General features: G+C 64.7%; 51 protein-coding genes and 3 tRNA genes (2 of these 54 only partly in view). 44 read left to right on the top strand and 10 right to left on the bottom strand.

What is annotated here, in order from left to right:
• Positions 1-153, bottom strand: the beginning of a protein-coding gene (locus ACQR1X_RS18030; protein ID WP_434899305.1) for a multicopper oxidase domain-containing protein. 1158 nt of this gene lie to the left of the window's left edge; only the first 153 of its 1311 coding nucleotides appear in the window; its start codon is at positions 151-153; its stop codon lies beyond the left edge, outside the window.
• A gap of 174 nt (positions 154-327) precedes the next feature.
• Here ACQR1X_RS18030 and ACQR1X_RS18025 point away from each other — a divergent pair.
• The 6 genes from ACQR1X_RS18025 (at position 328) to ACQR1X_RS18000 (ending at position 7599) form a co-directional block, all read left to right on the top strand.
• Positions 328-412 (top strand) — tRNA-Leu (locus tag ACQR1X_RS18025).
• 172 nt (positions 413-584) lie between these two features.
• Positions 585-1943 carry a trigger factor gene (tig, locus tag ACQR1X_RS18020; RefSeq protein WP_315799688.1) on the top strand — a complete coding sequence of 453 codons (1359 nt, stop codon included), beginning with the start codon at positions 585-587 and terminating at the stop codon, positions 1941-1943.
• A gap of 297 nt (positions 1944-2240) precedes the next feature.
• Entirely contained in the window at positions 2241-2873 is a 633-nt protein-coding gene (locus tag ACQR1X_RS18015; protein ID WP_172109612.1) for an ATP-dependent Clp protease proteolytic subunit, read from the top strand.
• 442 nt (positions 2874-3315) lie between these two features.
• Positions 3316-4590, top strand: a complete 1275-nt coding sequence (clpX, locus tag ACQR1X_RS18010) for an ATP-dependent Clp protease ATP-binding subunit ClpX (RefSeq protein ID WP_012044595.1) — start codon at positions 3316-3318, stop codon at positions 4588-4590.
• 327 nt (positions 4591-4917) lie between these two features.
• Positions 4918-7341, top strand: a complete 2424-nt coding sequence (gene lon, locus ACQR1X_RS18005; protein WP_434899304.1) for an endopeptidase La — start codon at positions 4918-4920, stop codon at positions 7339-7341.
• Between the two features lie 181 nt (positions 7342-7522).
• A tRNA-Val gene (locus tag ACQR1X_RS18000) sits at positions 7523-7599 on the top strand.
• Between the two features lie 37 nt (positions 7600-7636).
• Here ACQR1X_RS18000 and ACQR1X_RS17995 read toward each other — a convergent pair.
• Entirely contained in the window at positions 7637-7846 is a 210-nt protein-coding gene (locus ACQR1X_RS17995; protein ID WP_316217851.1) for a hypothetical protein, read from the bottom strand.
• Between the two features lie 212 nt (positions 7847-8058).
• Here ACQR1X_RS17995 and ACQR1X_RS17990 point away from each other — a divergent pair, with 212 nt between their 5' ends.
• Positions 8059-8544 carry a Crp/Fnr family transcriptional regulator gene (locus ACQR1X_RS17990; protein ID WP_316181443.1) on the top strand — a complete coding sequence of 162 codons (486 nt, stop codon included), beginning with the start codon at positions 8059-8061 and terminating at the stop codon, positions 8542-8544.
• On the opposite strand, the gene ACQR1X_RS17985 is transcribed toward ACQR1X_RS17990, so the two are convergent.
• Positions 8483-9310 (bottom strand): metallophosphoesterase family protein, encoded by an 828-nt coding sequence (locus tag ACQR1X_RS17985; protein WP_434896215.1) that lies wholly within the window; start codon positions 9308-9310, stop codon positions 8483-8485. The genes ACQR1X_RS17990 and ACQR1X_RS17985 overlap by 62 nt on opposite strands.
• Positions 9311-9533: 223 nt before the next feature.
• Here ACQR1X_RS17985 and ACQR1X_RS17980 point away from each other — a divergent pair, with 223 nt between their 5' ends.
• Complete coding sequence (locus tag ACQR1X_RS17980) at positions 9534-10391, top strand: class I SAM-dependent methyltransferase (RefSeq protein WP_434882660.1); 858 nt, start codon at positions 9534-9536, stop codon at positions 10389-10391.
• Between the two features lie 18 nt (positions 10392-10409).
• On the opposite strand, the gene pepT is transcribed toward ACQR1X_RS17980, so the two are convergent.
• Entirely contained in the window at positions 10410-11666 is a 1257-nt protein-coding gene (gene pepT / locus ACQR1X_RS17975) for a peptidase T (RefSeq protein ID WP_434896214.1), read from the bottom strand.
• Positions 11667-12343: 677 nt separating this feature from the next.
• On the opposite strand from pepT, the gene ACQR1X_RS17970 reads away from it, so the two are divergent.
• A tRNA-Asp gene (locus tag ACQR1X_RS17970) sits at positions 12344-12420 on the top strand.
• Positions 12421-12612: 192 nt separating this feature from the next.
• Here ACQR1X_RS17970 and ACQR1X_RS17965 read toward each other — a convergent pair.
• Positions 12613-12810 (bottom strand): hypothetical protein, encoded by a 198-nt coding sequence (locus tag ACQR1X_RS17965; protein WP_434884807.1) that lies wholly within the window; start codon positions 12808-12810, stop codon positions 12613-12615.
• A gap of 589 nt (positions 12811-13399) precedes the next feature.
• Here ACQR1X_RS17965 and ACQR1X_RS17960 point away from each other — a divergent pair.
• The 21 genes from ACQR1X_RS17960 to mtnK all read left to right on the top strand — a co-directional run bounded on the left by ACQR1X_RS17960 (position 13400) and on the right by mtnK (position 33872).
• Positions 13400-13765 (top strand): NADH-quinone oxidoreductase subunit A, encoded by a 366-nt coding sequence (locus tag ACQR1X_RS17960; RefSeq protein WP_008964559.1) that lies wholly within the window; start codon positions 13400-13402, stop codon positions 13763-13765.
• Positions 13762-14346: a NuoB/complex I 20 kDa subunit family protein gene (locus ACQR1X_RS17955; RefSeq protein ID WP_173424458.1), complete on the top strand. Its 585-nt coding sequence runs from the start codon at positions 13762-13764 to the stop codon at positions 14344-14346. The genes ACQR1X_RS17960 and ACQR1X_RS17955 overlap by 4 nt, the downstream gene beginning before the upstream one ends.
• A gap of 12 nt (positions 14347-14358) precedes the next feature.
• On the top strand, positions 14359-14964 hold the full coding sequence (locus ACQR1X_RS17950; RefSeq protein ID WP_434899303.1) for an NADH-quinone oxidoreductase subunit C: 606 nt from the start codon (positions 14359-14361) through the stop codon (positions 14962-14964).
• A gap of 14 nt (positions 14965-14978) precedes the next feature.
• Positions 14979-16175 carry an NADH-quinone oxidoreductase subunit D gene (locus ACQR1X_RS17945; protein WP_434899302.1) on the top strand — a complete coding sequence of 399 codons (1197 nt, stop codon included), beginning with the start codon at positions 14979-14981 and terminating at the stop codon, positions 16173-16175.
• Positions 16175-17134 (top strand): FkbM family methyltransferase, encoded by a 960-nt coding sequence (locus ACQR1X_RS17940; protein WP_434899301.1) that lies wholly within the window; start codon positions 16175-16177, stop codon positions 17132-17134. Before ACQR1X_RS17945 ends, ACQR1X_RS17940 begins: the two co-directional genes overlap by 1 nt.
• A gap of 14 nt (positions 17135-17148) precedes the next feature.
• Positions 17149-17760, top strand: coding sequence for an NADH-quinone oxidoreductase subunit NuoE (gene nuoE / locus ACQR1X_RS17935; RefSeq protein ID WP_434899300.1), 612 nt, complete (start codon positions 17149-17151; stop codon positions 17758-17760).
• On the top strand, positions 17757-17972 hold the full coding sequence (locus ACQR1X_RS17930) for a hypothetical protein (protein WP_434899299.1): 216 nt from the start codon (positions 17757-17759) through the stop codon (positions 17970-17972). The genes nuoE and ACQR1X_RS17930 overlap by 4 nt, the downstream gene beginning before the upstream one ends.
• A 22-nt stretch (positions 17973-17994) precedes the next feature.
• Positions 17995-19320, top strand: coding sequence for an NADH-quinone oxidoreductase subunit NuoF (nuoF, locus tag ACQR1X_RS17925; protein ID WP_315711552.1), 1326 nt, complete (start codon positions 17995-17997; stop codon positions 19318-19320).
• Positions 19321-19419: 99 nt separating this feature from the next.
• Positions 19420-21489 (top strand): NADH-quinone oxidoreductase subunit NuoG, encoded by a 2070-nt coding sequence (nuoG, locus tag ACQR1X_RS17920; RefSeq protein ID WP_434899298.1) that lies wholly within the window; start codon positions 19420-19422, stop codon positions 21487-21489.
• Positions 21490-21499: 10 nt separating this feature from the next.
• On the top strand, positions 21500-22570 hold the full coding sequence (nuoH, locus tag ACQR1X_RS17915) for an NADH-quinone oxidoreductase subunit NuoH (protein ID WP_434899297.1): 1071 nt from the start codon (positions 21500-21502) through the stop codon (positions 22568-22570).
• Positions 22571-22577: 7 nt separating this feature from the next.
• On the top strand, positions 22578-23066 hold the full coding sequence (nuoI, locus tag ACQR1X_RS17910; RefSeq protein ID WP_006611003.1) for an NADH-quinone oxidoreductase subunit NuoI: 489 nt from the start codon (positions 22578-22580) through the stop codon (positions 23064-23066).
• A 143-nt stretch (positions 23067-23209) separates the two neighbouring features.
• Entirely contained in the window at positions 23210-23848 is a 639-nt protein-coding gene (locus ACQR1X_RS17905; protein WP_015666525.1) for an NADH-quinone oxidoreductase subunit J, read from the top strand.
• Positions 23845-24153 (top strand): NADH-quinone oxidoreductase subunit NuoK, encoded by a 309-nt coding sequence (gene nuoK / locus ACQR1X_RS17900; protein WP_315711558.1) that lies wholly within the window; start codon positions 23845-23847, stop codon positions 24151-24153. The genes ACQR1X_RS17905 and nuoK overlap by 4 nt, the downstream gene beginning before the upstream one ends.
• A gap of 65 nt (positions 24154-24218) precedes the next feature.
• Positions 24219-26291 (top strand): NADH-quinone oxidoreductase subunit L, encoded by a 2073-nt coding sequence (gene nuoL / locus ACQR1X_RS17895; protein ID WP_434899296.1) that lies wholly within the window; start codon positions 24219-24221, stop codon positions 26289-26291.
• Positions 26288-27796 (top strand): NADH-quinone oxidoreductase subunit M, encoded by a 1509-nt coding sequence (locus tag ACQR1X_RS17890; RefSeq protein WP_434899295.1) that lies wholly within the window; start codon positions 26288-26290, stop codon positions 27794-27796. The genes nuoL and ACQR1X_RS17890 overlap by 4 nt, the downstream gene beginning before the upstream one ends.
• Before the next feature lie 28 nt (positions 27797-27824).
• Positions 27825-29252, top strand: a complete 1428-nt coding sequence (gene nuoN / locus ACQR1X_RS17885) for an NADH-quinone oxidoreductase subunit NuoN (RefSeq protein WP_316237401.1) — start codon at positions 27825-27827, stop codon at positions 29250-29252.
• Positions 29253-30056 (top strand): biotin--[acetyl-CoA-carboxylase] ligase, encoded by an 804-nt coding sequence (locus ACQR1X_RS17880; RefSeq protein ID WP_315799704.1) that lies wholly within the window; start codon positions 29253-29255, stop codon positions 30054-30056.
• Positions 30057-31727, top strand: coding sequence for a ribonuclease J (locus ACQR1X_RS17875; protein WP_434899294.1), 1671 nt, complete (start codon positions 30057-30059; stop codon positions 31725-31727).
• A 46-nt stretch (positions 31728-31773) separates the two neighbouring features.
• The gene (gene mce / locus ACQR1X_RS17870; RefSeq protein ID WP_434893427.1) at positions 31774-32178 is read left to right on the top strand and encodes a methylmalonyl-CoA epimerase; all 405 of its coding nucleotides are present in this window, start codon (positions 31774-31776) and stop codon (positions 32176-32178) included.
• Positions 32179-32193: 15 nt separating this feature from the next.
• The gene (locus tag ACQR1X_RS17865) at positions 32194-32469 is read left to right on the top strand and encodes a DUF1467 family protein (protein ID WP_315799707.1); all 276 of its coding nucleotides are present in this window, start codon (positions 32194-32196) and stop codon (positions 32467-32469) included.
• 101 nt (positions 32470-32570) lie between these two features.
• Positions 32571-33872, top strand: coding sequence for an S-methyl-5-thioribose kinase (gene mtnK, locus ACQR1X_RS17860; RefSeq protein ID WP_434840129.1), 1302 nt, complete (start codon positions 32571-32573; stop codon positions 33870-33872).
• A 285-nt stretch (positions 33873-34157) separates the two neighbouring features.
• Here the strand turns inward: mtnK and ACQR1X_RS17855 are convergent, their stop codons facing one another.
• From ACQR1X_RS17855 to ACQR1X_RS17845, 3 genes are read right to left on the bottom strand one after another with little or no spacing between them, the layout of a single operon-like run.
• Positions 34158-35195 carry an ABC transporter permease gene (locus ACQR1X_RS17855; protein WP_315799708.1) on the bottom strand — a complete coding sequence of 346 codons (1038 nt, stop codon included), beginning with the start codon at positions 35193-35195 and terminating at the stop codon, positions 34158-34160.
• A gap of 10 nt (positions 35196-35205) precedes the next feature.
• Positions 35206-36711 carry a sugar ABC transporter ATP-binding protein gene (locus tag ACQR1X_RS17850; RefSeq protein ID WP_315799709.1) on the bottom strand — a complete coding sequence of 502 codons (1506 nt, stop codon included), beginning with the start codon at positions 36709-36711 and terminating at the stop codon, positions 35206-35208.
• 10 nt (positions 36712-36721) lie between these two features.
• A complete protein-coding gene (locus ACQR1X_RS17845; RefSeq protein ID WP_434899293.1) occupies positions 36722-37750 on the bottom strand; it encodes a sugar ABC transporter substrate-binding protein in 1029 nt (342 codons plus the stop codon).
• A 197-nt stretch (positions 37751-37947) separates the two neighbouring features.
• On the opposite strand from ACQR1X_RS17845, the gene ACQR1X_RS17840 reads away from it, so the two are divergent.
• The 10 genes from ACQR1X_RS17840 (at position 37948) to ACQR1X_RS17795 (ending at position 48698) form a co-directional block, all read left to right on the top strand.
• Positions 37948-38793 (top strand): metallophosphoesterase family protein, encoded by an 846-nt coding sequence (locus ACQR1X_RS17840; RefSeq protein WP_434874412.1) that lies wholly within the window; start codon positions 37948-37950, stop codon positions 38791-38793.
• Positions 38794-39323: 530 nt separating this feature from the next.
• Positions 39324-39689, top strand: a complete 366-nt coding sequence (locus ACQR1X_RS17835) for a DUF2946 family protein (RefSeq protein ID WP_315799712.1) — start codon at positions 39324-39326, stop codon at positions 39687-39689.
• A 137-nt stretch (positions 39690-39826) separates the two neighbouring features.
• A complete protein-coding gene (locus ACQR1X_RS17830; RefSeq protein ID WP_434846898.1) occupies positions 39827-40345 on the top strand; it encodes a copper chaperone PCu(A)C in 519 nt (172 codons plus the stop codon).
• A gap of 39 nt (positions 40346-40384) precedes the next feature.
• Positions 40385-40852 carry a DUF2946 family protein gene (locus ACQR1X_RS17825; protein ID WP_316217863.1) on the top strand — a complete coding sequence of 156 codons (468 nt, stop codon included), beginning with the start codon at positions 40385-40387 and terminating at the stop codon, positions 40850-40852.
• A 93-nt stretch (positions 40853-40945) separates the two neighbouring features.
• Complete coding sequence (locus ACQR1X_RS17820) at positions 40946-43339, top strand: TonB-dependent receptor domain-containing protein (RefSeq protein WP_434899292.1); 2394 nt, start codon at positions 40946-40948, stop codon at positions 43337-43339.
• Between the two features lie 8 nt (positions 43340-43347).
• Positions 43348-44574 (top strand): sialidase family protein, encoded by a 1227-nt coding sequence (locus ACQR1X_RS17815; RefSeq protein WP_434899291.1) that lies wholly within the window; start codon positions 43348-43350, stop codon positions 44572-44574.
• The gene (locus tag ACQR1X_RS17810) at positions 44571-45068 is read left to right on the top strand and encodes a TlpA family protein disulfide reductase (RefSeq protein ID WP_315799717.1); all 498 of its coding nucleotides are present in this window, start codon (positions 44571-44573) and stop codon (positions 45066-45068) included. The genes ACQR1X_RS17815 and ACQR1X_RS17810 overlap by 4 nt, the downstream gene beginning before the upstream one ends.
• Positions 45069-45276: 208 nt before the next feature.
• A complete protein-coding gene (gene proS / locus ACQR1X_RS17805; protein ID WP_316181326.1) occupies positions 45277-46611 on the top strand; it encodes a proline--tRNA ligase in 1335 nt (444 codons plus the stop codon).
• Between the two features lie 94 nt (positions 46612-46705).
• Complete coding sequence (locus ACQR1X_RS17800) at positions 46706-47989, top strand: lipoprotein-releasing ABC transporter permease subunit (protein ID WP_316181325.1); 1284 nt, start codon at positions 46706-46708, stop codon at positions 47987-47989.
• A gap of 7 nt (positions 47990-47996) precedes the next feature.
• Entirely contained in the window at positions 47997-48698 is a 702-nt protein-coding gene (locus tag ACQR1X_RS17795) for an ABC transporter ATP-binding protein (RefSeq protein ID WP_316181324.1), read from the top strand.
• Positions 48699-48710: 12 nt separating this feature from the next.
• Here the strand turns inward: ACQR1X_RS17795 and ACQR1X_RS17790 are convergent, their stop codons facing one another.
• The gene (locus ACQR1X_RS17790; RefSeq protein WP_434874408.1) at positions 48711-49790 is read right to left on the bottom strand and encodes an alcohol dehydrogenase catalytic domain-containing protein; all 1080 of its coding nucleotides are present in this window, start codon (positions 49788-49790) and stop codon (positions 48711-48713) included.
• A 138-nt stretch (positions 49791-49928) separates the two neighbouring features.
• On the opposite strand from ACQR1X_RS17790, the gene ACQR1X_RS17785 reads away from it, so the two are divergent.
• Together ACQR1X_RS17785 and ACQR1X_RS17780 are read left to right on the top strand one after the other, a co-directional pair.
• Entirely contained in the window at positions 49929-50699 is a 771-nt protein-coding gene (locus tag ACQR1X_RS17785; protein ID WP_434848753.1) for a helix-turn-helix transcriptional regulator, read from the top strand.
• A 448-nt stretch (positions 50700-51147) separates the two neighbouring features.
• Positions 51148-51921 carry an outer membrane protein gene (locus ACQR1X_RS17780; RefSeq protein WP_315799722.1) on the top strand — a complete coding sequence of 258 codons (774 nt, stop codon included), beginning with the start codon at positions 51148-51150 and terminating at the stop codon, positions 51919-51921.
• Between the two features lie 105 nt (positions 51922-52026).
• Here the strand turns inward: ACQR1X_RS17780 and ACQR1X_RS17775 are convergent, their stop codons facing one another.
• Entirely contained in the window at positions 52027-52362 is a 336-nt protein-coding gene (locus ACQR1X_RS17775) for a DUF3551 domain-containing protein (RefSeq protein ID WP_434874407.1), read from the bottom strand.
• A gap of 265 nt (positions 52363-52627) precedes the next feature.
• Here ACQR1X_RS17775 and ACQR1X_RS17770 point away from each other — a divergent pair, with 265 nt between their 5' ends.
• Both ACQR1X_RS17770 and dnaE read left to right on the top strand, forming a co-directional pair.
• Entirely contained in the window at positions 52628-53341 is a 714-nt protein-coding gene (locus ACQR1X_RS17770; protein ID WP_315711588.1) for an outer membrane protein, read from the top strand.
• A 461-nt stretch (positions 53342-53802) separates the two neighbouring features.
• Positions 53803-56852, top strand: the 5' portion of a protein-coding gene (dnaE, locus tag ACQR1X_RS17765) for a DNA polymerase III subunit alpha (RefSeq protein WP_434899290.1). Its footprint extends 478 nt past the window's final position; the window shows 3050 of its 3528 coding nt (coding positions 1-3050); the start codon lies at positions 53803-53805; the stop codon falls past the right edge of the window.

Below are 56852 nucleotides of genomic sequence, written 5' to 3'. Positions count from 1 at the left end.
CGCAAGAGATTCGGCGCGGGTCTCCAGCACCACAGACACTCGGCTCGCGGCCACTGCGGGCCCGCGGAGCGATGCCGTCAGCCCCGCCGCGAGGCCTCCAAGCACCGTCCGGCGGCTGATCCTCTCCACAGGCTGCCTCATGCGGCAAAACATCGTGCGATGAGGGGGATGCGGATCATGTCGTTTTCCCTTATGTGTGCCTCCGACACGGTCGATCGGCCTGCCGGTGGTGCTTTCGACAGCCCATTTTTTTGCTGCGGACGGTTTCGTGCGTGGTATAAGCCGCGCCGCCCGCGGCACCGCGGCCGGGCTATCGATGCAGTTCACGCGGGCGTGGCGGAACTGGTAGACGCGCTGGATTTAGGTTCCAGTGACGAAAGTTGTGGGGGTTCGAGTCCCTCCGCCCGCACCAAGCGCTTCTCCGGCGTTTGCCCCTAGTTTTACCGGCGAACCCGCTCTCTCGCACAGAGAAGCGGGGCCGCCGATCCCACCGACGCAAGGCCATTTGCCGCGCGTCGTCCACAATTGAGTCAGATGTGTCCGGATCGCAAGGGTCCGGACCGAAGCGGAAGAAGATTGACGCCATGCAGGTCACAGAAACCTTGTCGGAAGGCTTGAAGCACGAGTTCCAGATCAGCGTTCCGGCGGCGGATCTCGACGCCAAGGCGGATGCCAAGCTGGTCGATCTCAAGGACAAGGTCCGCATCAACGGCTTCCGCCCCGGCAAGGTGCCGGTCGCGCATCTGAAGAAGATCTACGGCAAGTCGGTCATGGCCGAGACCATCGACCAGACCATCCGCGACACCAACACGCAGATCTTCACCGAGCGCGGCTTCCGCCTGGCCACCGAGCCCAAGGTGACGATGCCGACCGAGGAAGCCGAGGTCGAGAAGATCCTCGCTGGCGAGTCCGACCTGACCTACACCGTGGCCGTCGAGGTCGTGCCGGCGATCGCGCTCGCCGACTTCAAGACCTTCTCGGTCGAAAAGCCGGTGGCCGACATCACCGACGCCGACGTCGACGAGGCGATCAAGCGCCTGGCCGATGCCAACCGTAGCTACGCCGCCAAGGCCGATGGCGCGAAGGCCGAGAACGGCGACCGCGTGAAGATCAACTTCAAGGGCACGATCGACGGCGTCGCCTTCGAGGGCGGCACCGGCGAGGGCATCGACGTCGTCATCGGCTCCAACACCTTCATCCCCGGTTTCGAGGACCAACTGGTCGGCATCGGCGTCGGCGAGACCCGTACGCTCAAGGTCACGTTCCCGACCAACTACCTGAACAACGAGCTCGCCGGTAAGGCCGCGGAGTTCGAGACCACGGCGACCGCGATCGAGGCGCCGGAAGACAAGGTGGTGGACGACGAGTTCGCCAAGACGCTCGGCCTGGAATCGCTCGACAAGCTGAAGCAGCTGATGCGCGATCGTCTTGCCGGCGAGTTCAGCCAGGCGACCCGCCAGCGCGTCAAGCGCGCGCTGCTCGACCGTCTCGACGAGACCCATAAGTTCGATGCGCCGCCGTCGTTGATCGACGAGGAGTTCAACCTGATGTGGAACTCGGTCAAGGCCGAGATGGATTCCAGCGGCAAGACCTTCGCCGACGAGAACACCACCGAGGATAAGGCGAAGGAGGAGTACCGCACCATCGCCGACCGCCGCGTGCGCCTCGGCCTCGTGCTCTCCGAGATCGGCGAGAAGAACAAGATCACCGTGACCGACGACGAGGTCAGCCGCGCCGTGATCGAGCGCGCGCGCTCGATGCCGGGCCGCGAGAAGGAGGTCTGGGACTTCTATCGCAGCAACCCGCAGGCGCTCGCGCAGCTGCGCGCGCCGATCTACGAGGACAAGGTCGTCGACTTCATCCTCGAGCTCGCCAACGTGACCGAGAAGAAGGTCTCCAAGGACGAGCTGTTCAAGGACGACGACAGCGACAAGGCAGCCTGAAAAGGCCGCCCATCGTAGGGTTCGCGACATAAGCGCGAGATTAAGGTTGACCGGCGAAAGCGCCGGTCAGCCCGGTTCGGGTGCTGGCCGCCGCCGCGGGAATCAGCTTGAACAGAGCAACGACCTCGCTCGCGGCTGGCCAGGAGACCCGGTCTTGTCACCGGCAAATTGGTCCATATCTGTGGGCTCGGTCTTGAAGTTCTGCATCACGGGACACCTGTCCGTCGCTGCTCGTTGAATGAGCCTCACCTGCGGCGGCCGGTCGTCTCAACTGCTGGTCCAACCCTTGGGTGATTCATGCGCGATCCCGTCGAAACCTATATGAACCTTGTGCCCATGGTGGTCGAACAGACCAACCGCGGTGAGCGCGCCTACGACATCTTCTCGCGCCTCCTGAAGGAGCGCATCATCTTCGTGACCGGTCCGGTCGAGGACGGCATGGCGACCCTGATCGTCGCGCAGCTGCTGTTCCTCGAGGCCGAGAACCCGAAGAAGGAAATCGCGATGTACATCAACTCGCCCGGTGGCGTGGTGACGTCGGGCCTCGCGATCTACGACACGATGCAATTCATCCGTCCGGCGGTGTCGACGCTGTGCACCGGCCAGGCGGCCTCGATGGGCTCGTTGCTGCTCTGTGCCGGCCACAAGGACATGCGCTTCTCGCTGCCGAACTCGCGCATCATGGTGCATCAGCCGTCCGGCGGGTTCCAGGGCCAGGCGACCGATATCATGCTGCACGCCCAGGAGATCCTGAACCTGAAGAAGCGGCTCAACGAGATCTACGTCAAGCACACCGGCCAGCCTTACAAGGCGATCGAGGACGCCCTGGAGCGCGACAAATTCCTCACGGCGGAAGCCGCCCAGGAGTTCGGCCTGATCGACAAGGTTCTCGACAAGCGGCCGGAAGATCCGGCGGCGATGGGCAAGTGAGCCCTCCGTAAACGAGGCGGGGTTCGTTTGACCCGCCTCGGAGCGCACAGCATCACCTTTGTCGGCCCGGGCCGGCAAAGGTACTGAGGTGGGGTCCCAAAAGGGTCGCAACCTTGCCGTGCGGCCGGCAAATAGGCGTGGCAAACACGCAACGCTCCACTGATTTCGCGTGCTCTTACCGTGTCAAGCCCCAAAATCACGGTAATGTCACGGTCTAGGGTCTGTGCTCCGATTAGCGAATTCTTGATAGTCGGATGACAGCATGATTGGCTAGAGTGTCCAGTTATGGATCGTGGGGGATTCGCGTAGGTCGTGGGCGCACGACAGGTGAAGAACAAGGTGTTAATTTTGGTACGAAATTTGCTCTTTCACCAGTCTGGTCCGGCCCGTGCCGGATCGGAACGAACGAGCGGACAAGAGCGAACCGCGGACGGAGACAGGAATGAGTAAGGTCGGCACGAGCGACTCGAAGAACACGCTATATTGCTCGTTCTGCGGCAAGAGCCAGCACGAAGTCCGCAAACTGATCGCAGGTCCAACCGTCTTCATCTGCGACGAGTGCGTCGAACTCTGCATGGACATCATCCGCGAGGAGAACAAGTCCTCGCTGGTCAAGTCGCGCGACGGGATTCCGACCCCGAAGGAGATCTGCAAGGTCCTGGACGATTACGTCATCGGCCAGAACCACGCGAAGAAGGTGCTCTCGGTCGCCGTCCACAACCACTACAAGCGGCTGAATCACCAGACCAAGCACTCCGACGTCGAGCTCGCGAAGTCGAACATCCTGCTGATCGGTCCGACCGGATCGGGCAAGACGCTGCTCGCGCAGACGCTCGCCCGCATCCTGGACGTGCCGTTCACGATGGCGGATGCGACGACCCTGACCGAGGCCGGCTATGTCGGTGAGGACGTCGAGAACATCATCCTGAAGCTCTTGCAGGCGGCCGACTACAATGTCGAGCGCGCGCAGCGTGGCATTGTCTACATCGACGAGATCGACAAGATCAGTCGCAAGTCGGACAATCCCTCGATCACCCGCGACGTGTCGGGCGAGGGAGTCCAGCAGGCGCTGCTGAAGATCATGGAGGGCACGGTTGCGTCGGTTCCGCCGCAGGGCGGCCGCAAGCATCCGCAGCAGGAGTTCCTGCAGGTCGACACCACCAACATCCTGTTCATCTGCGGTGGTGCGTTCTCCGGTCTCGAGAAGATCATCTCGGCGCGCGGCCGGTCGACCTCGATCGGCTTCGCCGCCCAGGTTCTGGCGCCGGAAGACCGCCGCACCGGCGAGATCTTCCGTCACGTCGAGCCTGAGGATCTCCTGAAGTACGGCCTGATCCCCGAGTTCGTCGGCCGTCTGCCGGTCGTTGCGACGCTCGAGGACCTCGACGAGAACTCGCTCAAGAAGATCCTGACCGAGCCCAAGAACGCGCTGGTGAAGCAGTATCAGAGGCTGTTCGAGATGGAGAACATCGAGCTCACCTTCGCCGACGAGGCGCTGGGCGCGGTGGCGCGCAAGGCCATCGAGCGCAAGACCGGCGCGCGTGGTCTGCGGTCGATCCTCGAGAGCATCCTGCTTGAGACGATGTTCGACCTGCCGGGTCTCGAGGGCGTCGAGGAAGTGGTCATCTCGCGCGAAGTGGTCGAGGGCACCGCCCGTCCGCTCTACATCTACGCCGATCGGTCCGATCGCGCGGTGGAAAGCAGCGCCAGCGCGTGAGGCGCGCTGGTACGAGAGACAGAAGACCTCGATTTATTAGATCGGCGATCGCCGCGGACATCATGTCCGCGGCATCGCAGCGTTTCAGAGTCCCGCCGCGTAAAGCCATTTTTGGCGGGTGTTTACCGATACTTGACACCCCCCGGGTCGATAGCCACCTAATGTCGCGTGGCGATACAAATCTCAATCCCGGGATTCGCCTCAACAACGATCCGAAACAAGCGGGCGATATCGACGCGTCAGTGAAGTCCGGATCAGATCGCACCTTGTGGCGGTTGCGCACGATGGCGGACTGCGTGCAAGGGGGCTAAACAAAAGGAACAGGCCATGACGACCCCCAAACCCCGGCCGACCATCGTTTACGGCGAGAGCCACGCCTATCCGGTTCTGCCGCTCCGCGACATCGTCGTCTTCCCGCACAACATCGTTCCGCTGTTCGTCGGCCGCGAGAAATCCATCCGCGCCCTCGAAGAGGTGATGAAGAGCGACGCGCTGGTGATGCTGGCGACGCAGAAGAACGCGTCCGACGACGATCCAGCTCCGGATGCGATCTACGAGACCGGGACGCTCGCCAGCGTGCTGCAACTCCTGAAGCTGCCCGACGGCACCGTGAAGGTGCTGGTCGAAGGCCTGGAGCGCGCGCGCGTCGAGAAGTACACCGATCGCGCCGACTACTACGAAGCCACTGCCGTTGCGCTCGAGGACACCGACGCCAAGTCGGTCGAGGCCGAAGCGCTGGGCCGCTCCGTCGTGTCGGACTTCGAGAGCTATGTGAAGCTGAACAAGAAGATCTCCGCCGAGGTCGTCGGCGTCGTTCAGTCGATCACCGATTTCGGCAAGCTGGCCGACACCGTCGCCTCGCATCTCGCCGTCAAGATCGCCGATCGCCAGGGCATCCTGGAGACGCTGTCCGTCACCACGCGCCTGGAGAAGGTGCTGGGCCTGATGGAGAGCGAGATCTCGGTGCTGCAGGTCGAGAAGCGCATCCGCTCGCGTGTGAAGCGCCAGATGGAGAAGACCCAGCGCGAGTACTACCTGAATGAGCAGATGAAGGCGATTCAGAAGGAGCTGGGCGACGAGGACGGCCGTGACGAGCTCGCCGATCTGGAAGAGCGCATCAACAAGACCAAGCTCTCCAAGGAAGCGCGCGAGAAGGCCCAGCACGAGCTGAAGAAGCTGCGCCAGATGTCGCCGATGTCCGCGGAAGCGACCGTCGTGCGCAACTACCTGGATTGGCTGCTGTCGATCCCGTGGAACAAGAAGTCCAAGGTGAAGAAGGATCTGGAGGCCGCTCAGGCGGTTCTGGATGCGGATCACTATGGGCTGGAGAAGGTCAAGGACCGCATCGTCGAGTACCTGGCGGTGCAGTCGCGCGCCAACAAGCTGACCGGCCCGATCCTGTGCCTGGTCGGACCTCCCGGCGTCGGCAAGACCTCGCTCGGCAAGTCGATCGCGAAGGCCACGGGGCGCGAGTTCGTTCGCGTGTCGCTGGGCGGCGTGCGCGACGAGGCGGAGATCCGCGGTCATCGCCGGACCTATATTGGCTCGATGCCCGGGAAGATCATCCAGTCGATGCGCAAGGCCAAGACTTCGAACCCGCTCTTCCTGCTGGACGAGATCGACAAGATGGGCTCGGACTTCCGGGGTGATCCCTCGTCGGCGCTGCTGGAGGTCCTGGACCCCGAGCAGAACACGACGTTCAACGATCACTATCTGGAGGTCGACTACGACCTGTCGAACGTGATGTTCATCACGACCGCGAATACGCTGAATATTCCCGGACCGCTGATGGACCGCATGGAGATCATCCGCATCGCGGGCTACACCGAGACCGAAAAGCTCGAGATCGCCCGCAAGCACCTGATCCCAAGCGCGATCTCGAAGCACGGCCTGGACTCGAAGGAGTGGTCGATCGACGACGACGCGTTGCTGCTCGTGATCCGGCGCTACACCCGCGAAGCGGGCGTGCGTAATCTGGAGCGTGAGATTTCCACACTGGCCCGCAAGGCCGTGAAGGAGCTCATGATGTCCAAGAAGAAGTCGGTGAAGATCACCGAGAAGACCGTCGAGGAATTCCTGGGTGTTCCGAAGTACCGCTTCGGCGAGATCGAGAGCGACGATCAGGTCGGCATCGTGACGGGCTTGGCCTGGACCGATGTCGGTGGCGAGCTGCTGACGATCGAAGGCGTCATGATGCCCGGCAAGGGCAAGATGACGGTGACGGGCAATCTGCGCGACGTCATGAAGGAGTCGATCTCGGCGGCGGCCTCGTTCGTCCGCTCGCGGGCGATCAACTATGGCATCGAGCCGCCGTTGTTCGACCGGCGCGACATCCACGTCCACGTGCCGGAGGGGGCAACCCCGAAGGACGGACCGTCGGCGGGCGTCGCCATGGCGACGACCATCATCTCGGTGATGACCGGCATCCCGGTTCGTCACGACGTCGCGATGACCGGCGAGATCACCTTGCGTGGTCGCGTGCTGCCGATCGGCGGTCTGAAGGAGAAGCTGTTGGCTGCGGCCCGCGGCGGCATCAAGACGGTGCTGATCCCCGAGGACAACGCCAAGGATCTCACGGAGATCTCCGATGCGATCAAGGGCGGCATGGAGATCATCCCGGTCGCCCGTCTGGACGACGTCGTCGCCCGGGCCCTGGTCCGCAAGCCGGTGCCGATCGTCTGGGAAGAGGACACCAAGGTGCCCGTGAAGGCCGATGGCGACGAAGCCGCCGGCGGCCTGACCGCCCACTGACGACCGAACAGAACAAGGAAACGGCGCCCGAAGGGGCGCCGTTTTCGTTTGCGGGATCGAGCCACTGACTTCGAGCGTGCGGAGTCTGCCCCACCGTTCCCGCTGCGGCGGTTTCTCGCTGCCGCCGCGTGGTTCCGGCGTTGATTGCGGATCGGGCAGGGGGTAAAGAAGCGCGACGTGAGGGCGGCTAGCTCAGCTGGTTAGAGCATCTCGTTTACACCGAGAGGGTCGGGAGTTCGAATCTCTCGCCGCCTACCACTCGGATCTGCCGGCAGGCACGCTCGAATTGCGGTGGCTATTGCGGCAGGCGCTGTTTTTCCAGGCTGACCGCGATCCTTTCCAGAAGCGTGTTCGTACGTCTGGTTTCATCGATCTGCTGCTCGTAGAGCTGAACCACCTTCGCGCTGGGACCCAATCCGCCGCGACGGCTGAGCAAGAACCAAACCCCGATCAGGAAGATGAAGGGAAGCCAGGAGACGATCAGCTCCACGACCCATTGTTGCATGACGACCCATTCCCCCATTTGAACCTCTGTCAGAGGTAGCAGGATGGCTATACCGCAGCCTCGTGGTGAAGCGTAGGTGCTGCGGGACGTCGCCGTGGGACAGGGTTTAGAATCCTTTTCGGCGGCCACTACGAAGTGTCAGAACGATTTCGCGTGGTGACCAGCTCTTCTTCGGCTAGCTTCGCGTGGGGTGAAACATCGCGGACGAAACGATGACCGACTTCCTGCGTCACTGCACAGGCGGACACGAACGCATCATCGCGGCTGGCTCCGACCTGCTGGAGGAGGGCCACAGCACCGGGCATCTCTACATCCTGCTGGACGGGCGGCTGGAGGTCGTCAAGGCCGGGGCCACGGTGGCCGTCGTCTCCGAGCCGGGTGCGCTGTTCGGCGAGATGTCGCTGCTGCTGGAGCAGCCGCACACGGCGACCGTGCGGGCGCTTGCCGAGTGCCGGATCTATGAGATCCCCAATGCGCCGCGCTTCCTGACCGAGAATCCCGAGGCGACGCTGGCGATCGCGCGCATGCTGGCGCAGCGGCTCAATGTCGCCAATACCTATCTGGCCGACCTCAAGCGGCAATATGCCGGCCATGGCACGCACCTCGCGATGGTCGGCGACGTCCTGCAGAGCATGGTCAACCTGCCGCCGCAGCAGGTCTCGCCAGGAACGGATCTGGAATCCGATCCACGGCTCTGAGCCAGTCGGGCGCCGCTGTCACCGGCTGGGCCGGGCGCTCCAGCCGTCCGGCGAGGTCGATCCATTCGGCCTGCCCCGCCGACAGCCAGAACGCGCGCTGGGCATCGGTGTCGAGCACCATGTAGGTCGGCGGGCGCCCGGGCTGCCGTCCGGTGTTGAAGACCCAGGTCTCACCGACGCGATCGAACCAGGATCCGTTCGTGATGAAGGGCGACTGGTGGACGTGGCCGGAGATCACCATCGTTGGCCGATGGCGCGCGATGAAGCCTTCGAGCTCGGTATCGCCGAAGAAGCGCTTGCCGCCCCAGCTCACCGGCGAGTTGGCCGGCGGCGCATGATGCACCCAGATCCAGCGTTCGGGTCTGCGTGCGGCGGCGGCTTCGAGCTGGCGCGTGATCGCGGCCTTCACGCGCGGGCCATCCCACCACGGGCAGACCGAGAACATGATGTCGCCGACCACGAGATCGTCGCCATCGGAGGCGATGCCGAGCTCGCGGACCGTGCTGAGCCAAGCCGCGATCTTCTCGCCGTCCGCGCTACGCTCCTCCAGGTCGTGATTGCCGGAGCAGATCATCACGCGCGTCCTGGCGGCGAGCAGCCCGAGATACTTCTTCACGACGACGATCTGGGCGCGGATGTCCACGATCGAGGCAAGGTCGAGCGCATCGCCGGCGAACACCACCATGTCGAAATGCTCGGCCGCGGCGACCAGCCAGTCGAACTGCGGCAACGTGTAGTGAAGATCGGCAACGATGAGACAGCGCATGAGGCTCCTGACGCGCAGGATCGAAGCAAGAGCGGGACCATATTCTGCCCGCGCTATTGCATCTTGAAACTGCGGGCGCCGGCAAGACCAGGTCGTCCTCTGGTCTGTCGAGCTCGCCGGTATGATGTTGGCGCGAGCCATCGCGCGCTCGTGCCTTGACAGGCAAGACCCGCGCATGCGCGATGCCTACTCTCTCGATGATCTCAACCAGACAAGGCGCGTCATGCAATTGCCTTCAGGAGACGACCGCAACGCCGACCAGATCGCCTATTGGAACGGCCCGGGCGGACAGCGCTGGTCGGATCGCCAGGAGGCGCAGGACGTCCTGCTTGCGCCGGTGTCGCAGATCCTGATCGACCGCATCGCGGCCAGGCCGGGAGATCGTGTGCTCGACATCGGCTGTGGTTGTGGCGGCCTGTCGATCGCGCTGGCCGGGCAGGTGAGCCCGGGCGGGCATGTGCTCGGCGTCGACATTTCCGCGCCGATGCTGGCGCGGGCGCGGGCCGTCGCGCCGGCCGGGCTCGCCACCGAATTCGTGCTGGCCGACGCCACCGTGCATCCGTTCGCGCCGGCGAGCTTTGATCTGCTGGTGTCGCGGTTCGGGGTGATGTTCTTTGCCGATCCGGTGGCGTCGTTCGCCAACATCCGCCGCGCGCTGAAGCCGGGCGGCCGGGTCGTGTTCGCCTGCTGGCGCGAGCCGAAGGCCAATCCCTGGATGATTGCGCCGCTGCAGGCGGTCTATCGCCACGTCCCGAAGCTGCCGGAGATGGCGCCGGAGGATCCGGGTCCGTTCGCGTTCGCATCCGAGGCGCGGGTGACGCGGATCCTCGGCGAGGCCGGCTTCAGCGACGTCGCGCTGCAGGCACATCCGCTGTCACTCGACATCGCCCGCGGACAGGGTCTCGACGCGGCGGTGCAATCGGCCTTCGAGATCGGCCCCGCCAGCCGCGCGCTGGAAGGGCACCCGGCGGAGACGCGCGATGCGGCGCGTCTCTCGGTACGCGAGCTGCTCGCACAGCATCAGGATGGCGGCAGCGTCACGCTGTCGGGCTCGATCTGGCTGGTGACGGCCCGCGCCTGACGCGGCACCGGACGGCACTCAGGATCGCTCTTCCCAGATCATCGCCAGATGGACGATGGTCTGCGCCGCCTTCTCCATGTCCTTGACGCTGACCCATTCGAGACGCGAGTGGAAGGCATGCTCGCCGGCGAAGATGTTGGGGCAGGGCAGGCCCATGAACGACAGCCGCGAACCGTCGGTGCCGCCGCGGATCGATGTCCGGACCGGCGTCAGGCCGGCGCGGCGGATCGCCTCCTCGGCGTAGCTCACGATCTCCGGATGCCGGTCGATGACCTCCTTCATGTTGCGGTATTGCTGCCGGACCTCCATCCGATAGGTCGAGCGCGGATAGTCCTTCAGGACATCCCTGACGATGTCCTCGAGCAGCGCTTCCTTCTGCCGCAGGCCCTGCTCGCTGAAATCGCGCACGATGAAGTCGAGCCGCGCCTGTTCGAGCGCGCCGGAGATCCCGACCGGATGCAGGAAGCCTTCCTTGCCCTCCGTCGTCTCCGGCGAGCAGCCATCCTTCGGGAGCCGATCGACGATTGCGGACGCGATCTTGATCGCATGCTCCATCTTGCCCTTGGCAAAGCCGGGATGGGCGCTGACGCCGTTGATGAGGATGGTGGCGCCGTCGGCGGAGAAGGTCTCGTCCTCGATGTTGCCGGCGGTCTCGCCATCCATCGTATAGCCGAAATCGGCGCCCAGCTTCTTCAGGTCGACCCTGTCGACGCCGCGGCCGATCTCCTCGTCCGGCGTGAACAGGATCTTGATGGTGCCGTGCTTGATCTGCGGATTGCTGATCAGGAATTGCGCCGCGTCCATGATCTCGGCGATGCCGGCCTTGTTGTCGGCGCCCAGCAGGGTCGTGCCGTCGGTGGTGACGATGTCGCTGCCGATCTGGTCCTTCAATGCAGGATGCTCAGCCACACGGATGATCTGGCTCGCGTCCCCCGGCAGCACGATGTCGCCGCCCTGGTAGTTGCGCACGATCTGCGGCTTCACGTTGGCCCCGGAACAGTCGGGCGACGTGTCCATGTGCGAGCAGAAGCAGATCACCGGCACGGCCTTGTCGGTGGTGGCGGGGATGGTCGCGTAGACGTAGCCGTTGTCGTCCAGATGGGCGTCCGAAAGTCCCATCGCCTGCAGCTCGGCTGCGAGCATCCGGCCAAGATTTTTCTGTTTGAGCGTCGAAGGACAGGTCGGCGACGTCGGGTCCGACTGGGTGTCGATCACGGCGTAGCGGAGCAGGCGCTCGGTGACGGAGTGGGTATAGCTGCGAAGCGGGTCGGACATGGGCACCACGAGAGAGAGAGAGAGAGAGAGAGAGAGAGAGAGAGAGAGGTTGCCGGAGGTATCAGTATACTAATATATCAGTTATTGCATGCCAGATACCAGGAGCGGCAGGTTATCAATGGTTTCAGCTCTGATCAAAGAACGTCCGCCAGCTCCCGTGCTGCGGAATACGACGTTTCGCGGCCGGCGTTGATCAGCACCGCTTCGCCGACGGCAGGATTGAGCTCCATCTGCAGGATACCGCCTCCGGCGATTCGAAGCTCAGCTTGCTCGCACAGGTGCCGGGCGATTCGTGGGCGGCGTCCGCGAGGAATCTCCTCTCACTCGCTTCCTGGTCAGCCCGTGCGCCTCGACCGGGACGGCGGCCGGAAATTTCAATATGCCCGGTCGAAAGTATGCCTGGTCGGACTTGGCGCCCATTTTGCCATATCCGGCCTGCGACGTCTTCGCGAAGCGACCGCCACGGCCGCGGGGCAGGGGTGCCGAGGTCCGGAGGGAGAGACGTGGGATGGCCCATCATCGTGCAGCGATTGACGTCGGCTGCTGGGCCCAGACAAGGAGACCGGGCGTGCTGCATGGACCCCTCATCAATGACTTCGCACAGCTCTCGGTTCATTGTCCTTGACTTCGAAACATCGCCCCTTTAAGTCGCACTCCTCCGCGGATTTCGCGATCACGCGGGAGTAGCTCAGTTGGTTAGAGCGCCGGCCTGTCACGCCGGAGGTCGCGGGTTCGAGCCCCGTCTCTCGCGCCATGTTTTCAATGGCTTAGCTTTCGATCTGATCCGTCCGCTGGCGCAAGCGGCACTCCCGCGCGATCTCTTCCCGCCTACGACCTGATGCTCCGCCGACTGCAAGTGCTCCGTCGCCAATTTTCCGACCGGGCATGAAAAAGGCCACCCGGCGGGTGGCCTGCGAATGCTGTCAGATGGCAGCGGACAGTGGCCTCAGCGGACCATCGAGTCGCTGGAACTCGTCATGGTCACCGGCTTGCCGGCCTTCACGACGTGCGATGCCGTCTGGCTGTCGTCGACGTTGGCGCGGGTCGCGATGCCGAAAGCGGTCACGGCGATGCCGGCGATCAGGGCAACGGCGACGATCTTCAGATGGGTCGATCGGTCTGCGGAATGCAGCGAGTGGTTCATGTCAGCCTCCCGGCGTCTCAGAGCGCCACTTTGTTGCCTGGACATGTACCCCTGCTTTGTTTCGATCCGGTTTCTTCGTTTCCTCAAAATGGTTTCATCGGTTGCAGCCGCCGCGGCGGCAATCGGGAGTATGCGGCCGGGGCTGACTGCGCGCGGCGGTGCCGGCATCGACGGCGGCCGCGGATGATCTTGATCCGGCGGCCCTTCGTGACCATCTCCCGCGGTAACGGAAGCCTATCGGATGACGGTCCCGTCGCCTCGTTTGGATCTCCCGATCGAGCGCTGATCCGCATCCGTCTCCGACCAGCCAGCCTGCGCACACCGGCGTGCGTCCTCGCGATTGCTGATCGCCTCAGCGTCCTGCGTTGGACCGTGCGGCACCGTAATGCTGCGGGTCTGCAATGCGGCTCCTGCACGCGTCATCCGCGGTGCCGTTGCTCGGTGTGTCCGGGTTTCCGCAATGTGGGGAGGGATGACACCGGCGAGACGGCTTGTCTTGCGCGGCTTGGTGCGCTGCGCTAAGGCTTCGACCAATTCCAATGCAACGAGTCTGCGGTTTGCACCGAAACCGCAGAGGAAAGTGGCGCCGATGACCGGCATCCTTCAGAACTATCTCCCCCTCGTCGTTTTCATAGGTGTCGCAGCCATCATCGGGGTGGTGCTGCTGATCGCGCCGTTCCTGGTCGCCTACCAGCAGCCCGATCCCGAGAAGCTCTCCGCGTATGAGTGCGGCTTCAATGCGTTCGACGACGCCCGCATGAAGTTCGACGTCCGCTTCTATCTGGTTGCCATCCTTTTCATCATCTTCGACCTCGAAGTCGCCTTCCTGTTCCCCTGGGCAGTCGCATTCGGCAAGCTCGGCGCGGCCGGCTTCTGGTCGATGCTGGTGTTCCTGGCCGTGTTGACGGTCGGGTTTGCCTACGAATGGAAGAAAGGCGCGCTTGAATGGGATTGAGCCCGACCACGTCCTCGACCGGGCCGGCGATCGCTCCGGCCCCGAAGGGCATTCTCGATCCCGCGACCGGCAGGCCGATCGGTGCCAACGACCCGTATTTCCTCGAGGTCAGGCACGAGCTGTCGGACAAGGGATTCTTCGTCGCCACCGCTGACGATCTCATCACCTGGGCCCGCACCGGCTCGCTGATGTGGATGACGTTCGGCCTGGCCTGCTGCGCCGTCGAGATGATGCAGGTCTCGATGCCGCGCTACGACGTCGAGCGCTTCGGCTTCGCGCCGCGCGCCTCGCCGCGCCAGTCCGACGTGATGATCGTCGCCGGCACGCTGACCAACAAGATGGCGCCGGCGCTGCGCAAGGTCTACGACCAGATGCCGGAGCCGCGCTACGTCATCTCGATGGGGTCGTGCGCCAATGGCGGCGGCTACTATCACTATTCCTATTCGGTGGTCCGCGGCTGCGACCGCATCGTTCCCATTGACATCTACGTGCCCGGCTGTCCGCCGACCGCCGAAGCGCTGCTGTACGGTGTGCTGCTGCTGCAGAAGAAGATCCGGCGCACCGGCACCATCGAACGCTGAAGGTTTTTCGTTATGGACGACGGCAGGCTCGACGCCCTTGGGCAGACGATCGTAAGCGCGCTCCCGGGCGCCGCGATCGGCCATACGGTCGCTTTCAATCAGCTCACGGTGAACGTGGAGCCCGCCCGGATCGTCGAGGTCGTAACACATCTGCGCGACGATCCTGCTCTCCGCTTCGTCAACATCACCGACATCACGGCGGTCGACTATCCTGAGCGCGCCAAGCGTTTCGATGTTGTCTATCACTTCATGTCACCGACGCTGAACGCGCGCATCCGGCTCAAGGCCGAGGCCGACGAGACGACGCAGGTGCCGTCGCTGATCGATGTCTTTCCGGGCGCCGATTGGTTCGAGCGCGAGGCCTACGACCTCTACGGCGTGATCTTCGTCGGCCACCCGGACATGCGCCGGCTGCTGACGGATTACGGCTTCGACGGCCATCCGCTGCGCAAGGACTTCCCGACGACGGGGTTCGTCGAGGTGCGCTACGACGACCAGGAGAAGCGGGTCATCTATGAGCCGGTGCGGCTCAACCAGGAATTCCGCAAGTTCGATTTCCTGTCGCCCTGGGAAGGTGCGGACTATCCGCTGCCCGGCGACGAGAAGGCGACGAAGTAAGTGGGAGCGCGAGCATGAACGAGCAGAGCCCGGCCCTCCGCAACTTCACGATCAATTTCGGCCCGCAGCATCCGGCGGCGCATGGCGTGTTGCGCCTGGTGCTGGAGCTGGACGGCGAGGTGGTCGAGCGCGTCGATCCGCATATCGGCCTGCTGCATCGCGGCACCGAGAAGCTGATCGAGACCAAGACCTACATGCAGGCGATGCCGTATTTCGATCGGCTCGACTACGTCGCGCCGATGAATCAGGAGCATGCCTTCTGCCTCGCCGCCGAACGCCTGCTCGGCATCGAGGTGCCGCGCCGCGGCCAGCTGATCCGCGTGCTCTACTCCGAGATCGGGCGGCTGCTGTCGCATTTGCTCAACGTCACCACCCAGGCGATGGACGTCGGCGCGTTGACCCCGCCGCTGTGGGGCTTCGAGGAGCGCGAGAAGCTGATGGTGTTCTATGAGCGCGCCTCCGGCTCGCGCATGCACGCCAACTACTTCCGCATCGGCGGCGTCCACCAGGACCTGCCGCCGAAGCTGATCGACGACATCGACGCATTCTGCGATCCGTTCCTGAAGGTGGTCGACGATCTCGACCGGCTCCTCACCGGTAACCGCATCTTCAAGCAGCGTAACGTCGACATCGGCGTCGTGACCCTGAAGCAGGCCTGGGAGTGGGGCTTCTCCGGCGTGATGGTGCGCGGCTCGGGCGCGGCCTGGGATCTGCGCAAGTCGCAGCCCTACGACGTCTATGCCGAGATGGAGTTCGACGTTCCGATCGGCAGGAACGGCGACTGCTACGACCGCTATCTGATCCGCATGGAAGAGATGCGCCAGTCGGTGCGTATCATGAAGCAGTGCATCCAGAAGCTGCGCGCACCGGACGGGCAGGGCCCGGTGATGATCACCGACAACAAGATCGCTCCGCCGCGCCGTGGCGAGATGAAGCGCTCGATGGAAGCGCTGATCCACCACTTCAAACTCTACACCGAAGGCGTGCACGTGCCGGCAGGCGAGATCTATGTGGCCGTCGAGGCGCCGAAGGGCGAGTTCGGCGTCTATCTCGTCGCCGACGGCACCAACAAGCCTTACAAGTGCAAGATCCGCGCTCCGGGCTTCGCGCATCTACAGGCGATGGATTTCATCTGCCGCGGCCATCTGCTCGCCGACGTCTCGGCCATTCTCGGCTCGCTCGACATCGTGTTCGGAGAGGTGGACCGCTGATGGGCCATGCGCCGATCCAGTTCGATCGTGCTTCCGGAGCGCTCGAAGGAGCGAACCTCTGGGAGCGCACGGCTGCATTGGCGCTGTCGACCGGCTCGAAGATTTCCTCGCATTTCTCGCATCGCGGCTACAACCGCTGTGCCAATCTGCTGCGGCTGGCGCTGCCCGAACGCGACATCGCGGTGAAGCTCAACCCGGACGCCGTGTTCGAGTTTCCCTATGGCGACGGCTATTGGAGCAAGCTGCTCAACCGCGACTATCACTATGAGGACGAACTCGAGTTCCTGTTTCTCGGCACTGTCGATGTCGACTACACCTTCATCGACGGCGGGGCCAATTACGGCTACTGGTCGGTGCTGGTGTCGAGCACGCCCTACGGCGCGCACAAGGCGATCGCGATCGAGCCGTCCTCGGCGAACTTCGCCAAGCTCGCCAACAACGCCCGGATCAATGCCGGCCGCTTCGAGGTGATGAAGTGCGCGATCGGCGCCAGCCGCGGCACGGCCTATTTGACTGGCACCAAGCATGAGGCCTTCAGCATTGCGGGCGCCACCGCCGGCGGCGAGCAGGTGCCGGTGATGGCGCTCGACGATCTGATCGACGACGGCAAGGTCGCCGCTTCCGGCAAGTACCTGATCAAGCTCGACGTCGAGGGCGTCGAGATCGAGGCGATCAAGGGCGGGGCGCGGCTGCTCGCGACTGACAGCATGATCCTGTGCGAGGAGCACGGCCAGGATCGCAACCATACGGTATCGCGCTACATCCTCGATCAGACGCCGATGCAACTGATGGTCTACGACCCCGCAAGCGGCCGCCTCGAGACCGTGACGGAGCTGTCGATCCTCGACCGGATCAAGGCGTCCGCCCACGTCGGCTATAACGTGTTCGGAACTGCAAGTGCCTTCTGGCAGAATCGCGTCGCAGCGCTCAATGCAAGTGCCGCGCGCCGCATGCAATGAAAGATTGAAGAGCCATGTCCGTTCGCCGTCTTGCCCCGAAGGAAGTCCAGCCCGTGAGCTTTGCGTTCACGGACGAGAACCTTGCCTTCGCCAAAGCGCAGATCGCGAAATATCCGGAAGGCCGCCAGGCCTCGGCCGTGATCGCGATCCTGTGGCGCGCGCAGGAGCAGAACGAAGGCTGGGTGTCGGAGGCGGCCATCCGCGTCGTCGCCGACATGCTCGGCATGCCCTACATCCGCGTGCTCGAGGTGGCGACCTTCTACACGATGTTCCAGCTGCAGCCGGTCGGCAAGAAGGCGCATGTGCAGGTGTGCGGTACCACGCCGTGCCGTCTGCGCGGTGCCGAAGAACTGATCGAGGTCTGCAAGCATCGCATCCATCACGATCCCTTCCACCTGTCGAAGGACGGCGACTTCAGCTGGGAAGAGGTCGAGTGCCTGGGCGCCTGCGTGAACGCGCCGATGGTGCAGGTCTGGAAGGACACCTATGAGGACCTGACGCCGGAGAGCTTCGGCAAGGTGCTCGACGGCTTCGCGACCGGCAACCTGCCGACGCCGGGTCCGCAGAATGGCCGCCAGTTCTCGGCGCCGGCGGGCGGGCCGACCACGCTGAAGGAGAAGACATGAGCCGCAATCGCACCCGCGTTGCGGCCCTGACCGAAGAGGGCGCCGCGATGAAGAACTGGCGCTACGTGGCGCTGCATACGCTCGCAGCCGCCGCTTTCATTTTCGTGCTGCAGCGGTTCGCGCTCAACGCGACGCTGGAGTCCAGTCTGCTGTGGGCCCTTGTGTTCGGCGGTTGCGCCGCCTTCATCGCCAACATGCAGTCGAACCGCTGACATCCGAGGAAGCCGTCTGATCATGCTCGACGACAAGGACCGCATCTTCACCAACCTCTATGGCCTGCATGATTGGGGCCTCGAAGGCGCACGCCGGCGCGGCAGCTGGGATGGCACCAAGGCGCTGATCGAAAAAGGTCGCGACTGGATCATCAACGAGATGAAGGCCTCCGGCCTGCGCGGCCGCGGCGGCGCCGGCTTCCCGACCGGCCTGAAATGGTCGTTCATGCCGAAGGAATCGACCGACGGCCGGCCGAGCTACCTCGTGGTCAACGCCGACGAGTCCGAGCCCGGCACCTGCAAGGATCGCGAGATCATGCGGCACGACCCGCATCATCTCGTCGAGGGCTGCCTGCTCGCCAGCTTCGCGATGAACGCGCATGCCTGCTACATCTATGTGCGTGGCGAGTTCATCCGCGAGCGCGAGCGGCTGCAGGCGGCGATCGATCAGGCCTATGAGGCCAACCTGATCGGCAAGAACAACATCCACGGGTGGCCGTTCGATCTCTACGTCGCCCACGGCGCCGGCGCCTATATCTGCGGCGAAGAAACGGCGCTGCTGGAGAGCCTCGAAGGCAAAAAGGGCCAGCCGCGGCTGAAGCCGCCTTTCCCGGCGAACGTCGGCCTCTATGGCTGCCCGACCACCGTCAACAACGTCGAGTCGATCGCGGTGGCGCCGACCATCCTGCGCCGCGGCGCCGCCTGGTTCGCCGGCATCGGCCGTCCGAACAATGTCGGCACAAAACTGTTCTGCATCTCCGGTCACGTCGAGCGGCCCTGCAACGTCGAAGAGGCGATGGGAATCCCGTTCCGCGAGCTGATCGAGAAGCATTGCGGCGGCATCCGCGGCGGCTGGGACAATCTGAAGGCGGTCATCCCCGGCGGCTCGTCCGTGCGCATGGTGCCGGCCGAGCAGATCATCGATACGCCGATGGATTTCGACAGCCTGTCGAAGCTGCGCTCCGGCCTCGGCACCGCGGCCGTGATCGTGATGGACAAGTCGACCGACCTGATCCGGGCGATCGCGCGCATTTCCTACTTCTACAAGCATGAGAGCTGCGGCCAGTGTACGCCGTGCCGCGAGGGCACCGGCTGGATGTGGCGCGTGCTGACGCGCATGGCCGAGGGCCGGGCGCACAAGCGCGAGATCGACATGCTGCTCGAAGTCACCAAGCAGATCGAGGGCCACACGATCTGCGCGCTGGGCGACGCGGCAGCTTGGCCGATCCAGGGGCTGATCACGCATTTCCGTCACGAGATCGAGGCGCGCATTGACCAGTATTCGCACAAGGCCGATGTCGACGACGTGGGCGTGCGCGATCCCGCGCACATGGTGGCGGCGGAGTAGGTGATGGCGGCCCGGTTCGCCAACAACGTTTTCCCCGCGCTCGCGCCCTCACGGTGCGCAGCGGCGCGGTGGTCCGTGGTTTGAGAGAGATGTGAGGCAATGACCAAGATCATCATCGATGGCAAAGAGATCGATGTGCCGCCGGAGTACACGCTGTTGCAGGCGTGCGAGGCGGCGGGCGCCGAGATCCCGCGCTTCTGCTATCATGAGCGGCTGTCGATCGCCGGCAACTGCCGGATGTGCCTCGTCGAGGTGAAGGGCGGACCGAAACCGGTCGCGAGCTGCGCCTGGGGCGTGCGCGACTGCCGGCCGGGCCCGAAGGGCGAGCCGCCGGAGATCTCGACGCGGTCGCCGATGGTCAAGAAGGCGCGCGAAGGCGTGATGGAATTCCTTCTGATCAACCATCCGCTGGACTGCCCGATCTGCGACCAGGGCGGCGAGTGCGACCTGCAGGACCAGGCGATGGGCTATGGTGTGGACACCAGCCGCTTCGCCGAGAACAAGCGCGCCGTCGAGGACAAGTATCTCGGCGCATTGGTCAAGACCTCGATGAACCGCTGCATCCAGTGCACGCGTTGCGTCCGCTTCTCGGCGGAAGTCTGCGGCGTGCCGGAAATGGGCGCGATCGGCCGTGGCGAGGACATGGAGATCACGACGTATCTCGAGCAGGCGCTGAGTTCGGAGCTGCAGGGCAATCTGGTCGACATCTGCCCGGTCGGTGCGCTGACCTCGAAGCCCTACGCTTTCGCCGCACGCCCCTGGGAGCTCGGCAAGACGCAGTCGATCGACGTCATGGACGGCGTGGGCTCGGCGATCCGTGTCGACACCCGCGGCCGCGAGGTGATGCGCATCCTGCCGCGCATCAACGATGCCGTGAACGAGGAGTGGATCTCCGACAAGACCCGCCATGTCGTCGACGGCCTGCGCACGCAGCGGCTCGATCGTCCGTACGTTCGCGAGGATGGCAAGCTGCGCGCCGCCTCCTGGCCGGAGGCGTTCAAGGCGATTGCCACCAAGCTGTCGCGCATCGACGGCAAGCGCATCGGCGCGATCGCCGGCGATCTCGCCGCGGTCGAAGAGATGTTCGCGCTCAAGGATCTGCTCGCCAAGCTCGGCTCGACCAACGTCGCGGTGCAAGGCGGTGACAGCTTCGAAGCCAAGCTCGGCCGTGCGTCCTATCTGTTCAATCCGACCATCGCGGGTATCGAGCAGGCCGACGCGATCCTGATCATTGGCGCCAATCCGCGCAAGGAGGCGGCCGTGCTCAACGCCCGCATCCGCAAGCGCTGGCGCTCGGGCCAGCTCAAGGTCGGCTTGGTCGGTCCCAAGGCCGACCTGACCTATGCCTATGAGCACATCGGCGCGGGCACGGACTCGCTGAGCGACGTCGCCGCCGGCAAGCACTCGTTTGCGACCACCTTCCGCAACGCCAAGAACCCGATCGTGCTGGTCGGCGCCGGCGCCGCGGCGCGCCACGATGGCGGCGCGATCCTGTCGCTGGCCGCCAAGATCGCGATGGACGTCAACGCCGTGCGCGACGACTGGAACGGCTTTGCCGTGCTGCACGACACCGCCTCGCGGGTCGGCGCCCTCGACATCGGCTTCAACGGCACGGGCCTCACGGCCGCGCAGATGACGACGTTCGGTACCATGGACGTGATGTTCCTGCTCGGCGCTGACGAGGTCGAGGTGCCCGAGGGCGTTTTCGTCGTCTACATCGGTACCCATGGCGACCGCGGTGCCCATCGTGCCGATGTCATCCTGCCGGGGGCTGCCTACACCGAGAAGTCCGGGCTCTATGTCAACACCGAGGGCCGGGTGCAGATGACCGGCCGGGCGTCATTCCCGCCGGGCGAGGCACGCGAGGACTGGGCGATCATCCGGGCGCTGTCCGACGTGCTCGGCAGGAAGCTCGGCTACGACTCGCTGGCCGCGCTGCGCGTTGCGATCATCAAGGCCGTGCCGCATCTTGGCCGCGTCGACCAGATCGAAGCGGGCAAGATCGCCGACATCAAGACCCTGGCCGGCAAGGGCGGCAACCTCGAGAAGGCACCGTTCAAGCCTGTCATCGACGATTTCTATCTCACCAATCCGATCGCGCGCGCATCGGCGGTCATGGCGGAATGTTCCCGCCTGGCCTCCGGGCAGATGCTGACGGCAGCGGAGTGAGCGTGACCTGATGGCTGATTTCTTCGCAAGCTCGTTCTGGACCGGCTTCCTCTGGCCGCTGATCATCATGATCGCGCAGAGTGTCCTGCTGCTCGTCGTCCTGCTGGTCGCGATCGCCTACATCCTGCTGGCCGACCGGAAAATCTGGGCGGCGGTGCAGATCCGCCGGGGTCCCAACGTGGTCGGGCCCTGGGGCCTGTTCCAGTCGTTCGCAGACCTGCTGAAGTTCGTGCTCAAGGAGCCGATCATTCCGGCCGGCGCCAACAAGGGCGTGTTCCTGCTGGCACCGCTGGTGTCCTGCGTGCTGGCGCTGGCGGCCTGGGCGGTGATCCCGACCAATCTCGGCTGGGCGATCGCCGACATCAATGTCGGCATTCTCTTCATCTTCGCGATCTCGTCGCTGTCGATCTACGGCATCATCATGGCCGGCTGGTCGTCGAACTCGAAGTATCCGTTTCTGGCGGCGCTGCGCTCGGCGGCGCAGATGGTGTCCTACGAGGTCTCGATCGGCTTCGTCATCATCACCGTGCTGCTCTGCGCCGGCACCCTGAACCTCTCGGCGGTGGTCGAGGCGCAGCATGCCCGCGGGCTTGCGAGCCTGATCGGCCTGCCGCAGCTGACGATCCTGAATTGGTACGTCTGGCCGCTGTTTCCGATGTTCGTGGTGTTCTACGTCTCGGCGCTGGCCGAGACCAACCGTCCGCCCTTCGATCTCGTCGAGGCGGAATCGGAGCTCGTTGCCGGCTTCATGGTGGAATACGGCTCGACGCCGTATCTCTTGTTCATGCTCGGCGAGTATGTCGCGATCACCACGATGTGCGCGCTGGCGACGATCCTGTTTCTGGGCGGCTGGCTGCCGCCGATCGACCTGCCGCCGTTCAACTGGGTGCCGGGCGTCATCTGGTTCTCGCTCAAGCTGTTCTTCATGTTCTTCCTGATCGCGATGGCGAAAGCGATCGTGCCGCGCTACCGCTACGACCAGTTGATGCGACTGGGCTGGAAAGTGTTCCTGCCGCTGTCGCTGGCCATGGTGGTCATCGTCGCAGGCGTGCTGCACTTCGCCGGCATCGCGCCGAAATGAGGCTGTCATGAACATTTCCGCCACCGCACGGTCGCTGCTGCTGCAGGAGTTCGTCTCCGCATTCTTCCTCGCGATGCGCTACTTCTTCCAGCCCAAGCCGACCCTGAACTATCCGTTCGAGAAGGGCCCGATCTCGCCGCGCTTCCGCGGCGAGCACGCGTTACGGCGCTATCCCAACGGCGAAGAGCGCTGCATCGCCTGCAAGCTGTGCGAGGCGGTCTGTCCCGCGCAGGCGATCACGATCGAGGCCGGCCCGCGCCGCAACGACGGCACCCGCCGCACGGTGCGCTACGACATCGACATGGTGAAGTGCATCTATTGCGGCCTGTGCCAGGAAGCCTGTCCGGTCGACGCCATCGTCGAAGGACCGAACTTCGAGTTCGCGACCGAGACCCGCGAGGAGCTGTATTATGACAAGGCCAAGCTGCTCGCGAATGGCGACCGCTGGGAGCGCGAGATCTCCAAAGCCATCGCGCTCGACGCGCCGTACCGCTGAGGCCGTCCGATGATCCCTTTTGAATTCCCCGCGTCATTCCGGGATGGTCCGAAGGACCAGACCTCAGGTGCGCAGTTGCGCACCGAGAATCTCGAGATTCCGGGTTCGCGCGTTGCGCGCCCCGGAATGACGGAGCATTGACGATGATCCTTCCTGCGCTCTTCTTCTATCTCTTCGCGGCGGTCTGCGTGGCCTCGGCCGTGATGGTGATCGTCTCGAAGAACCCCGTTCACTCGGTGCTCTATCTGATCCTCGCCTTCGTCAACGCCTCCGGCCTGTTCGTGCTGATGGGCGCCGAATTCCTGGCGATGATCCTCGTGGTCGTCTACGTCGGCGCGGTCGCGGTGCTGTTCCTGTTCGTGATCATGATGCTCGATGTCGACTTCACGGAGCTGCGCGAGGGCTTCCTGCAGTACATGCCGATCGGCCTGGTCATCGGCGGCATCTTCCTGTTCGAGCTGCTGCTGACGGTGTCCTACTGGGTCATCAACCCGACGACGCCGAAGGCGATCACCGCGGCGATCCCGACCAACGTCACCAACACCGAGGCGCTCGGCCTCGTGCTCTATACGAAGTACATCCATTACTTCCAGCTCTCCGGCATGATCCTGCTGGTGGCGATGATCGGCGCGATCGTGCTGACGCTGCGCCACAAGGCGAGCGTCAAGCGCCAGGACATCAACGTCCAGAACGCGCGCACGCCGGAGATGGCGATGGCGGTCCGCAAGGTCGCGGTCGGGCAGGGGCTGCAGGATACGGACGCGGCGGAGTGGGTGAAATGACCATCGGATTGGGGCACTATCTCGCCGTCGCGGCCATGCTGTTCACGCTCGGCATCCTCGGCATCTTCCTGAACCGCAAGAACATCATTGTCATCCTCATGTCGGTCGAGCTGATCCTGCTCGCGGTGAACATCAATCTGGTGGCGTTCTCGACATTCCTGGGCGACATCGTCGGGCAGGTGTTCGCGCTGCTGGTTTTGACAGTTGCGGCGGCGGAAGCCGCGATCGGCCTTGCCGTGCTGGTGGTCTACTTCCGCAACCGCGGCTCGATTGCGGTCGAAGACGTCAATATGATGAAGGGCTAAGGGCGCATGATCCGCACAGATGGGGGCCGGCTCGCCGGCAAGGTCATGCGTAAGGGAACGGGCGAATGATCCAGGCCATTGTCTTTCTGCCGCTGCTGGGCGCGATCCTGGCCGGCCTGATCGCGCTGCTCGGGGCGCATGCGCGCCATCCGAGCGGTGATACGGTCGAGCATCATCACGACGACGGTCATCACCACGGCACCGCCGACGCGCACGCGCATGACGATCACGGCCACGGACACGACGACCACCATGTCACCGAGCCGCCGGCCTCCGGCACCTGGGCGGCGCAGGTGATCACGACGGGGCTGCTGTTCGTGTCGGCCGGCCTGTCCTGGGCGATGCTGATCAGCGTCGGCTTCATGCACCACGAGGCGGGCGTGAAAGAGCTGCTGCCCTGGATCAATTCCGGCGAGCTGCAGGTGTCCTGGGCGCTGCGCGTCGATACGCTCACGGCGGTGATGCTGGTCGTGGTGACCAGCGTGTCCTCGCTCGTCCACCTCTATTCGATCGGCTACATGGACGAGGATCCGAACCGCCCGCGCTTCTTCGCCTACCTCTCGCTGTTCACCTTCGCGATGCTGATGCTGGTGACCGCGAACAACCTCGTCCAACTGTTCTTCGGCTGGGAGGGCGTCGGTCTGGCGAGCTACCTGCTGATCGGCTTCTGGTTCCAGAAGCCGTCGGCCAACGCTGCCGCCATCAAGGCCTTCGTCGTCAACCGCGTCGGCGATTTCGGCTTCGCGCTCGGCATCTTCGCCGTGTTCCTGCTGGCAAAGTCCACCGACTTCGAGACCATCTTCGCCGCCGCGCCGAGCTTTGCCGGCAAGACCATCAACTTCCTCGGCTGGCATGCCGACGCGCTGACCCTGACCTGCCTGCTGCTGTTCATGGGCGCGATGGGCAAGTCTGCACAGTTCCTGCTGCACACCTGGTTGCCGGACGCGATGGAAGGCCCGACCCCGGTCTCGGCGCTGATCCATGCCGCGACCATGGTCACCGCCGGCGTCTTCATGGTCGCGCGCCTGTCGCCGCTGTTCGAGCTCGCCCCGAACGCCCAGGCCGTCGTGATGTTCTTCGGCGCGACCACGGCGTTCTTCGCAGCGACCGTCGGCCTCGTGCAGAACGACATCAAGCGCATCGTCGCCTACTCGACCTGCTCGCAGCTCGGCTACATGTTCGTGGCGATGGGAGCAGGGGCCTACTCGGTCGGCATGTTCCATCTGTTCACGCATGCGTTCTTCAAGGCGCTGCTGTTCTTAGGTTCTGGCTCGGTGATCTACGCGATGCATCACGAGCAGGATATCCGCAACATGGGCGGCCTGTGGCGCAAGATCCCATACACCTTCGCGGTGATGACGGTCGGCACCCTGGCGCTCACCGGCTTCCCGGGCTTTGCCGGCTTCTTCTCCAAGGATGCGATCATCGAGGCCGCATACGCCGCGCACAATCCGTTCGCGTCCTACGCGTATTTCCTCACCATTGTCGCCGCCGGCCTGACCTCGTTCTATTCCTGGCGCCTGGTGTTCAAGACCTTCTTCGGCACGCCGCACGATCAGCGTCATTATGATGACGCACACGAGAGCCCGATCTGGATGCTGATCCCGATCGGCGTGCTCGCGGCAGGCTCGATCCTGGCCGGCCTCCCGTTCAAGGGCGTGTTCACCGATCCCCATGGCGTCGAGCACTTCTTCGGCGAGTCGCTGAAGATGAACCCGCACATCCTCGAAGACATGGAGCACATGCCGGCCTGGCTCGCTCAGCTTCCCTTCGTCATGATGGTGCTGGGATTTGTGGTCTCCTACATCTTCTACGTCAGACGTCCGGACATCCCGGAGGAGCTCGCCGCGCAGCAGCCGCTGCTCTACAAGTTCCTGCTCAACAAATGGTACTTCGACGAGCTGTATGACGTGATCTTCGTCCGCCCGGCGAAGTGGCTCGGCCGCTTCCTCTGGAAGAAGGGCGACGGCTTCGTCATCGACGGCTTCGGTCCGGACGGTGTCTCGGCGCGGGTGCTCGACATCACGCGCAACGTCGTCAAGATCCAGACCGGGTACCTCTATCATTACGCCTTTGCCATGCTGATCGGCGTCGCCGGCCTGATCACCTGGTTCATGTTCATGGGGGGCCAGCAATGACCACCTGGCCAATTCTCTCCGTCGTTACCTTCCTGCCGATCGTCGGTGCGCTGCTCATCTATCTGGTCCGCGGCGACGACGAGGCGGCCCGGCGCAATGCGCGCTGGATCGCGCTGTGGACCACGCTGATCACCTTCGCGGTGTCGGTGATCCTGGTGCTGCGCTTCGATCCGGCGCAGACCGACTTCCAGTTCGTGGAGAAGTCGAACTGGCTGGCGGCCGGCATCAGCTACCACATGGGCGTCGACGGCATCTCGCTGCCGTTCGTGATCCTGACCACCGCCCTGATGCCGTTCTGCATCATCGCGAGCTGGAAGTCGGTCACCAGCCGCCTGCGCGAATACATGATGGCGTTCCTGATCCTGGAAACGCTGATGGTCGGCACGTTCTCCGCGCTCGACCTCGTGCTGTTCTATCTGTTCTTCGAGGGCGGCCTGATTCCGATGTTCCTGATCATCGGGGTCTGGGGCGGTCCGCGCCGGGTCTACGCCTCGTTCAAGTTCTTCCTCTACACGCTGCTCGGCTCGGTGCTGATGCTGCTCGCCATCATGGCGCTGTACTGGAACGCCGGCACGACCGACATTCCGACCTTGATGCATACGGCGGTGCCGCGGTCTTTGCAGACCTGGGCGTGGCTCGCGTTCTTCGCCTCCTTTGCGGTGAAGATGCCGATGTGGCCGGTGCACACCTGGCTGCCGGACGCGCACGTCGAGGCGCCGACCGCGGGCTCGGTGATCCTGGCCGCGATCCTCTTGAAGATGGGCGGCTACGGCTTCCTGCGCTTCTCGCTGCCGATGTTCCCGCTGGCCTCGCACGACTTCGCGCCGCTGGTGTTCACGCTCTCGGCGATCGCGATCATCTACACCTCGCTGGTCGCGCTGATGCAGGAGGACATCAAGAAGCTGATCGCCTACTCATCGGTGGCGCATATGGGCTTCGTCACCATGGGCATCTTCGCGGGCACCATGCAGGGTGTCGCTGGCGGCGTGTTCCAGATGATCTCGCATGGCATCGTCTCGGGCGCTCTGTTCCTCTGCGTCGGCATCGTCTACGACCGGATGCACACCCGCGAGATCACAGCCTATGGCGGCCTCGTCAACCGGATGCCGGTCTACGCTGTCGTGTTCATGGTTTTCACGATGGCCAATGTCGGTCTGCCCGGCACCTCCGGCTTCGTCGGCGAGTTCATGACCCTGCTCGGCACCTTCAAGGTGTCGATCCCGACCGCGTTCTTCGCGACGTTTGGCGTCATCCTCTCGGCCTGCTATGCGCTGTGGCTGTACCGCAAGGTCGTGTTTGGCGCGCTGACCAAGCCGTCGCTCGCCAGCATCAAAGATCTCACCCTGCGTGAGGGCGTGATCCTGTTTCCGCTGGTGGCGCTGACCATCCTGTTCGGCGTCTATCCGAAGCCGATCCTCGACATGTCGGCGGCGTCGGTGCAGCAGCTCGTCACCAACTACAATACCGCCGTGACGGCCGTGAAGGCCGCCGCGCTGCTCCAATGATGAGACCCTTGGGGTCGGGACAGAGACGATGATCGAGAATCTTGGGCCTCAGCTTTGGGTGGTGCTGCCGGAGCTGCTGTTGGCCGTGGGGGCCATGGCGCTGTTGATGCTGGGCGCGTTTCGCGGGCAGGGGACGACGGGGCTCGTCACCTGGCTGGCGGTTGCTCTGCTGATCGTGGTCGGCATCCTCGTCTTCAGGCAGCCGGGCGGCCAGGCCTTCGGCGGCAGCTTCATCGCTGACAGCTACGCGCGCTTCCTGAAGATCCTGGCGATCATCGGCTCGATCGCGACTTTGGTGATGTCGGCGGAATTCTTGTCCAAGCCGGACCGCCGCATCTTCGAATATGCAATCCTGGTGCTGCTCTCGACCTTGGGCATGCTTGTCCTGATCTCGGCCGGCGACCTGATCTCGCTGTATCTGGGTCTCGAGCTGATGTCGCTCGCGCTCTACGTCGTCGCGGCCAGCCATCGTGACAACGTCAAGTCGACCGAGGCCGGCCTGAAGTACTTCGTGCTCGGTGCGCTGTCGTCGGGCATGCTGCTCTATGGTGCCTCGCTGATCTACGGCTTCACCGGCACGGTGAGCTTTGCCGGGATCGCGGCTGCCACCAAGACCGGCAGCGTCGGCATCATTTTCGGCCTCGTCTTCCTGTTCGCCGGCATGTGCTTCAAGGTCTCGGCGGTGCCGTTCCACATGTGGACGCCGGACGTCTATGAGGGCGCGCCCACCCCGGTGACGGCGTTCTTCGCCTCCGCGCCCAAGGTCGCGGCGATCGCCGTGTTCGCGCGCGTCGCGCTGACGGCGTTCCCGGGCATCACCTTCCAATGGCAGCAGATCATCGTGTTCGTCTCGATCGCCTCGATGGCGCTCGGCTCGTTCGCCGCGATCGGACAGACCAACATCAAGCGCCTGATGGCCTATTCGTCGATCGGCCATATGGGCTTCGCGCTGGTCGGCCTCGCCGCAGGCACGGTCGAGGGCGCGCAGGGCGTGCTGACCTACATCGCGATCTATGTCGCGATGACGCTCGGCTCCTTCGCGGTGATCATGGCGATCAAGCGGAACGGCCAGTCGTTCGAGAAGATCAGCGATTTCTCGGGGCTGTCGCGCACCAATCCGCTGCTCGCCTTCTTCTTCGCGATGCTGCTGTTCTCGCTGGCCGGCGTTCCGCCGCTCGCGGGCTTCTTCGCGAAATGGTACGTGTTCGTCGCCGCCATCAAGGGCGGGCTGTTCACGCTGTCGGTGATCGGCGTGCTGACCAGCGTGGTCGGCGCCTATTATTATCTGCTCATCGTCAAGACGATGTATTTCGACGAGCCGCTGCCGACGCTCGATCCGGTCAGGATCGAGCTGCGCACGGTGCTCGCGATCTCCGGCATCTTCAACATCCTGTTCTTCGCCTATCCCGGCCCGCTGGTCAGCGCGGCTGCGGCCGCGGCGAAGTCGCTGTTCTAGATGGCGTTTGCTCTCGGGTCCCGTGCCGCTGCGGCAGGTTACGGGCTCGTCACGTTCGATCAGGCGGGGTCGACCAACGTCGAGGCGCTGAAGTCGGCCAGAGAGGGCGGCAAGGCGCGGTGCTGGTTCGTCACGTCGGAGCAGACGGCCGGGCGCGGCCGTCGCCAGCGTCCGTGGATCGCGCCGCGCGGCAATCTGGCCTCGAGCGTGCTCGAAGTGCTGAACGTGGCTCCCGCCGTGGCCGCCACCCTCGGCTTCGCCGCGGGCCTGGCCATCGAGGCCGCGTTGCGCCAGGTGAGCCTCGAGGCTGCGCTGCGGTCCGGAGGCGGCGTGGCCTTTGCGTTGAAATGGCCCAACGACGTGTTGGCCGACGGCCGCAAGATCGTCGGCATGCTGCTCGAAGCGGAGCAGGTGGCTGGCGGGCTCGCCGTGGTTGCCGGCATCGGAACCAACGTGGTGGCGGCGCCGCCGGATACCCCGACACCGGCGGTCTCGTTGGCGGACCTCGGCATCCAGGTGGCTGCCGAGGATTTGTTCGCGGCCTTGTCTGACGCCTGGGTCGAATATTTCGGCATCTGGAACGAGGGCCGGGGCTTCGGTGATATTCGCCGGCTCTGGCTGGAGCGGGCGGCCGGCCTCGGGCAGCCCGTCGCCATCAGGTCCGGACATGCTATCATCGAGGGGATTTTCGACACGATCGACGAACAGGGTTGTATGCTGGTGCGGACCGCGGAGGGACGATTGGAGCCGATCACGGCAGGCGATGTTCATTTCGGCTCGGTCGCCTCCCAAGGAGCGGTCTAGATGGCACGTCCCGACGAACTGACTTTTGCACCGCTCGGCGGCGTCGGCGAGATCGGCATGAACCTGTCGATCTACGGCCTCGGCAACCGCCACCAGCGGTCCTGGCTCGCGATCGATCTCGGCGTCTCCTTCGGCGACGAGGAGCATCTGCCGGGCATCGACCTGATCATGCCCGACGTCGCTTTCCTGGAGAAAGAGCGCAACAACCTCGTCGGTCTCGTGCTGACCCATGCGCATGAGGACCATTTCGGCGCGATCATCGACCTGTGGCCGCGGCTGAAATGCCCGATCTACGCGACCAAGTTCAGCGCCGCTTTGTTCGAGGCCAAGTGCGAGGCCGAGCGCCTGCCGGCCAAGATTCCGGTCAAGGTGATTCCTTCCGGCGGCCGCATCGATATCGGTCCGTTCAACGTCGAGTTCATCCCCGTCGCGCATTCGATTCCGGAATCGCATGCGCTGGCGATCCATACCGAGGTCGGTACCGTACTGCACACGGGCGACTGGAAGATCGATCCGACGCCGGTGCTGGGCGCGCCGACCGACGAGAAGCGGCTGCGCGAGCTCGGCGATGCCGGATTGCTCGCGCTGATCGGCGACTCCACCAACGCGGTGCGCGAGGGGCGGTCGCCGTCCGAGGCCGAGGTCGCCAAGACCATCGCGGCTTTGGTGAAGGAAGCGAAGGGCCGCGTCGCCGTCACCACCTTTGCCTCCAACGTCGCGCGCATCCGCGCTGTCGCCGAGGCAGCGCGTGAGGCGGAGCGCGAGGTCGTCATCATCGGCCGCGCCATGGAGCGGGTGGTCCAGGTCGCGCGCGAAACGGGCTATCTCGACGGCGTGCAGAACTTCCGCGGCATGGATCTCTACGGCCACTTCCCGGCTGACAAGGTGCTGGCGCTGTGCACCGGCAGCCAGGGCGAGCCGCGCGCCGCGCTGGCGCGCATCGCCAATGACGACCATCCACTGGTCACCTTGAACAAGGGCGACACCGTCATCTTCTCGTCGCGCACCATCCCCGGCAACGAGAAGGCGGTCGGTGCCGTCATCAACGGGCTGGTGCAGCAGGGCATCGAGATCATCACCGACCGCAACCATCTGGTTCATGTCTCCGGCCATCCGCGCCGCGACGAGCTGCGCGACATGATCGCGTGGACGCGGCCGCAGCTCCTGATCCCCGTGCATGGCGAAGCGTTGCATCTGCACGAGCATGCGAGGCTGGCGCGCGCCTGCGGCGTGCCCAAGGTGATCACCTGCCGCAACGGCGACCTGGTCAAGCTCGGCCCCGGTGATCCCGGGATCATCGACGAGCTGCCGGCGGGACGGCTCTACAAGGACGGCAGCATCGTCGAGGACTCGAAGTCGCGCGCCGTGGTCGAGCGCCGCAAGATGGCCTTCGCCGGCTGCATCTTCGTCGCGCTCGCCATCACCGAGAAGGGCGAGCTGGCCGACGACCCCGAGGTCGACATGGTCGGCATCCCCGAGAAGAATGCGGCAGGCGAGGCGATGGACGACATCGTGTTCGACGCGGTCGTCTCGACCTTCGAAGGACTGCCACGCGCGCGGCGTCGTGATCCCGATGCCGCGGCGGAATCCGTGCGGCGGGCGGTGCGCTCGACGGTGAACGAGCAGTGGGGCAAGAAGCCGATCTGCCTCGTCCATGTCTTGGAAGTCTGACGCGGGCCAACAGAACGGCCGTTCAAAAGAAAAAGTGGAGGATGTCATGCTGGGCCGGCTCAACCACGTCGCCATCGCGGTCAAGGACGCCGAAAAGGCTGCCAGGATTTATGGCGCGGCGTTCGGTGCCGAGATCTCCCCCGCGGTGCCGCTGCCGGAGCATGGCGTGATCACCGTGTTTGTGACCCTGCCCAACACCAAGATCGAGTTCATCCAGCCGCTGGGCGAGGGGTCACCGATCGCCAAATTCCTCGAGCGCAATGCGGATGGCGGCATCCATCACGTCTGCTACGAGGTGGCCGACATCATCGCCTCGCGCGACACGCTGATCAAGGAGGGCGCCCGCGTGCTCGGCGACGGCCAGCCGAAGATCGGCGCCCATGGCAAGCCGGTGCTGTTCCTGCATCCGAAGGATTTTTCCGGCGCGCTCGTCGAGATCGAGCAGGCCTGAGCAGCGGGGGCAATCATGGCCTACATCATCTCAACCTGGCTTGCGATCTACTTCGTGCTGTGGTGGGTCATGCTGTTCGTGACCCTGCCGTTCGGCGTGCGTAGCCAGCACGAGACGGGCGGCGGTTCGCCCGGCACCGATCCCGGCGCGCCGACCATCAGCCTGATGGGGCGCCGCTTGATCTGGACCACGCTGTTGTCGGCGGTCGTGTTCGGCCTGGCGCTCCTGGCCTATCAGGCCGGCTATCTCAGCATCGAGCGGCTGTCACGGCTGATGGGAATTCCGTTCTAGCCGCGCTCGCATCGCACAACGTCCTCTCGAAGCCGATGCGCGGACGCGCGTCGGCTTTTTTGCTATAGGAGGTCAAAACAAGACCGACAGGGAGGTTGCGCGTGATGACATCGGCCGAGGCCCGGAACGGGACGCCATCGGGCTATCGCATTCTGAACGAGATTGATCTTCGAAACCATCTCGCGGGGATTCCTTCGGTCGCAGGGCAACTCGGCGGATCGGCTGAGCGCTGGTCGATCACCGAGGTCGGCGATGGCAACCTCAACCTGGTCTTCATCGTCAAGGGATCGTCCGGCGGACTCGCAGTGAAGCAGGCGTTGCCTTACGTGCGGCTGGTCGGCGAGAGTTGGCCGCTGCCGCTGTCACGCGCCCACTATGAGCATCTGGCGCTGACGTATCAGAACCGCCTTGGCCCCGGCCTCGTGCCGGCCATCATTCACCATGATCCGGCGCTGGCGCTGACGGCGATGGAGCTGCTCGAGCCGCACATCATCATGCGCAGGGGACTGGTCGCGGGCACGATCTACCCGGCCTTCGTCGATCACATCACGACCTTCATGGCGCGAACGCTGTTCTTCTCGTCCGACCTCGCGCTGTCTGCCGCCGCGAAGAAGGATGCGATTGCGAGCTTTGCCGGCAATCATGCGCTGTGCAAGATCACCGAGGACCTGATCTTCACCGACCCCTATCGCATCGCCGAGCAGAATCGCTGGACGTCACCGTGGCTCGACGCCACGGCCGCCGAGATCCGTGCCGATCTCGATCTGCACGTCGCGATCTCCCGGCTCAAGCTGAAATTCCTGTCATGCGCCGAGGCGCTGATCCATGGCGATCTGCACACGGGATCGATCATGGTGACGAATACCGAGACCCGGGTGATCGATCCGGAATTCGCCTTCTACGGCCCGATGGGTTTTGACGTCGGTGCCGTGCTGGCCAATTTGCTGATGGCGTATTTCGCCTCCGAAGGACATGAGCAGGAGCGCGGTAGTAGGGACGCCTTCGAAAGCTGGGTGCTTGCGACTGTCGATGAAGTCTGGACCGGGTTTGCCGACAAGTTCCTGGCGCTGTGGCGGAGTGAGGCGACCGGTGATGCCTATCCGCCGTCGCTGTTTCCGGGCGAAGCGGGAGCGACACGGCTGGAGACGGAGCGTCAGGCATACATGGCCGGATTGTTCCAGGATGCCGTCGGCTTCACGGCGGCGAAGATCATCCGCCGCATCCTGGGTCTCGCGCACAACATCGACTTCGAGCTGATCGAGGATGCCAAGCAGCGCGCGGTGTGTGAGGCGAGGGCGCTGCGGCTCGCGCGGACGCTGATGCTTGAGACGGCATCGTTTACGTCGATCGACACGGTAACGAAGGCCGCGCGCGAGCTGCGTCATTGGCAGCCGGGGTTCTAGACCTCGACAGAGGCTCCCGTCACCGCGAGAAGCGAAGCGACGAAGCAATCCGGAGGCGCGCGTGACGCCCTGGATTGCTTCCGCCTACGCCTTCGGCGGACATGTCAATTCGCTCGCAATGATGGAAGCAGGTGCGTAGGCTGGGCAAAGGCGCGCCGCGATGCATCAGCTCGGCCTCGTTCTTTCCCGCGCCGCGCCCACCATTTTCGCACCAAGCTTGCTGATGGACGGTGGGCACGCTGCCGCCCTGCGGGCGGCGGCTTTGCCCACCCTACGGCATCCCAGTTAGTCCGCCGCCTTGGCCCGCAGCCGTTGTGCGTAGACGTTGATCACCAGTGCCGCCAGCAGGATCAGGCCGCGGATCAGGATTTTCAGGAAGCTGTCGATGTTGACGTGGTCGAGGCCGTTGTTGAGGACGCCGAGCACGAACAGGCCGACGATGGTGTTGCCGATCCCGCCGCGGCCGCCGAACAGGCTGGTGCCGCCGACCACGACGGCGGCGATCGAGTCCAGCAGGTAGGTGTCGAACTCGTTCTGCTGCGCGCTGCCGAAATGCGCCACGCCGAGCATGCCGCCGATCCCGGAGCACACCGCCGAAATCACCATCACGCTGCCGAGGATGAGCTTGACGTTCAGGCCGGAATATTCCGCCGCCTCGCGGTTGCCGCCGACCATGTAGACGTAGCGGCCGAACCGCGTGTAGGTCAGCACGAGGTGCCCGAGCAGCAGCATCAGCGCCGCCACGATCACGATCCAGGGCACGCCCGCGATCGAGCCTGAACCGAGCGTCGTGATGATGGGCGGGACCTTGTAGGCGATCTGGCCGCGCACCAGCATCGCCGAGATGCCTGCGGCGATCTGCATCATCGCGAGCGTCATGATAAACGAGGGAATGCCGATCACGGTCAGGCCGAAGGCGTTGACCACGCCGAGCAGCGCGCACAGCGCGAGCGCGAGCAGGATGGCGGCAAAGCCGGGCATCGGCAGGTTGGCGATGTTGACGTAGGACTCCTGCAGGGTGAAGTAGGCCACGGCGATGCCGGTGACGTTGGCGATGGCGGCGATCGAGAGGTCGATCTCCGCGCACAGGATGACGAAGGTGAGGCCCACCGCAATGATGCCGGTGACCGATACCTGGGTCAGGATGTTGCCGACATTGTCGAGCGTTGCGAAAGATGGGCTTGCGATCGCGAAGAACGCGGTGAGGAAGATCAGCGTCAGGAACGGCGCGATGTTGCGCATCTGTGAGCGCAGCAGCGCTGCGACCCCGCCGGCGCGCCGCGGCTGCGCCTCCGGCATCGGAACGGTCTCGCCATGCGCCATGACAATCTCCCTACGCCGCCTCGAGCAGACGGTCTTTGCTGATGGTCTCGCCGGCGAATTCGCGCACGACCTCGCCGCGCTTGAGCACGATGACGCGATCGGCCAGCGACAGCACGGTCTCCGGCTCGGTCGAGAGCACGATCACGGCGATGCCCTGGTCGCGCAGTTGCCGCACGATCTGGATGACGTCGCTCTTGGCGCCGACATCCATGCCTCGCGTCGGTTCGCACAACACCAGGAGCCGCGGCGGATGGCTGAGCCATTTGGCGAGCGCCACCTTCTGCTGGTTGCCGCCGGAGAGCAGGCCGAGGTCGATCTCGACATCGGCAGGCCGGATCTGCAACTGCTCGACCTGGCGCTTCGCGAGCGCGCGCTCGTGTGCGGGCTTCAGCAGCACCGCGTTGATGCGGTCGAGGATGCTGATCGAGACGTTCTTGTAGACGGGCTCCTGCAGGAACAGCATGTCGCGGCGGCTCTCCGGCACGAAAGCGATGCCGGCGCGGCGCGCATCCGCCGTGCTCTTGAAGCGGTTGCGCTCGCCGGCGATGCGCAACTCGCCGGCGTCGGGTGCGAGTTTGCCGAACAGGATCCGCGCCAGCTCGAGCTGGCCGCAGCCCATGAAGCCGTAGATGCCGAGCACCTCGCCGGCGCGCACGGCGAACGAGACGCGCTTCAGATTGCGCGCCAGCGACAGGCCGTCGGCTTCGACGACCACGGGCTTGCCGGCCGTGGGCGCGGGCAGGGTGATGTCGTGGGTGTAGCTGTCCTCCAGCGCATCGCGTCCCTTGCCGATCATGGCCTCGATCAGCGCGGCCTTGCTGGTGTCCGCGGCACGCGTCTCCATGATCTTGCGGCCGTTGCGGAACACCGTGACCTCGTCGGAGATCAGCAGGATGTCCTCGATAAAGTGCGAGATGAAGATGATCCCCGTGCCTTGCTCGCGTAGCTTGCGCAGCGCCGCGAACAGCCGCTCGACTTCGGGCGGCGACAGCGCCGAGGTCGGCTCGTCCAGGATGATGATGCGGGCGCCGGAGAACAGCACGCGCGCGATCTCGATCAGCTGCTGCACGCCGATCGGGAGATCGCCGAGCCGGCTCATCGGATCGGCGTCGATGCCAAGGCGCTTGAGCTGCTCGGCGGCCTCGCGCGCCATCCGGCGCCACTGCACGATGCCCAGCGCATTGGTCGGCTGGTTGCCGAGAAACACGTTCTCGGCCACCGTGAGATCCGGGGCGACGCTCAGCTCCTGATGGACCATGGCGATGCCGGCTGCACGGGCATCCCGGGCAGAGTTGAAGTGAACCTCACGGCCGTCGAGCAGGAAGCGGCCGGAGAATCCGGTATGCACGCCGGCGATGATCTTCATCAGCGTGCTCTTGCCGGCGCCGTTCTCCCCGACGAGACCATGGATCTCGCCGGGGCGAAGCGTGAAGTCGACGCCGCGCAACGCGGTGACGCCGCCGAACGACTTGGTGATGTCCTGCAGTTCCAGAAGCGGCGGGCGGCTGTTCGACATGGGAGGGACTTCAGATCAGGAAATGATCCTCCATCCATTGCATGCCGGCGGCATTCGCCTTGGTCACGACCGGACCGTCGGTGATGACGTGCTTCGGAATGCCCTGGCCGCTCTTCTCGCCGGCGGTGACCGCCGCGACGCCGGCCACGATCGCGCCGCCGTGGATGCGGCAGGACGGATTGCGCACGGTCGCGAACATGCGGCCGTCGCTGACCGCCTGGATCGCAGGCGGCATGGCGTCGACGCCGCCGATCAGGATGTTGGTGCGGTTGCGCGCCTTCATGATGTTGTAGGCGGCAAGCGCCATGTCGTCATTGTGGAAGAACGCCGCGTCGATCTGCGGATATTTCGTGAGATAGGTCTCCCACAGCCGCGCCGCCTTCGACACGTCCCAGTCGGCCGGCTGCGTGTCCAGCACCTCGATGTTCGGGAACTGCTTGATCACCGAATTGAAGCCCTTGGCGCGGCCCTGTGCGCCGGTATGGCCGAGCGCGCCCTGCGTCATGATGATCTTGCCCTTGCCGCCCATCGCGTTCGCCAACGCCTGGGTGACGGATGCGCCCATGAACTCGTTGTCGGGTGCCAGGAACGAGTGGACATTGATCTGATCGAGCGGGGCGATCAGCGTGTCCATGTCGATGACGGGAATGCCGGCGTCGATCATCTTCTGCACCGGCTGGGTCAGGGTGCCGATGCCGAACGCCTGGATGGCGACGAAATCCCACTTCTGCGACGCCATGTTGTCGATCGCGGCGCGCTGTTTCACCGCATCGAGCTGGCCGTCGAACCAGGTGACCTCGATGTTGAGCAGCTTGCCCCACCATTCCGCGGCCTGCTTGCCCTGGGCGCACCAGGTCGCCTGCAGTCCGGCATTGGAGAACGCCGCCTTGAGCGGCTTTTCGGAACGGCCCATCTCGGCGGCCATCGCCGGATTGATGCCGAAGCCGGCGAGCAGCGCGGCCGCAGAGCCCGCGGCCGTCGCCGCCTGGAGAAGATCGCGCCTGGTCGTTTTCTTGGACGTTTTGTCAGTGCCGGGCATCCCGTGCTCCCTGTCCCATCGTTGTCCGGCGGCGTCATTGATCGCGCCGCCAAGATCTGCAGTGTTTCACAACCCAATTCATCACGCCACAGCCGGATGTTGTGCGTTGCACTGGATGGCTTTCGCGCTGCACGCGCAATGTCAGAAAACCGTGATGCACCCGTGGTACGCGGCAGCGCAGCTTTGGGAGAGAGCCTTTGGCAACGACACGCATCGCCGTGATCGCCGACATCCATCACGGCCGGGACACGCAGACGAAGCGTGGATCGGTGGCGCTGCCATTGCTCGAGCGCTTCGTCACGCAGATGAACGCCGAAAACATCGCTGCGGTCATCGATCTCGGCGACCGGATTTCCGACGAAGATCCCGAGCGCGATCGTCTGCTGCAAAGCGACGTCGCGATGTGTTTCGCAAAGCTTGCGCCGGCGCATCATCATGTCAGCGGCAATCATGATGTCGCATTGCTCAGTCTCGCCGATAATGAAGCGATCATGGATCGTCCGAGCGGGTCGCGGGCTCTGAACATCGGCGATGTCAGATGCGTGTTCTGGCAACCCGACGTGAGTCTGACGCGGAGCCGTGGCTTTCGCCTCTCCGCGGGCGATCTCGGCGCGTTGGTCCAGCTGCTTGCCCAGGATGACCGGCCGACCCTGCTCGTCAGCCACGTGCCGTTGTCAGGACAGGCTCAGACCGGCAACTACTACTTCGAAGCCAATCCGGAACACGCGGCTTATGCCGAGACCGATGCGATCCGCGCGGCGATCGCGGATGCGCCGTGCCCGATCGTCGCGCTCGCCGGGCATGTCCATTGGAATACGATGACGACGGTCGATGGCACACCGCATCTGACGTTGCAGTCGCTGACCGAGACGTTCATCTCGGGCGATCCAGCCGAAGCGGCTGGCCTTCTCGATATCGGAGATGGTTCGTTGCGCTGGAGCGTGACGGGCCGCGAACCGCTGTCGGTGACGTTGCCTTGGCCAAAGGCCAAGGCGCGGTGGCGTGCGCCATTGACACGCTTCGCGACGGCTGCGGTGGCTTGAGGTGGTGGCGTGTTCAGGTGGCGTTCATGCGGCCCGCAATACCGTAATGAAGACGGTGGCTGCCCTGCGAGGACTGCAAAAAAATAGAGCAGGGCAGCGGGCCCTGCTCGGAAATTGTGTCGACCCTTTAGATATCCCGCAAGTTCAGATTTGATCTTGTTAAGCGGGGTGACGCTGCTTGTTGCGCGCCAGGGCTCCTCCCGAGACTTGGACCACCAGACTTCCGCAAGCGTTAGCCTGAGGCCCAAATTCGTAGACGATCTTTTTGCGTTTGTCATCCTTTTCGGCAACGATTGTTCAAATTTCGCGCACTTCCTGAAATGATCGGTAAGTGCTTGCAATTGACGAGTTTTATTTTCGTGTTTTCTCGTGATAGGTGCCAAGTTACCGTATTTGACGGCGGCCCCTGAGGCGCGGCGGGATTGTTCTTAATCAACGACCGCTGGCGAAATGTGCCGACTGTGCCCTGCGCGACCTCGACTCCGGGCGTCCACTCGGGCACAAGAATTCGGTTCATTTGGCAGGCTTTGATGCGGCAGCGGCTGCAGGCGTTTCTCCCGATCATGCTGATCGCACTGATGGTGCAGATCCTGGCGCCGATCGGTGTTGCCTGGGCGGCGGCATCAGCCGCGGCCGATCCCCTGTACGGACTTGAGATCTGCCACGGCCAGCTGGGTTCCCAGCCGATTGACGATGGGTCGCCGGCGAGCCCTGCGCTTCACGGCTGTTCGCTGTGCTGCCTGGCGCAGCCGGTCACACTGGATGGGCCAGAGCTCTCCACCATCGCCGTTCCGCAACGCGATTCGGGCGAGGTCGTGTGGCGCGCCGGTGACCGGGCTGACGGGATCACCAAGGCTTTTTCGAACGCGCAGGCACGGGCTCCGCCCGCAGCGTGACGCGCTGGCCGTCGTGCGGCCCTGACCTCCCAAATCACATCACCATGACCTGCGTTGTCTGCGCGGCGATCGCCGTGCGGACATGCGCCGATCAACCAAGCTGGCGCATCGCCGCCAAGACAAGAAGGATAATCGACATGACCTTCCTCGGACGCTCTCTGCTCGCATTCGCTCTCCTGTTGGGAGGATCTTCCGCCGCCTTGGCCGCGGACGTGAAGGCCGGTGACCTCGTCATCACCCAGCCTTGGAGCCGCGCCACGCCGGGCGGCGCCAAGACGGGCGCCGGCTATCTGACCATCGAGAACAAGGGCAGCGCGCCCGACCGCCTCGTCGCGGTGACCGGCGACGTCGCCGGGCGAGTCGAGATTCACGAGATGGCCGTCACCAACGGCGTCATGACCATGCGTCCCCTCGACAAGGGACTCACGATCGAGCCGGGCAAGACCGTCGCGCTGGCGCCGGGCGGCTATCACCTGATGCTGATGGATCTGAAGAGCCCGCTGAAGCAGGGCGACAAGCTGCCGGTCACGCTGGAGTTCGAGAAGGCCGGCAAGGTGGCCGTGACGCTCGAGGTGCAGGCGGTCGGCGCCAAGGCACCAGGCGGCGAGGGCGGCGGCATGATGAAGCAGCATGATCATTCCGGCATGAAGATGTAGGCCGGGCGCTCTGCGGCTCCGACGGAGAGGCCGGCCTCGATGACGCAACGGGTGTTGAACGCCGCCATGATAGCCGGCTCGCGCGCGAGCCGGCTGCTGGCGGCCGACCGCACCCGACGTCCTGCCAATGTCCGTCAGAAGTTCGTCCGATATCTGCCGGTCGCGCTGCTAGCAATGCTGTTGCAGGTGTTGGCGCCAGTGGCGGCGTCCGCCCTGACGGCAGCGACGATCGTGACGGTCGATCCGTTCGGCGGGACGGCGATCTGCCATGCCGAGACGGATGCGGCGCCCTCTAATGGTGATACCGACCGCGCTGCCTGCGGCCTTGACTGCGTCATGTGCTGCGTGCTGCACGCCGCTGCGGCGCTCGATGCGCCGCCGGCGCCATTCGATGCGGCTCCGCTGCGTCTGACGGCGTCCATCGTCTGGACTGCGCGCGAGCTCCGCCTCGTTCATCTCCTCGCCCGGGCGCAGGCGCAACCAAGAGGACCCCCGTTCCTCTCCTGAGCACAGAACTCGTCGTCGGCGCCGCAGCAGCGCGCCGATCCGTTTTGAACCAGGAAGACCGGCCGTGTAGAGCCGGCATCGGGGAAGTCAAACATGTTCCGTCGTCATGCCCTGGGTGGCGTGAGCGTGGTCGCCTTGCAGCTCATGCTGCTGCAACCGGCCACGATCGCGCGCGCCGAGACCGAGAAGGAATTGCCGTCCGTCACCGTCGACGCGCCGCGTGCAGCACCACAACGGACCGTGCGCAAGCCGGTTGTGCAGGCCGCCTCCGTCCGCCCCCGCGCGCCGAAGCCGGCCGGCGCATCCGTGGCCGGCAGCTCCGGGCCGGGAGGAGCGGTGTCCGACCCAGCCTCGGCTGTCGGCGCCGCCCGCAACCAGCTCAGCCAGTCGCCGTCCGGCCAGACCGCAACCACCATCGACCGCAGCCGCTACGATGACCGGCCTGCGTTTTCCGTCGGCGACATCCTGCGCGAAAGCCCCGGTGTTTCGCTCAAGCAGGGCAACGGACCGCGCGATCTCGGCATCTCGATCCGAGGCTCCAACGCCCGCAACGGCTTCGGCATCCGCAACATCGCGCTGTTCGAGGATGGCTTTCCCGTCACGCAGCCGGACGGGCTGTCGCGCAGCGACCTGATCGATCCCCACGCCTATGGCGCGGTCGACGTCATCCGCGGCCCGTCCTCGGCGCTCTACGGCAACTATGCGACCGGAGGCGCCATCAACTTCCGCACCCGTCCGGGCGGCAGCATCGACGGCGCGGAGATCGGCAGCGAGGGCGGCAGCTTCGGCTATCTCAGCAACTACATGACCTTCGGCAAGAAGGTCGGCAATTTCGAGGGCTCGTTGTTCACCAGCGACGTCCGCGGCGACGGCTATCTCGGCAACGGCTGGTTCAACACCCAGACGGTCAACTTCCTCGGCACCTACAAGGCGACGCCGGATGACCGCTTCACGGTCAAGATCATCAACAACGACCTGTTTACGCGGCTGCCGATTCGATACACGCTGAGCCAGTACTATCAGAATCCATATCAGCAGGGCTGCACCACGAGAACGTCTGTGGCGGCCGGCTGCGCGACCGTCGGGCTCAACAAGAATGGAATCAATACGCTCGGTGGGGTTGATCAGGAGACCGCGTTGCAGGCGGGGCTCGGCCGCAACGATCGACGCACGATCGTCGGCGGCCGCTGGGAGCACGACTTCGACAACGACACGACCTGGCGCAACCAGTTCGTGTTCGACGACCGCAACATCAGCCAGCCGACAGGATCGACCAGCGCGATCGGCGACTATCCGTCCTACAACTACATGAGCGACATCACCAAGAGGGGAGAGATCTTCGGGCTGGAATCGACCGCCTTCTTCGGCGCGTTCTACAACACGCTGACCGCGTCCGGAGATACGCGCTTCGTCGTGCCCGGCGGCAACGCAGCGCTCGGCGGCCTCTCGGCCAACACCTGGAGCGAGACCACCAACTACGGCCTGCGAGCCCGCGAGGAGCTCAAGTTGACGTCGGCACTGACGGGGGTGGCCGGTCTCGGCTGGGAGCGCACCCATCTGCGCGGCGTGAACACCGCCTACACCTACGGCGCGACGGCAACGACGACCACGATCACGACGGCGGACCGGCAGTTCGACAATCTCGCCCCCGAGCTAGCACTGCTCTACAGGGTGAATAGCGGCTGGCTGCTGCGAGCTCGCGTCGCCACCGGGTACGGCACGCCGCAGGTCTCCAACCTGTTCGTGCTGCCGACCGGCGATTTCGGCAACAACACGCAGCTGAAGTCGCAGACCAATCTGGGCTACGACGTGGGGTTCGACTGGACGCCGAACCGGTCTCTGACCCTCAGCGCAACGGGCTTCTACGAGTTCTTCCGCAACGAGATCGTCACCCAGGCCGTCACAGGGACGCAGAACACGTCCTACACCTTCAACGCACCGCGTTCGGAGCATCGCGGCGTCGAATTGGCGGCCGATTGGCGGGTCCTGCCGGGCTGGCGGTTCACCGCTGCCTACACCTACCTCGACCAAGTCTACACCGAGTATTCTGAGAACCTTGTGAACGGCAGCAACCTGTTCGGCTTCAACCGCGCCGGCAACAAGATCCCCGGCATCTCGCCGAACGAGCTGACCGCGCGGCTCGGCTACGATCACGACAGCGGGCGGTTCGCGGGACTTGGTGCGTTCGTCGAGGTCCAGTGGAAGGACTCGTTCTATATGGACAATGCGAATTTGCTGAAGGCGCCGGGCTACGAGCTCGTCAATCTGAACGTCCACTACAAGACCGAGCTTGCCTCGGACACGTTCAAGTCGATGAACGTCTTCTTCGAAGTCCGCAATGTGTTCGACCGCACTTACATCGCCTCCGCGAACAACCTGCAGAATACGGTGACGGGCGCCGGCGTGCAGGGACTGGCAGGCACGGGAACGATCTACGCCGGCTCGCCGCGCGCGTTCCTGGCCGGGATGAAGGTGGCATTCCGATGAGGACCGAAATGACAAGGATCGCACGGCTTCGGAGCGGGCTCGTCGGGCTGGCGATCGCCATGCTTTGTCCGCTCACCGCCCGAGCCCAGATGGCGCACCAGCACGGGTCGGAGGCGGCATGCGAGGGCAACGAGCTCCGATGCGCCACCAAGGTGACGCCATTCTTCGCTGAAGACGGCAAGCTCTGGCTCGTCTGGATGGCCGGAGGACGGGTGTCGGTGGCGAGCTCGACCGACGGCGGGAAAACGTATTCCGCCGCCGCGCCGGTCACCGAGCAGCAGCTCAATCTCGACTGGGGGCCTGATGCCCGGCCGAAGCTGGTGGTCGATCGCAAAGGCGTTATAGCAGTGGCGTTCTCGATCTTCCGCGACCAGGCGTTCAACGGGCAGGTGCTGTACTCCAGGTCGGAGGATGGCGGCAAGAGCTTCGCGGCGCCCCGTCCCATCACGTCGAACAACGAAAGCCAGCGCTTCGAGGCGCTGGCGCTGGACCAGGATGGCACCGTCTTCGTGGCGTGGCTCGACAAGCGCAACCGGGTGCCGGCCAGGGCCGCAGGGCGCTCGTACGAGGGTGCGGCATTGTACTTCTCCTCGTCGCGCGATGGCGGCGCCACCTATGCCGAAGCGACGCTGGCCCAGGACAACACCTGCGAATGTTGCCGGCTCGGCGTTGCCTTCGCGGGGCCGGGACGTCCGGTGGTGATGTTCCGCAACATCTTCGAAGGCAGCGTGCGCGACCACGCCGTGATCACGTTCAGCGACCTCGGCACCCCCGGCGAGGTCTACCGGGTCGGCACCGATGATTGGCAGATCAAGGCCTGCCCGCATCAGGGGCCGAGCCTGACCGTGGCGCCGACCGGCACCTATCATGTCGCCTGGTTCACCAGCGGCAAGGTTCGCAAGGGGCTGTTCTACGCGCATTCGCGCGACGGCGGCCGGACGTTCTCGGAACCGATGGCGATCGGCCAGGCCGACCGCAATCCGACGCGACCCTATGTGCTCGCGACCCAGGACACCACGACGCTGGTGTGGAAGGAGTTCGACGGCGAGCGCACCACGGTGATGGTGATGCAATCCCGCGACGATGGCGAGACGTGGTCGAAGCCGCGCGCGCTTGCCAGCACGGACAATGCGTCGGATCATCCGCTGCTGGTCGCCCATGGCAGGCAGATCTTCCTGTCCTGGATGACCAAGTCGGACGGCTATCGGTTGCAGCCGATCGGAGATGAATCATGACACGCGCATTCGCCGCCCTTGCGATCTTTGGCCTCGTCGCCTTGACGGCGTCGAGCACCGCAGCTCCACCGTCGCTGAAGCCGTTCGAGCGCGGCACCTGGCGCGAGGTGCTGCGGGCCCATGCGGGTCGTCCGACACTGATCCATTTCTGGGGCGTCACCTGCGGCCCCTGCAAGATCGAGCTGCCGCAGCTCGGCAAGTTCATGTCCGATCATCCCGAGATCGACGTGGTCACCGTCAGCGCCGACCTGGTGCCGAATCTGGATGCTGCGACCCAGGCCATGCTGGACAAGGCCGGTCTCACCACGGCGGAGAACTTCATCTTCAACGACGGTTACGTCGAGCGCCTCCGGTTCGAGATCGATCCGTCCTGGCAGGGCGACATCCCGCGCACGATGCTCGTGACCCGCGAGGGCGTGGTCTCGACCATCGAAGGCAGCGCCGAGATCAGCGATCTCGACAAATGGTCGTCGGAGCAGGGGCGGGGGCACTAAGGCGTCTAGGGCGCGCGGGATCCTGCCCGGGCGCCCAGTGCGAGCCTCGTCACGGCGGCGTGCGCCGTTCATCCTCCACTTCAGCGGAACCGGTAAATTGATTGGGAATCCGGCGGCTTAGCCGCCTTTTTTCAAACCCAGCCTTGTGTTTTGCCGCCTGATCCGGTTTGACTGCGCCAGCCCGAACCGAATCTTGAAGGCCTCGCCCATGCGTCTGTCGCGGTTTTTCCTACCCATTCTGAAAGAAAATCCGAAGGAAGCCGAGATCGTCTCGCATCGTCTGATGCTGCGCGCGGGCATGCTGCGGCAGGAGGCGGCCGGCATCTATGCCTGGCTGCCGCTGGGCTTCAAGGTGCTGAAGAAGATCGAGCAGATCGTGCGCGAGGAGCAGAACCGCGCCGGTGCGCTGGAACTGCTGATGCCGACGCTGCAGCTCGCCGACCTCTGGCGCGAGAGCGGCCGCTACGACGCGTATGGGCCGGAGATGCTGCGCATCAGCGACCGCCACAAGCGTGAGTTGCTGTACGGGCCGACCAACGAGGAAATGATCACGGAAATCTTCCGTGCCTATGTGAAGTCCTACCGCAATTTGCCGCTCAATCTCTATCATATCCAATGGAAATTCCGCGACGAGCAGCGTCCGCGCTTCGGCGTGATGCGCGGCCGCGAGTTCCTGATGAAGGACGCCTATTCGTTCGATCTCGACGAAGCCGGCGCGCGGCGCGCCTACAACAAGATGTTCGTCGCCTACTTGCGCACCTTCGCGCGGATGGGCCTGAAGGGCATCCCGATGCGCGCCGAGACCGGTCCAATCGGCGGCGATCTCAGCCATGAATTCATCGTGCTCGCTGAGACCGGTGAATCCGGCGTCTACTGCGACCGTGACGTGCTCGACCTGCCGATCCCGCCGGCCTCCGTCGACTATGACGGCGACCTGACCCCGATCATCAAGCAATGGACCTCGCTCTATGCGGCGACCGAGGACGTCCATGACGCGGCCCGCTTCGAGGCCGAGGTGCCGGCCGAGCGGCGGGTCCATACCCGCGGCATCGAGGTCGGCCAGATCTTCTATTTCGGCACCAAATATTCCGAGCCGATGAAGGCCCTGGTCGCCGGCCCAGAGGGGGCGGAGGTCACCGTCCACGGTGGCTCCTATGGCGTCGGCGTGTCACGGCTGGCTGGTGCGATCATCGAGGCCTGTCACGACGAGGCCGGCATCAAATGGCCGGAGGAGGTCGCCCCGTTCCGCGCCGTCATCCTCAACCTGAAGCAGGGCGGCTCCGACACCGATGCCGCTTGCGAGCAGCTCTATCGCGATCTGCTCGCCAAGGGGGTCGACGTGCTCTACGACGACACCGAGCAGCGCGCCGGCGGCAAGTTCGCCACGGCGGACCTGATCGGCATCCCCTGGCAGATCATGGTCGGACCCAAGAGCCTTGCCGAAGGCAAGGTCGAGGTGAAGACTCGCAGCGACGGCGCCCGCCAGATGATGTCCCCGGCGGACGTCGTGGCACGGCTCGGCGGCGGGACATCGGCTGGCTGAGGCGCTCGTTCGATCATCGGATTATCCACCGGGGCTGCCCGCCCCTTCAGGCCAATCCGGCCACATTCGGCCCGAATCATGGGATGATCGCACAATGGATGACGCCATGACCGAACCGGTGCAGACCACCACTCCCTTCGCTCCCTTCGAGTGGATGCTGTCGGGGCGCTATCTGCGTGCGCGCCGCAGGGAGGGGTTCATCTCCGTGATCGCGGGGTTCTCCTTCCTCGGCATCATGCTGGGCGTCGCAACCCTGATCATCGTGATGGCGGTGATGAACGGCTTCCGCAAGGAGCTGCTCGACAAGATCCTCGGCCTGAACGGGCATCTGCTGGTGCAACCGCTGGAGTCGCCGCTCACCGACTGGAAGGACGTCTCCGACCGGATCGCGCAGGTGCAGGGCATCCGCCTCGCCGCGCCGGTGGTCGACGGACAAGGTCTCGGCTCGTCGCCCTTCAATGCGTCCGGTGTGTTCATCCGCGGCATTCGCGCGCAGGACCTCACGAACCTGACGTCGATTGCCAAGAACATCAAGCAGGGCTCGCTGGAAGGTTTCGACGAAGGCCAGGGCGTCGCGATCGGCCGCCGGCTTGCCGACCAATTGTCGCTGCATGCCGGCGACAGCATCACTCTGGTCGCCCCGAAGGGCGCCGTGACGCCGATGGGCACCACGCCGCGCATCAAGCCCTACAAGATCGCGGCGGTGTTCGAGATCGGGATGTCCGAATACGACGCCAGCTTCGTCTTCATGCCGCTGGCCGAAGCGCAGGCCTATTTCAACCGCAACAACGACGTCACCGCGATCGAGATCTTCACCAGCAATCCCGACAAGGTGGAGGAGTTTCGCAAGACGGTGACGGAGGCGGCCGGCCGCCCGATTTTTCTCGTCGACTGGCGCCAGCGCAACTCGACCTTCTTCAATGCGCTGCAGGTCGAGCGCAACGTGATGTTCCTGATCCTGACCTTGATCGTGCTGGTCGCCGCGCTCAACATCGTTTCGGGACTGATCATGCTGGTCAAGGACAAGGGCCAGGACATCGCCGTGCTGCGCACCATGGGGGCTTCGCAGGGGGCGATCATGCGGATATTCCTGATCACCGGCGCTTCGATCGGGGTGGTCGGCACGCTCACCGGATTTGTCGTCGGCCTCCTGATCTCGATGAACATCGATTCGATCAGGAAGTTTCTGTCCTGGCTGACGAGCACCGATCTGTTTCCCAATGAGCTCTATTTCCTGTCGAAGCTGCCGGCTGAGATCGATGCCGGCGAGACTGCGGCCGTTCTGATCATGGCCTTGACCCTGTCTTTCCTGGCTACGCTGTATCCATCCTGGCGCGCGGCCCGATTAGACCCGGTCGAAGCGCTTCGCTACGAGTGAGGCGCTGATGGAAGAGCAGGGGGCAGAGGATGTGCCGGTCGTTTATCTCCACGAGATCAAGCGGCGGTACATGCAGGGCGAGCAGCAGCTGACCATTCTCGACGGGGCCAAGCTGGCGCTGTGGGCCGGGCAATCGGTGGCGCTGGTGGCGCCGTCGGGCTCAGGCAAGTCGACATTGCTGCACATCGCGGGCCTCCTGGAGAGCCCCGACGAGGGCGAGGTCTATGTCGGGGGCGTGCCGACGTCGCAGCTCACCGACATCGAGCGCACCCAGATGCGCAGGACCGACATCGGTTTCGTCTACCAGTCGCACCGGCTGCTGCCGGAGTTTACGGCGCTGGAGAACGTGATGCTGCCGCAGATGATCCGCGGCTTGAAACGGTCCGAGACGGTGAAGCGGGCGACCGAGATCCTGGCCTATCTCGGCCTCGGCGAGCGGATCAAGCACCGCCCGGCCGAACTCTCCGGCGGCGAGCAGCAACGCGTCGCGATCGCGCGTGCGGTCGCCAATGCGCCGCGTGCGCTGCTGGCGGACGAGCCGACCGGCAATCTCGATCCTGCCACCGCCGATCACGTCTTTCACGCGCTGATGCAACTCGTGAAGGCCACGCGGGTCGCGATGCTGATCGCGACCCACAACATGGAGCTGGCCGGCCGCATGGACCGGCGCGTCTCCATCGTCGGCGGCAAGGTCGTCGAGCTGGATTGAGTCAGGACGCAGTCAGGGCCTGATCACCGTCATCTGGAATGGCTCGCGATGAGCGGCGGCGTGGGCGACCGCGTCGTTGGCATGATCGAGGTCGAAACAGGTGGGCTCGAACTGCGCGAGCTCGAGCAGCCCGGCCCGGATCAGCGCGACCATCCTGACCGCAGCATCCGGCGGATACATCCAGACGCCGTGGATCGTGATGCAGTCGCGCATGATCCATGGATAGGGCAGCTCGAGCCCCGCTCCGCCCAGCATCCCGACGCCGCCCATCAGCACTACGCGCCCATAGGGACGCACGGTCATCACGGCTGATCGCACGACCCCGGCCGAGACCGACGGCGGCATGATGTCGAGCACGCAGTCGATCGGACGCGGCGACGCGCGCTTCATGCGTGCGGTGTCCTCGCTCTCGTCGCCGGAGAGTCTGACCGGGTGGACGCGGGGGCCGAACCGGCGCTTCAGCTCCGCCAGCATGGCCTCGTTGCGGCCGGAGGCGACGACCGCAGCGGCGCCCATGGCGAGCGCCACCGCAACCGCGGCGCTGCCGAACCGGCCGGTGGCGCCGCTGACCAGGACGGTCTCGCCCGCCTGCAGATGGGCGGCAAGAAAGCCGCCATAGGGCACGAGCAGGGTGCCGAGCGCGCACCACCGTGCCGCGTCGTTAGCGTCGATGGCCCCGATCGGCTTGGCGTTCTCCGTCGGCACGCGCATGCGCTCGGCAAACGAGCCGTGCCGGAAATGCTGTTGCAGCTTCAGCCCGCCCGGTCCGCGCGCGCTCAGGCCCTGCAGGGTGATGTCAGGGGCGAGGGCTGTGTCACGCGAGCGCACGGTTGGATCGCAGTACACCCAGTCGCCGATCGCGAGATGCGTCGCATCGGGGCCGAGGGCGCTGATCCGGCCGATGCCCCCGGTCCCCGGGATGACCGGCAGGTCCAGCAGGTACTTCCGCTCGCCGCTGAAAACCTCGTTGGCATAGGACAGCACGCCGGCCGCGGCGACGTCGACGATGACCTCGCCGGTGCCGAGCACGGGGTCTTCGACACGCTCGATCTCGAGCGGCGATCCAAATCGTTTGAGTACGGCGGCCTTCATGGTGCTTCTCCATTTCGCGATGGCGAGGCTGCAGCCTGCCGGTCTATGCTCCGCGCAGGAAGGCCTGGTATTATCCTGGGATTGGGCAAGCCCAGGCTGGCAAGCCGCCTCGAAAGCGAACCATGAGGGATCCAGCGCATGAGTGATCAGCGCCATGCCGAGCTCGGCAACTTCCTGCGCTCGCGGCGCGAGAAGCTGACGCCGCAGGCGGTCGGACTCGCGACCGGGCGGCGGCGACGCACCGCAGGGCTGCGGCGGGAGGAAGTGGCCGAGCTCGCTGGCATCGGCGTCGACTGGTACATCCGAATCGAGCAGGGCCGGGCGGTGAAGCCGTCCTCCTCGACCATCGATGCGCTGGCGCGCGCCCTGCGCCTGAGCCGAACCGAGCATGCTCATCTCAAGGCGCTGGTGCGCGATCCCACGCGCAAGCCGTTCGTGCGCGAGCAGGTGCCGGTCCGGCTGCGCGAGCTCGTGCAGAGTCTGAACCAGCCGGCCTACATCTCCGGACGACGATGGGATGTGCTGGCCTGGAATGCCGCGGCGGACGAGATCTTCGGCTTCTCGCAACTCGCCGACGACGAGCGCAACACGCTGGTGCTGATGCTTTGCAAGCCCGGCGTGCGCCGGCTGTTCGGCGCGCAATGGAAGGAGCTGGCGCAACGCATGGTCGCGCAGTTTCGCGCGACCTATGATCTGTGGGCGGGCGATCCCGCCTTCGTCGATCTGATCGCGCGGCTGCGGCACGGCAGCCGCGAGTTCGACGGTCTGTGGGCGGCGCACGACATCAACCCGCTTGCTGCGGGCGAGAAGCTGCTCGAGCACCCGAAGAAGGGCCGCGTGAGGCTGCGATACGCGACGTTCCAGTCCAACGACGATCCCGCGCTGAAGCTGGCGATCTACTACACGTGATGACGCCGCCGCTGCGGACGAGCGCGCGCGTTCGGCCTCGCCCGGCAGGCATCATACAATCGACTGCTTTGCGGATGATGATGCTACGCATTCGCAGGACCCATCGTGCTGCCCCGAAGAATCCACGACTGGGACGCCAGAAGGTTCGTTACGTGACCGGGAGTTTCCCGATCACGATTTTGCCGTCGCTCGTATTGTGGCCATGGATGGACGACGGTCACGACTCCTCCATACATCTTATTAGTTGTTTGTTCATGTTGCGGTCAAAGCCTTGAAAAACAGGCCTTTGCGCCCAATCCCATAAAAGCCGGAAAGAATGGTTCTGATCTGCACATCGGTTTGATGTCGGCGGAGCGAATGCGGGTGGCATAGTCGCTTCGTCGCGCTGCATGTTTTTCGCAGGGAACCAGAGGGCCTGGGGACTTTGGGACAGAAGCTACGGAGTTCGATGATGAAGACGCTTTTCGGCGCAACGGTGGGGCTCGGCGCAATCGCGGCGGCGACGTCTGCATTCGCAGCTGATCTTCCAATGAAGAAGGGACCGTACACCAAGGCGCCGCCCGCCGTCGTGGCGACGGTGTATGACTGGAGCGGCTTCTATGTCGGCTTCAACGCCGGCGGCGGTTCCAGCCGGGATTGCTGGAATCTGGTTTCGAACGCCGGCGTGGCGGTGAACCCGGCCGCCAATCGCGAGGGTTGTTCCGGCGGTGGCGGCGCGGCGGTCGGCGGCCAGGTCGGCTACCGCTACCAGATGGCCAACTGGGTGTTCGGCGTCGAGGCGCAGGGGGATTGGGCCAACTTCAAGGGCACCAATCGCAACCTGATTCTTCCCAATGTCAGCGACCGGTCACGCACCAACGGCTTCGGCCTGTTCACCGGCCAGGTCGGGTATGCCTTCGACAACATTCTCGGCTATATCAAGGGCGGTGCCGCGGTCGTCGGCGATCGCTACGACACCTTCACCACGGGCACCAACGTGATGCTCGATCGGGCCAACACGACGCGTTGGGGCGGCACGGTCGGTGCCGGCATCGAATATGGCTTTGCGCCGAACTGGTCGGTCGGCGTCGAATACGATCACATTTTCCTGGGCAACAAGAACCTGAACTTCGTCGCCGCGGCCGGCGCGCCCGCGATGACTCATCGCATCAAGCAGGATATCGACATCGGGCTCGTGAAGCTGAACTACAAGTTCGGTCCGGGTTTCGGGATGATGCGCTGACGCAACGTCACCCTCGATTGCTCCGGTTCGTCGAAGCCGCGGCTTCGACGAACCTTGATGCTACGGCCTGAGACGGCAACGCGTCGCGTTGAAGGCGGGGACGGGTCAGTCCTCTTCGAACACGAACGGGTTGGGGAACGGCGCGTAGGGATTGGGCGCCGGCGGACGCGGCTTGATCCGCGGCCTGTGCGGATACGGATAGGGCGTCGCGCGCGGGTCATTGCTGACGCCGGCGAAATAGGGATTCGCGATGCAGTTCAGCAGGCGTCCCGACGCCGTCGCCTGGCATTGCGCGTAAGTGTCGAAGGTGCAGTGGCTCAAGCCCGGAAACTCATCACCCTGCAGGCAGAACGCATGTCTGACACCGACGGCGTGAGCCGGGGCATGGGTTGCGACCACGAGGCCGGCTGCAGCCAGGGCCGCGAATAACACCTCACGCATCAACGATCTCCCTTCATCCCTTCGATGACCAGAACGCGGGTGCATCATGGCGAAGCACTGGCGCGGCCCTGACGTGTGTAGTCGGTCGGCTCTCGATTGCAAGCTGGAAAGTTCCATCAACACACTGTGATTACAGATTAATTTCCCGACATGTCTCACGGCCTTTCAGCAGCGAGCTGTGACCGAGCGGCTACAGCAATTGTGGCGCAGATCGTTAAGAGGTGCGGCTGGCCTGGGGGCCAAATGAGACGAGACTGGACCTGTGATGAAGAAACTTCTGTTGACGACGACGGCGCTCGTGGTGCTGGCCTCGCCGGCGCTTGCTGCGGATCTCGCCGCGCGTCCCTACACGAAGGCACCGCCGCCGGTGATGGCTGCGATCTATGACTGGAGCGGCTTCTACATCGGCGTGAACGGTGGCGGCGGCTGGAGCGAGAATACCTGGGATCTGGTCGGCGGCGGCCGCGAAGGCTCGCATGATGCATCCGGCGGCACCGTCGGTGGCCAGGTCGGCTATCGCTGGCAGATGGGCCAGATCGTGTTCGGCGTCGAGGCGCAGGGTAACTGGGCCGACCTCACCGGCGACAATCAGAGCGCGCTGTTCGGAACGCGTAACCGCACCAAGACCGATGCGTTCGGCCTGTTCACCGGCCAGGTCGGCTACGCCATCAACAACGTGCTGCTCTACGCCAAGGGCGGTGCGGCCGTGACCAGCAACAAGTACACGATCACCAATGCGGCGACCGGCGCGTTCCTCGCCTCAAACGACGACACGCGCTGGGGCGGCGTGGTCGGTGCCGGCGTCGAATACGGCTTTGCGCCGAACTGGTCGCTGGGCGTCGAGTACGACCATCTGTTCATGGACCGCCAGACCGTCAGCTTCGGCGCGCTCGGCTCCGACAGCATCAAGCAGGACGTCGATCTGTTCACCGCCCGCCTGAACTACCGTTTCGGTGGCCCGGTCGCGACGCGCTACTGAGTCGATCCCGCCCGATCGGCGGATTGGAGAGCCCCGGCGTTCGCGCCGGGGCTTTTGTTTGAGGGCCGGATTAACCATTTGCGGCGCCGGCGCCGCGACGGGCCGATCAGCGCGCTTGACCTGAGAACAGAAAAGGAACATTGTTCTTCATATGTTCTGACTCAGGGAGGTCCCGATGCTGAAGGTTTTCGTTCAAGAAGCCGCCGCGCTGGCGTCGATCACGCTGTTCGTCGGTATGATCGCGCTCTGGGCGCAAATCATTCCACAGCTTTAGTTTTCCGAGCGCGTTGGCTGGGGACAAGGCAGGCGAGGGCGCCGGACTTACCGATGGGCCTCCGATATGATGCGGGGGCGAGTCGGTCGGAGGATAGGGCATGGCGCGGGGGGCAGGATCCCGAGCGAGCCCCGAAGCCGGCCCGATCCCGTGATCTCGGAAAAGCCCAGGTATCAGCAAGGCGAGCATGTCCAGCGCCGGATTCGTCCATCTCCACGTTCACTCCGCCTATTCGCTGCTGAAGGGCTCGATCAAGATCGCAAAGCTCGGCGAGCTCGCCAAGGCCGATCGCCAGCCGGCGCTGGCGCTGACCGACACCGACAACATGTTCGGTGCGCTCGAATTCTCCGACAAGATGGCGAGCTACGGCATCCAGCCGATCGCCGGCTGCGAGCTCGCCATCGATTTCGGCGACATGGACCCTAACGCCCGCAATGCCGGCGCGGCCGCGCAGCCCTCGCGAATCGTCCTGCTCGCCGCACGCGAGGAGGGCTACCGCCACCTGATGCGGCTGAACTCGCGCGCCTTCCTGGACACGCCGACGCACCAGGCCCCGCACATCAAGTTCGAGTGGCTGAACGAGGGCGTCGATGGTCTGATTGCGCTCACCGGCGGGCCCGATGGGCCGATCTCGCTCGCGATCCAGCACGACATGGCGGCACTTGCGACGCAGCGCTGCGAGCGGCTGGCGAGCCTGTTCGGCGACCGCCTCTACATCGAGCTGCAGCGCCACGGCGTCGACCGCGAGCGCCGCGTCGAAGGCGGCCTGATCGACATCGCCTATGGCAAGGGCCTGCCGCTGGTCGCGACCAACGAGCCGTATTTCGCGACCGCCGACGACTACGAGGCGCATGATGCGCTGCTGTGCATCGCCGGCGGCCACCTGATCGCCGACACCGAGCGCGTGCAGTTGACGCCCGACCACCGTTTCAAGACCCGCGCCGAGATGGCGGTGCTGTTCGCCGACCTGCCGGAGGCGCTGGCCTCGACGGTCGAGATCGCCGAGCGCTGCTCGTACCGGCCGCGCACGCGCAAGCCGATCCTGCCGTTCTTCACGGTCGGCGCCGGCAGCGGCGATGCCGTGGACGCCGCCAGCGCCGAGGCCGCCGAGCTGAAGCGGCAGGCGGAGGAGGGCCTGGAGCGGCGCCTCAAGGTGCACGGCATGGCGCCGGGCATGACTGAGGAGGACTACCAGAAGCGGCTCGCCTTCGAGCTCGACGTCATCATGCGCATGAAGTACGCGGGCTACTTCCTGATCGTGTCGGACTTCATCAAATGGGCCAAGGCGCACGGCATCCCGGTCGGACCGGGGCGCGGCTCCGGTGCCGGCTCGCTGGTTGCCTGGGTGCTGACCATCACCGACCTCGACCCGATGCGGTTCGCGCTGCTGTTCGAGCGCTTCCTCAATCCCGAGCGCGTGTCGATGCCGGACTTCGACATCGACTTCTGCCAGGACCGCCGCGGCGAGGTGATCTCCTATGTGCAGCAGCGCTACGGCCGCGACCAGGTGGCGCAGATCATCACCTTCGGTACCTTGCAGGCGCGCGGCGTGCTGCGCGACGTCGGCCGCGTGCTGCAGATGCCCTATGGCCAGGTCGACAAGCTCACCAAGCTGGTGCCGCAGAACCCGGCTGCTCCCGTCACGCTCGCCGCCGCGATCGAGGGCGAGCCGAAGCTGCAGGCGTTCCGCGACGAGGATCCGGTGGTGGCGCGCGCCTTCGACATCGCGATGCGCCTCGAAGGCCTGACGCGCCACGCCTCGACCCACGCCGCGGGCATCGTGATCGGCGACCGGCCGCTGAGCGAGCTGGTGCCGATGTATCGCGATCCGAAATCGGACATGCCGGTCACCCAGTTCAACATGAAATGGGTGGAGCCGGCCGGCCTCGTCAAGTTCGACTTCCTCGGCCTGAAGACGCTGACCGTGCTCGACGTCGCCGTGAAGCTGCTGAAGCAGCGCGACATCCACGTCGATCTCGCGACCTTGCCGATCGACGATGCGCCGAGCTACCAGATGCTCGCCCGCGGCGACGTGGTCGGCGTGTTCCAGGTTGAAAGTCAGGGCATGCGGCGGGCGCTGATCGACATGCGCCCCGACCGGTTCGAGGACATCATCGCGCTGGTCGCGCTGTATCGCCCGGGCCCGATGGCCAACATCCCGACCTACTGCGCCCGCAAGCACGGCGAGGAGGAGCCGGAATATCTACACCCGATCCTGGAGCCGATCCTGAAGGAGACCTTCGGCGTCATCATCTACCAGGAGCAGGTGATGCAGGTCGCGCAGCAGATGTCCGGCTACTCGCTCGGCGAAGCCGATCTCCTGCGGCGCGCCATGGGCAAGAAGATCCGCGCCGAGATGGACAAGCAGCGCGTCCGCTTCGTCGAAGGTGCCGTCAAGAACGGCGTGCCGAAGGACCAGGCCGACACGATCTTCGACCTATTGGCCAAATTCGCCGACTACGGCTTCAACAAGTCGCACGCGGCCGCCTACGCGCTGGTGTCCTACCACACCGCCTACATGAAGGCGCATTATCCGGTGGAGTTCATCGCGGCGTCGATGACGCTCGATCTCAACAACACCGACAAGCTCTCGGAATTTCGTGCCGAGGCGCAGCGCCTGGGGATCAAGGTCGAGCCGCCGTCGATCAACCGCTCCGGTCCGACCTTCGAGGTCAGCGGCAACACCATCTTCTACGCGCTCGCCGCCTTGAAGGGCGTCGGGCCGCAGGCGATCGAGATGATCGTCGAGGCCCGCAACAAGGGCGGCCCGTTCACCTCGCTCGCCGACTTCGCCTCTCGCGTTAATCCGCGCGCGATCAACAAGCGCATCATCGAGACGTTGGCGGCGGCCGGCGCGTTCGATGGGCTCGACAAGAACCGCGCCCGCGTGTTCGCCGGCGCCGATGCCATCGTCGCCGCCTGCCAGCGTGCCAACGAGGCCGCCACCTCCGGCCAGAACGACATGTTCGGCAACGCCGCCGATGCGCCGGCGATCATCCTGCCGAACATCGAGAACTGGCTGCCGGCCGAGCGCCTGCGGCGCGAATATGATGCGATCGGCTTCTTCCTGTCGGGCCATCCGCTCGACGACTACGCGGCGGCGCTGAAGCGGCTGCGGGTGCAGAGCTGGGCCGAGTTCTCGCGCGCGGTGAAGACCGGCGCGACCGCGGGCAAGGTCGCCGCCACCGTGGTATCGCGCATGGAGCGGCGCACCAAGACCGGCAACAAGATGGGCAT

The organism is Bradyrhizobium sp. HKCCYLRH3073, assembly GCF_051167995.1.
In the GTDB taxonomy this organism is placed as follows: domain Bacteria; phylum Pseudomonadota; class Alphaproteobacteria; order Rhizobiales; family Xanthobacteraceae; genus Bradyrhizobium.
The sequence above is the reverse complement of the archived record's forward strand: the minus strand, read 5'-3'. Positions and strand labels throughout refer to the sequence as shown.

Excerpts from the sequence above, each read along its gene's own strand:
- ACQR1X_RS17940 (WP_434899301.1), top strand. The coding sequence starts at position 16,175 with ATGGGCCATGCGCCGATCCAGTTCGATCGTGCTTCCGGAGCGCTCGAA.
- proS (WP_316181326.1), top strand. The coding sequence starts at position 45,277 with ATGCGTCTGTCGCGGTTTTTCCTACCCATTCTGAAAGAAAATCCGAAG.
- ACQR1X_RS18015 (WP_172109612.1), top strand. The coding sequence starts at position 2,241 with ATGCGCGATCCCGTCGAAACCTATATGAACCTTGTGCCCATGGTGGTC.
- ACQR1X_RS17800 (WP_316181325.1), top strand. The coding sequence starts at position 46,706 with ATGGATGACGCCATGACCGAACCGGTGCAGACCACCACTCCCTTCGCT.
- ACQR1X_RS17850 (WP_315799709.1), bottom strand. The coding sequence starts at position 36,711 with ATGTCGAACAGCCGCCCGCCGCTTCTGGAACTGCAGGACATCACCAAG.
- pepT (WP_434896214.1), bottom strand. The coding sequence starts at position 11,666 with ATGTCCGACCCGCTTCGCAGCTATACCCACTCCGTCACCGAGCGCCTG.
- nuoK (WP_315711558.1), top strand. The coding sequence starts at position 23,845 with ATGACCATCGGATTGGGGCACTATCTCGCCGTCGCGGCCATGCTGTTC.
- ACQR1X_RS17830 (WP_434846898.1), top strand. The coding sequence starts at position 39,827 with ATGACCTTCCTCGGACGCTCTCTGCTCGCATTCGCTCTCCTGTTGGGA.
- ACQR1X_RS17785 (WP_434848753.1), top strand. The coding sequence starts at position 49,929 with ATGAGTGATCAGCGCCATGCCGAGCTCGGCAACTTCCTGCGCTCGCGG.
- ACQR1X_RS17815 (WP_434899291.1), top strand. The coding sequence starts at position 43,348 with ATGACAAGGATCGCACGGCTTCGGAGCGGGCTCGTCGGGCTGGCGATC.
- ACQR1X_RS17890 (WP_434899295.1), top strand. The coding sequence starts at position 26,288 with ATGACCACCTGGCCAATTCTCTCCGTCGTTACCTTCCTGCCGATCGTC.
- ACQR1X_RS17990 (WP_316181443.1), top strand. The coding sequence starts at position 8,059 with ATGACCGACTTCCTGCGTCACTGCACAGGCGGACACGAACGCATCATC.
- ACQR1X_RS17965 (WP_434884807.1), bottom strand. The coding sequence starts at position 12,810 with ATGAACCACTCGCTGCATTCCGCAGACCGATCGACCCATCTGAAGATC.
- tig (WP_315799688.1), top strand. The coding sequence starts at position 585 with ATGCAGGTCACAGAAACCTTGTCGGAAGGCTTGAAGCACGAGTTCCAG.
- ACQR1X_RS17875 (WP_434899294.1), top strand. The coding sequence starts at position 30,057 with ATGGCACGTCCCGACGAACTGACTTTTGCACCGCTCGGCGGCGTCGGC.
- ACQR1X_RS17845 (WP_434899293.1), bottom strand. The coding sequence starts at position 37,750 with ATGCCCGGCACTGACAAAACGTCCAAGAAAACGACCAGGCGCGATCTT.
- nuoL (WP_434899296.1), top strand. The coding sequence starts at position 24,219 with ATGATCCAGGCCATTGTCTTTCTGCCGCTGCTGGGCGCGATCCTGGCC.
- ACQR1X_RS17770 (WP_315711588.1), top strand. The coding sequence starts at position 52,628 with ATGAAGAAACTTCTGTTGACGACGACGGCGCTCGTGGTGCTGGCCTCG.
- nuoH (WP_434899297.1), top strand. The coding sequence starts at position 21,500 with ATGGCTGATTTCTTCGCAAGCTCGTTCTGGACCGGCTTCCTCTGGCCG.
- nuoN (WP_316237401.1), top strand. The coding sequence starts at position 27,825 with ATGATCGAGAATCTTGGGCCTCAGCTTTGGGTGGTGCTGCCGGAGCTG.
- nuoE (WP_434899300.1), top strand. The coding sequence starts at position 17,149 with ATGTCCGTTCGCCGTCTTGCCCCGAAGGAAGTCCAGCCCGTGAGCTTT.
- ACQR1X_RS17985 (WP_434896215.1), bottom strand. The coding sequence starts at position 9,310 with ATGCGCTGTCTCATCGTTGCCGATCTTCACTACACGTTGCCGCAGTTC.
- nuoI (WP_006611003.1), top strand. The coding sequence starts at position 22,578 with ATGAACATTTCCGCCACCGCACGGTCGCTGCTGCTGCAGGAGTTCGTC.
- ACQR1X_RS17780 (WP_315799722.1), top strand. The coding sequence starts at position 51,148 with ATGATGAAGACGCTTTTCGGCGCAACGGTGGGGCTCGGCGCAATCGCG.
- ACQR1X_RS17865 (WP_315799707.1), top strand. The coding sequence starts at position 32,194 with ATGGCCTACATCATCTCAACCTGGCTTGCGATCTACTTCGTGCTGTGG.
- ACQR1X_RS17820 (WP_434899292.1), top strand. The coding sequence starts at position 40,946 with ATGTTCCGTCGTCATGCCCTGGGTGGCGTGAGCGTGGTCGCCTTGCAG.
- ACQR1X_RS17880 (WP_315799704.1), top strand. The coding sequence starts at position 29,253 with ATGGCGTTTGCTCTCGGGTCCCGTGCCGCTGCGGCAGGTTACGGGCTC.
- ACQR1X_RS17945 (WP_434899302.1), top strand. The coding sequence starts at position 14,979 with ATGAACGAGCAGAGCCCGGCCCTCCGCAACTTCACGATCAATTTCGGC.
- nuoF (WP_315711552.1), top strand. The coding sequence starts at position 17,995 with ATGCTCGACGACAAGGACCGCATCTTCACCAACCTCTATGGCCTGCAT.
- ACQR1X_RS17960 (WP_008964559.1), top strand. The coding sequence starts at position 13,400 with ATGACCGGCATCCTTCAGAACTATCTCCCCCTCGTCGTTTTCATAGGT.
- lon (WP_434899304.1), top strand. The coding sequence starts at position 4,918 with ATGACGACCCCCAAACCCCGGCCGACCATCGTTTACGGCGAGAGCCAC.
- ACQR1X_RS17995 (WP_316217851.1), bottom strand. The coding sequence starts at position 7,846 with ATGCAACAATGGGTCGTGGAGCTGATCGTCTCCTGGCTTCCCTTCATC.
- ACQR1X_RS17775 (WP_434874407.1), bottom strand. The coding sequence starts at position 52,362 with ATGCGTGAGGTGTTATTCGCGGCCCTGGCTGCAGCCGGCCTCGTGGTC.
- nuoG (WP_434899298.1), top strand. The coding sequence starts at position 19,420 with ATGACCAAGATCATCATCGATGGCAAAGAGATCGATGTGCCGCCGGAG.
- mce (WP_434893427.1), top strand. The coding sequence starts at position 31,774 with ATGCTGGGCCGGCTCAACCACGTCGCCATCGCGGTCAAGGACGCCGAA.
- ACQR1X_RS17825 (WP_316217863.1), top strand. The coding sequence starts at position 40,385 with ATGACGCAACGGGTGTTGAACGCCGCCATGATAGCCGGCTCGCGCGCG.
- ACQR1X_RS17795 (WP_316181324.1), top strand. The coding sequence starts at position 47,997 with ATGGAAGAGCAGGGGGCAGAGGATGTGCCGGTCGTTTATCTCCACGAG.
- ACQR1X_RS17790 (WP_434874408.1), bottom strand. The coding sequence starts at position 49,790 with ATGAAGGCCGCCGTACTCAAACGATTTGGATCGCCGCTCGAGATCGAG.
- ACQR1X_RS17810 (WP_315799717.1), top strand. The coding sequence starts at position 44,571 with ATGACACGCGCATTCGCCGCCCTTGCGATCTTTGGCCTCGTCGCCTTG.
- ACQR1X_RS17835 (WP_315799712.1), top strand. The coding sequence starts at position 39,324 with ATGCGGCAGCGGCTGCAGGCGTTTCTCCCGATCATGCTGATCGCACTG.
- ACQR1X_RS17980 (WP_434882660.1), top strand. The coding sequence starts at position 9,534 with ATGCAATTGCCTTCAGGAGACGACCGCAACGCCGACCAGATCGCCTAT.
- ACQR1X_RS17905 (WP_015666525.1), top strand. The coding sequence starts at position 23,210 with ATGATCCTTCCTGCGCTCTTCTTCTATCTCTTCGCGGCGGTCTGCGTG.
- ACQR1X_RS17950 (WP_434899303.1), top strand. The coding sequence starts at position 14,359 with ATGGACGACGGCAGGCTCGACGCCCTTGGGCAGACGATCGTAAGCGCG.
- ACQR1X_RS17930 (WP_434899299.1), top strand. The coding sequence starts at position 17,757 with ATGAGCCGCAATCGCACCCGCGTTGCGGCCCTGACCGAAGAGGGCGCC.
- ACQR1X_RS17855 (WP_315799708.1), bottom strand. The coding sequence starts at position 35,195 with ATGGCGCATGGCGAGACCGTTCCGATGCCGGAGGCGCAGCCGCGGCGC.
- clpX (WP_012044595.1), top strand. The coding sequence starts at position 3,316 with ATGAGTAAGGTCGGCACGAGCGACTCGAAGAACACGCTATATTGCTCG.